This window comes from Stenotrophomonas sp. SMYL86, from assembly GCF_036320025.1.
GTDB classification, from domain to species: Bacteria; Pseudomonadota; Gammaproteobacteria; order Xanthomonadales; family Xanthomonadaceae; genus Stenotrophomonas; species Stenotrophomonas maltophilia_A.
Genome location: NZ_JAWIRU010000010.1, coordinates 119,869 through 161,987, shown reverse-complemented (window position 1 = coordinate 161,987; position 42,119 = coordinate 119,869). Strand labels below are relative to the sequence as shown.

The 42,119-nt window shown below is 68.5% G+C and carries 30 protein-coding genes; 8 read left to right on the top strand and 22 right to left on the bottom strand.

The window, feature by feature from the left end; all coding sequences use genetic code 11:
- Positions 1-177: 177 nt before the first annotated feature.
- The 14 genes from gspD to purL form a co-directional block, all read right to left on the bottom strand.
- Complete coding sequence (gspD, locus tag V3B64_RS12985; protein ID WP_197615374.1) at positions 178-2,379, bottom strand: type II secretion system secretin GspD; 2,202 nt, start codon at positions 2,377-2,379, stop codon at positions 178-180.
- Between the two features lie 9 nt (positions 2,380-2,388).
- Positions 2,389-3,183 carry a hypothetical protein gene (locus V3B64_RS12980; RefSeq protein WP_329914239.1) on the bottom strand — a complete coding sequence of 265 codons (795 nt, stop codon included), beginning with the start codon at positions 3,181-3,183 and terminating at the stop codon, positions 2,389-2,391.
- A complete protein-coding gene (gspM, locus tag V3B64_RS12975) occupies positions 3,173-3,886 on the bottom strand; it encodes a type II secretion system protein GspM (protein ID WP_228355349.1) in 714 nt (237 codons plus the stop codon). The genes V3B64_RS12980 and gspM overlap by 11 nt, the downstream gene beginning before the upstream one ends.
- Entirely contained in the window at positions 3,867-5,012 is a 1,146-nt protein-coding gene (locus V3B64_RS12970; RefSeq protein WP_032130128.1) for a PilN domain-containing protein, read from the bottom strand. Before V3B64_RS12970 ends, gspM begins: the two co-directional genes overlap by 20 nt.
- Positions 5,009-5,872, bottom strand: coding sequence for a general secretion pathway protein GspK (locus V3B64_RS12965; RefSeq protein ID WP_279912728.1), 864 nt, complete (start codon positions 5,870-5,872; stop codon positions 5,009-5,011). Before V3B64_RS12965 ends, V3B64_RS12970 begins: the two co-directional genes overlap by 4 nt.
- Entirely contained in the window at positions 5,869-6,501 is a 633-nt protein-coding gene (locus V3B64_RS12960) for a type II secretion system protein J (RefSeq protein WP_032130130.1), read from the bottom strand. The genes V3B64_RS12965 and V3B64_RS12960 overlap by 4 nt, the downstream gene beginning before the upstream one ends.
- Positions 6,498-6,917: a prepilin-type N-terminal cleavage/methylation domain-containing protein gene (locus tag V3B64_RS12955; protein ID WP_032130131.1), complete on the bottom strand. Its 420-nt coding sequence runs from the start codon at positions 6,915-6,917 to the stop codon at positions 6,498-6,500. The genes V3B64_RS12960 and V3B64_RS12955 overlap by 4 nt, the downstream gene beginning before the upstream one ends.
- Positions 6,914-7,408, bottom strand: a complete 495-nt coding sequence (locus tag V3B64_RS12950; RefSeq protein WP_032130132.1) for a GspH/FimT family pseudopilin — start codon at positions 7,406-7,408, stop codon at positions 6,914-6,916. Before V3B64_RS12950 ends, V3B64_RS12955 begins: the two co-directional genes overlap by 4 nt.
- A gap of 6 nt (positions 7,409-7,414) precedes the next feature.
- Positions 7,415-7,858: a type II secretion system major pseudopilin GspG gene (gene gspG / locus V3B64_RS12945; protein ID WP_004142831.1), complete on the bottom strand. Its 444-nt coding sequence runs from the start codon at positions 7,856-7,858 to the stop codon at positions 7,415-7,417.
- 49 nt (positions 7,859-7,907) lie between these two features.
- Positions 7,908-9,128, bottom strand: a complete 1,221-nt coding sequence (locus V3B64_RS12940; RefSeq protein WP_032130133.1) for a type II secretion system F family protein — start codon at positions 9,126-9,128, stop codon at positions 7,908-7,910.
- 24 nt (positions 9,129-9,152) lie between these two features.
- Positions 9,153-10,877, bottom strand: a complete 1,725-nt coding sequence (gene gspE, locus V3B64_RS12935; RefSeq protein WP_197611143.1) for a type II secretion system ATPase GspE — start codon at positions 10,875-10,877, stop codon at positions 9,153-9,155.
- A gap of 136 nt (positions 10,878-11,013) precedes the next feature.
- Positions 11,014-12,867, bottom strand: coding sequence for a S8 family peptidase (locus tag V3B64_RS12930; protein ID WP_110711003.1), 1,854 nt, complete (start codon positions 12,865-12,867; stop codon positions 11,014-11,016).
- A 157-nt stretch (positions 12,868-13,024) separates the two neighbouring features.
- A complete protein-coding gene (locus tag V3B64_RS12925) occupies positions 13,025-20,203 on the bottom strand; it encodes an ESPR-type extended signal peptide-containing protein (RefSeq protein WP_329914238.1) in 7,179 nt (2,392 codons plus the stop codon).
- 438 nt (positions 20,204-20,641) lie between these two features.
- Positions 20,642-24,526 (bottom strand): phosphoribosylformylglycinamidine synthase, encoded by a 3,885-nt coding sequence (gene purL, locus V3B64_RS12920; RefSeq protein ID WP_329914237.1) that lies wholly within the window; start codon positions 24,524-24,526, stop codon positions 20,642-20,644.
- Between the two features lie 852 nt (positions 24,527-25,378).
- Between purL and V3B64_RS12915 the strand changes: the two genes are divergently transcribed.
- Positions 25,379-27,478 (top strand): glycosyl hydrolase family 18 protein, encoded by a 2,100-nt coding sequence (locus V3B64_RS12915; protein WP_329914236.1) that lies wholly within the window; start codon positions 25,379-25,381, stop codon positions 27,476-27,478.
- 110 nt (positions 27,479-27,588) lie between these two features.
- Here the strand turns inward: V3B64_RS12915 and V3B64_RS12910 are convergent, their stop codons facing one another.
- Together V3B64_RS12910 and xerD are read right to left on the bottom strand one after the other, a co-directional pair.
- Positions 27,589-28,374: a DsbC family protein gene (locus tag V3B64_RS12910; RefSeq protein ID WP_049424945.1), complete on the bottom strand. Its 786-nt coding sequence runs from the start codon at positions 28,372-28,374 to the stop codon at positions 27,589-27,591.
- 100 nt (positions 28,375-28,474) lie between these two features.
- The gene (gene xerD / locus V3B64_RS12905) at positions 28,475-29,452 is read right to left on the bottom strand and encodes a site-specific tyrosine recombinase XerD (protein WP_032128012.1); all 978 of its coding nucleotides are present in this window, start codon (positions 29,450-29,452) and stop codon (positions 28,475-28,477) included.
- 56 nt (positions 29,453-29,508) lie between these two features.
- Between xerD and V3B64_RS12900 the strand changes: the two genes are divergently transcribed.
- On the top strand, positions 29,509-30,000 hold the full coding sequence (locus V3B64_RS12900; RefSeq protein ID WP_121504848.1) for an RDD family protein: 492 nt from the start codon (positions 29,509-29,511) through the stop codon (positions 29,998-30,000).
- A gap of 54 nt (positions 30,001-30,054) precedes the next feature.
- Here V3B64_RS12900 and V3B64_RS12895 read toward each other — a convergent pair whose 3' ends face one another.
- The 3 genes from V3B64_RS12895 to lptF are packed head-to-tail and all read right to left on the bottom strand — an operon-like array spanning position 30,055 to position 33,167.
- A complete protein-coding gene (locus V3B64_RS12895) occupies positions 30,055-30,927 on the bottom strand; it encodes a hypothetical protein (protein WP_121504847.1) in 873 nt (290 codons plus the stop codon).
- Positions 30,928-30,981: 54 nt separating this feature from the next.
- Positions 30,982-32,088 carry an LPS export ABC transporter permease LptG gene (gene lptG / locus V3B64_RS12890; protein ID WP_329914235.1) on the bottom strand — a complete coding sequence of 369 codons (1,107 nt, stop codon included), beginning with the start codon at positions 32,086-32,088 and terminating at the stop codon, positions 30,982-30,984.
- Positions 32,085-33,167 (bottom strand): LPS export ABC transporter permease LptF, encoded by a 1,083-nt coding sequence (gene lptF / locus V3B64_RS12885; RefSeq protein ID WP_032128008.1) that lies wholly within the window; start codon positions 33,165-33,167, stop codon positions 32,085-32,087. Before lptF ends, lptG begins: the two co-directional genes overlap by 4 nt.
- A gap of 104 nt (positions 33,168-33,271) precedes the next feature.
- On the opposite strand from lptF, the gene V3B64_RS12880 reads away from it, so the two are divergent.
- The 5 genes from V3B64_RS12880 to V3B64_RS12860 all read left to right on the top strand — a co-directional run bounded on the left by V3B64_RS12880 (position 33,272) and on the right by V3B64_RS12860 (position 39,273).
- Complete coding sequence (locus V3B64_RS12880; protein WP_049424934.1) at positions 33,272-34,750, top strand: leucyl aminopeptidase; 1,479 nt, start codon at positions 33,272-33,274, stop codon at positions 34,748-34,750.
- Positions 34,751-34,831: 81 nt separating this feature from the next.
- Positions 34,832-35,257 (top strand): DNA polymerase III subunit chi, encoded by a 426-nt coding sequence (locus V3B64_RS12875; protein WP_049400292.1) that lies wholly within the window; start codon positions 34,832-34,834, stop codon positions 35,255-35,257.
- 19 nt (positions 35,258-35,276) lie between these two features.
- Positions 35,277-35,468, top strand: coding sequence for a YqaE/Pmp3 family membrane protein (locus V3B64_RS12870; protein WP_012510005.1), 192 nt, complete (start codon positions 35,277-35,279; stop codon positions 35,466-35,468).
- Between the two features lie 33 nt (positions 35,469-35,501).
- Positions 35,502-38,330 carry a valine--tRNA ligase gene (locus tag V3B64_RS12865; RefSeq protein ID WP_329914234.1) on the top strand — a complete coding sequence of 943 codons (2,829 nt, stop codon included), beginning with the start codon at positions 35,502-35,504 and terminating at the stop codon, positions 38,328-38,330.
- A 121-nt stretch (positions 38,331-38,451) separates the two neighbouring features.
- Entirely contained in the window at positions 38,452-39,273 is an 822-nt protein-coding gene (locus tag V3B64_RS12860; protein WP_121504845.1) for an EamA family transporter, read from the top strand.
- 142 nt (positions 39,274-39,415) lie between these two features.
- On the opposite strand, the gene rimI is transcribed toward V3B64_RS12860, so the two are convergent.
- From rimI to pssA, 3 genes are read right to left on the bottom strand one after another with little or no spacing between them, the layout of a single operon-like run.
- The gene (gene rimI / locus V3B64_RS12855; protein WP_032128003.1) at positions 39,416-39,913 is read right to left on the bottom strand and encodes a ribosomal protein S18-alanine N-acetyltransferase; all 498 of its coding nucleotides are present in this window, start codon (positions 39,911-39,913) and stop codon (positions 39,416-39,418) included.
- Positions 39,910-40,419 carry a hypothetical protein gene (locus V3B64_RS12850; RefSeq protein ID WP_329914233.1) on the bottom strand — a complete coding sequence of 170 codons (510 nt, stop codon included), beginning with the start codon at positions 40,417-40,419 and terminating at the stop codon, positions 39,910-39,912. Before V3B64_RS12850 ends, rimI begins: the two co-directional genes overlap by 4 nt.
- Entirely contained in the window at positions 40,416-41,192 is a 777-nt protein-coding gene (gene pssA / locus V3B64_RS12845) for a CDP-diacylglycerol--serine O-phosphatidyltransferase (protein ID WP_019660986.1), read from the bottom strand. Before pssA ends, V3B64_RS12850 begins: the two co-directional genes overlap by 4 nt.
- An 80-nt stretch (positions 41,193-41,272) precedes the next feature.
- On the opposite strand from pssA, the gene V3B64_RS12840 reads away from it, so the two are divergent.
- Positions 41,273-41,647: a DUF4124 domain-containing protein gene (locus V3B64_RS12840; RefSeq protein WP_100437948.1), complete on the top strand. Its 375-nt coding sequence runs from the start codon at positions 41,273-41,275 to the stop codon at positions 41,645-41,647.
- Positions 41,648-42,119 lie beyond the last annotated feature (472 nt).

The following is a 42,119-nucleotide window of genomic DNA, read 5'->3' as shown; positions in this document are numbered from 1 at the left end:
GGGGCACTGTGGGTTTGCGGGGTGTGAGCCGCATGGATGCGGCGACCAAGCCTCCATGGACGGATTTACGGCGTCCCCGCAAACCCACAGTGCCCCGCCCCCCCTCAGTAAACCCGCTGTTGCCGTTGCTCCAGCTCTGGCCTCTGCGGGTGCCGGGCGCAGCCCGGCCGTAACCCCTTACTTCTTTGCGCGCGGCTGGTTCAGCGGTTCCATCGCGCGGAAGCGCTGGCTGTACTCGTCGGTCAGGGTGCGTGCCTCCTGCCCGTTGCGCACGATGCTCGGCGTCAGCAGCACGATCACCTCTGAACGGCGGCTGGTGCGGCTCTTCTGCCCGAACAGTGCGCCCACCACCGGAATCCGGCTCAGGCCGGGGATGCCGCTGCTGCCATCGGTGCCCGTGTCGGTGATCAGGCCGGCCAGCATGATGGTGTCGCCGCTCTGCACCGCCGCTTCGGTCGACAGCTTCTTGGTGGAAATCCGCGGGTTGCAGTTGCGCTCGGTCGGGTTGCAGTTCTCCGGCACGTTCGAGGCGCTGCTCACTTCCTGCACGATGTCGAGGAATACCGTGCCGTCGCGGGTGACACGCGGGCGTACCTTCAGGATCACGCCGGTGTCGATGTACTGCACCGAGCTGTAGCTGCTGGTGCCGATACCGGTGTTCACCGTGGTGGTATTGATCGGCACCTTGTCACCCACGTTGAGCGTGGCCTCGGCGTTGTTGCGCACGAACACCGAGGGGGTCTGCAGCAGGCGCACATCGGTGACCTTGTCCAGCGCGCTCACCACCGCCGCGCCATTGTGGCCGGTGAACGCCCAGCCCAGGCCTTCGCCACCGGTCGCGGCACCGGCGAAGCTGCTCCAGGAACCGCCGGCGGCGGCCGGCAGGGTCACGCCGGCCAATGCGCCGGTCAGCGCGCGCCCGGCCACCGCGTTGTCGAAGAACCAGTTCACGCCGTACTTCAGGTCCCCCTCCAGTGCGACCTCGGCCACCTGCGCTTCGATATGCACCTGCAGCGGCATCACGTCCAGCTTCTCGATCACTTCGCGGATCGAACGCCAGGCCTGTGGGGTCGAGCGCACCAGCAGGGTGTTGGTTTCCTCCACCGCCGACACGCCCACGCGATCGCCTTCCACTTCCAGGCTGACGCTGACATTGCCGGACTGGCGCTGCGGCAGGTTCATGCTGCCGTTGCCGGTGCCACTGGAGCCACTGCCCGGCGTCGAACCGAAATTGCTGCTGTTGTTGCTGTCCATGCCACGCTCACCGTCGCTGCCCAGCTGCGACGGCATTGCACCCGGTGCCAGCGAGGCCGGGCTGGAGCCGCCGCGATTGCCGCTGCTGGCGAAGGCTTCACTGAGGCGTTCGGCCAGATCGCGCGCCTTGATGTAGCGCAGCTCATAGGAGAACAGGCGGGCGCTGCCACCGGCGGTATCGATGCGGTCCAGCCACTGCTGGATCTGGTCCAGGTAACGCACCTGCGGGGTGATCACCAGCACCGCGTTGGCGTTTTCCAGCGGCAGGAAGCGGAACATGCCGGCGCTGGGCGTCTTGCTCTCCTCGCCGAACACCTTCTCCAGGTCGGCGGCCACCTGCTCGGCCTTGCCGGACTGGATCGGGAACACGCCCACCGACATGCCCGACAGCCAGTCGACATCGAAGATCTCGACGGTGCGCATGTAGTTTTCCAGCTCGGCGCGGGTACCGCCCAGGGTGATCACGTTGCGGCCGCTGTCGACGTTGACGATGGCGTTGGGGCGCGCGTACGGCTCCAGCACCTTCTTCATTTCAGTTGCCGAGATGAACTGCAGCGGGATCACCCGTACCTCGAAGCCACGCGCACTGGCTGCCGGCGCCGTGCTCGGCGCGACAGTGCCGGCCAATGCCTGATCGGCGGCGACGATGTTGTAGCGGCCGCCGCTGTAGACCATGCGGGCATTGTTCCAGCCCAGCACCATCTCCAGCAGGTTCAACGCCTGCGCCGGCGACACCGGCTTGGGCGTGGCCAGGGTGACTGTGCCCTGCACCCCCGGTGCGATCACGTAGTTCTGGCCCAGCATGTCACCGAGGATGGCCTTGACCACCGCATGCACCGATTCGCCTTCGAAATTGAAGGTTGCTTCACCGGTGCTGGCGCCATGCAGTGCCGGAGCCGGTGCGCGTGCTGCTTCGCGGTTGATCATGGTGCCGGTGCCACGGCGGATCACCGCCTGCGGAGCGCCCTGGGCGTCACGGGCAGCATCAGCGGCGACTTCGGCCGCCTGGCCGGCCTCGGCAGTAGGCGACAGATTGCCCTTGCGCTGCACATGCGGTGCGGACACGGTGCTGCAGCCGACCAGCAGCGCGAGGGCAAAGGACCAGGGAAGGAAACGCAGGCTCATGCATTCACTCTATCGGTTGGTGCCATCGCCCGGGGGCGGCGACGGTTGTTGCTGCTGTTGTTGTTGCTGCAGCTGGCGGCGACGGGCCTGGATGCGTTCGCGGATGGCCTGCATCTGCGCTTCGCTGGGGCCGTTGTTGTTGGCAGGCGGTGTGGCGGCCGCCGCAGCCGAGGATGCCGGCGCACTGCCAGCAGGCGACGGCGATGCGGTTGCCGCAGCCGGCGGCGGTGCCGGCGGAGCGCCTGCCGGGGGCGGCACAACGATCGCACCGGCCGGTGGCGCACCGTTGGCGCCGCGCAGCACGGTCGGCGGTTCACCCCCCTGCCCGTTGAATACCGCCAGTTCCAGCACCTGGTTGCCACCGGGGCCGATCACGGTGGCTCGGCGCGGCTGCAGTGCGACCAGCTGCCAGCCGTCGACGGCTTCACCGTTGAGGCGCAGGCGCAGCGAGCGGTTCTGTTCGGTGGTGAAGGTGGCCATGCCGAAGCCGCCGGTCAGCAGCACGCCGGTCAGGCGCAGCGCGGCGCTGGCGGCGGGCTCGCTGCCGCCGAGCAGGTAGGGCTTCGGCCTGCGGTCCTCGGCGAACAGCGGTCGCTCGCCGATCGCGCTGTAGCTGTCGGCGCTGGCCATGCGTTCTGCGGCCAACGGCGGCAGCACCGGCAACGAAGGCACCGCATCGGCATCACCGTCCGCACCTGGCAGCTGGCTGCCCAGACCGAAGCCGGTGGCCAGCCAGACCGCGGCCGCCCAGCCGGCCAGTGCCAGCAGGAAGCCGGTGCGCAGGCTGATCTGCTCAAGCTTCATCGGCCACCTCCTGCCCTTCTTCCGGCGCAGCCGGTGCGGCGGCCGGTGCAGGTGTGGCCGAAGGCGGTTGCGGCGCCGCGCCCGGTTCGGCCGCAGGTGCCGGCGCAGCGCCATCGGCCGCAGCACCGGGCAGCAGGTAACCGGCCAGTTCGAACGACACGTCCAGGCCGAGCCCGGACTCGTTGGGCGACTGCTGGAAGCGCTGCGCGATCAGGTTGAGGTTGTCGACGAACAGGCGCGGGCTGCCGGTTTCCAGGCTGTGCAGCACCGTGGCCAGTTCGGCCACACCGCAACGCAGGCGCACCTGCATGGCCACGCGCACGAATTCGGCGTCACGGCGGTTGTCGGTCAGTGGCGTGCGGTTGCTGATGGTGCAGCTGCGGTTGCCCGGGCTGGCCATCGCCACCGCATCCTGCAGCTTCGCGCCCAGCGCAGCGGCCGCAGCTTCGGCGGTGGCTTCGCGCAGGAAGCCCGGCCGCTGCTGCAGTGCCTCTCGGGTGGCGCGCAGGCGCTGTTCGATCTGCGGCTGCTGCTGCAGCTGCGCCTGCACGCGCTGCTCGCGCTCGCGCAGGGCGGCCACGTCGGCGTCGATTTCGCGCAGTGGCTGGGTGAACCAGGGGTGCACCAGCAGCAGGTAGGCCAGGCCCAGCACTGCCAGCAGCAGCGCCAGTGCCAGCCAGCGGTCACGGCGTGCGCTTGGCATCGGCATCGGCCGCCTCCCGGGTCGGGGCCGCAGCCGGCAACGGCTGCAGTTCGGCGGTCATGGTGAAGCGGTCACGGCCACTGGCGGCGCCATCGGCCTGCAGTACGCCGGTCAGATTGACCTTGCGCCACTGCGGTGCGTCCTGCAGCAGCTGCACCAGCTGCGAGGCCTCGCGGCTCAGGCCGATCAGCTGCAGGTTGTTGTTCTCGATGGCCAGCTTTTCCAGGTAGGTGCCCTCCGGCAGGCGCCGGGTCAGTTCATTCCAGATTTCCACCGTTCCGGCGCGCTGGCTGCGCTGCTTTTCCAGGAACGCTGCACCATCGATCAGCGCCTGCAGCTGCGCGCGTTCGCTGGCGACACCACGCGCACTGCGTGCGCTGCGCTCGACCTGCGCACGCAGTTCGTCGGCGGCGGCGCGGCGGTTGTCGAGCAGCTGCAGGGCCGCCAGCACCAGCATCACCAGCGCGGCCACGGCCAGCAGCACATTCCAGCGCCGCGTCGGGTCTGCCCGCAGCTGGCGCTGCCCCGGTGGCAGCAGATTCACCTGCAGGGGTTCACCCTCGGTGTCGATGGCATCGACACCGGCCAGTGCATCGGCCCATTCGCCTACGCTGGCCCGCCACGCCTCAAGCTGGCGCAGTGGCCAGGCGATCAGTTCGACCTGCAGCTGGCCCTCGGCGGCGCCCCCGAGTTCACGCACGTCATAGCTGACCTGGCTGGATTCGAACGGCGTCTGGCGGTCGATCTCGAAACCGACCACGGCGCGCAGCCGGTCGGCCGCAGCCGCAGGCAGGCGCAGATGACGACGCAGCACCTCGCTGGCCGGCAGCAGCCACACCCGCGGCAGGCTGCGCAGTCGCGGTTCCAGCACGCGGTCCAGTTCGGCCGGCGACAGCGGCCATGGCACGCTGGCAACTGCTTCGCGGCGTTCTCCGGCCTCTCGCCAGACCTGCAGCTGCTCACCCTGGCGCTGCAGCAGCAGGCGCGCCTGTGCCCAGCCCAGTGCCCACTGCCAACGTGCCGGCACCCAGGCCAGCAGCGACTGCCGCCACCAGCGCAGGAAACGGCCGGCGCCAGGGCCGATCCGGCCCTGCACCTGCCGCACACTGTCCTGCCATGCCGTCATCTTGCTGTCATTCCCTGCTCCCAGCGAAGCACTGTGTAGGACCGCCCGGGAACCCCGCCCGAGCCATTGCGTACCACTGCCTGCAACACCGACCGGCGTCCACTGCCGTCGGTTGCACGAGACTCGATACTATAGGTGCCGCTGCTGCTGGCAAGCGTTGTCGCACCGCCAGCGGTATCTGCGTCACGCTCCTGCTGTGCGCGCTGCGCCAGCACGGTATCCGCATCCAGGCCCAGTGCGGTCAGCACCGGCGCGCTGGCGAACTGGGGATCCGGGCGTGCCTGGCGGCTGTACAGGGTCAGGTGCGGCAGCATGGCCTTGTACAGCGGGCCGCGCACTCCCAGTACCCGCTGCAGTTCACCGAGCGTCTCGAAACGCTTGTTGCGTGGGCCATACGGCAACCCCGCCGCCGCATAGTCCGGGGCTTCGGCACCGCCGCCCGGCTGCAGCAGACTGTCTTCATCACGCCAGTCGACAATGGCACCGGCCAGCTGCCGGGCTGCCCCTTCGTCTTCGCCGAGCGCCTTGAGGAACGCGGTCAGCAAGGTCACGTCGGCCAGGTTCAGGTTGATCTTGCCGTTCTCGTCCAGCACCTTGATCTCGATGCTGGCGTCATCGAACTGCCAGCGGTAGGTTCGGCCATCAGCGCGCCAGGGCGCCCGCAGCGGATCGGCGGACAGGCGCAGCAGCGCGTACTCCAGGCCGGCGCGCGCCCGTTCCTGGCCGCGTGCATCGTCATCCAGCACCCGCTGCTGCAGATGCTCGACCCGTGCGCTCAGCGCGAATGCACCGACCAGCGCGGTCATCAATGCGATCAACCACAGCACCAGTACCAGTGCCGCACCGTGTTGCCGGTTCATCGCGCGCCTCCGCTGCCACCGTTACGCGGCGCCACCACCAGCGTCGGCCAGGGCGCGCCCCTGGCCGGGACGATCTTGATCTCCACCAGCATCGGCAGGCGGCGGGTATCGTCCCAGCGCGGCATCCAGTCGCTCACCTGGCCGGTACTGGCATCGATGCCGCGATAGCGAAGTTGTACCGACTTCAGGTTTTCCACCAGCACTTCCGGCGGGCGCGGCGGGTTCTCGGCGATGCGCTCGCCTTCCTGCAGCAGCACCAGGTCCAGCAGCAGGCGCTGCTGGCCATCGCGGCCGTCCACCTGCAGCGCGTGCAGGTAGGGTCCGCCGCGGCCGAGGTAGCCCGGCAGATCGGCGGCGAACAACATGCGCTGCTCTTCGCCCTGGAAGAAGATCGGTTCACGGGTGGGATCGGGTACTTCCAGCGGCGTGCGCAGCGCACCGGCCAGCTGCCGCCGCAACAGCGACTGCACCGCGCGCATGCGCTCACTCTCGGCCGCGATCTGCTCGCCACGCTGACTGACCGCCATTGCCGAGCGGACGCTGGCGAACGCCAGCGCCAGGCCACCGGCCAGCAGCACCGTGGCCAGCATCACTTCAACCAGCGTGAAACCCGCGGCGCGGCGCTTCATCGCGCGCTCTCCAGGTCCGGCGGCAGCAGGCGCAGGCTGCGCCAGCGCAGCTGCTCGCGTTCGCTGTCTCCCCAACGCACCTGCAGCTGCAGTTCGGCCAGCCAGGGGGCACCGGCCGACTGTGACTGCACAGCGTTGCCGGCACGTGGCTCCACCCACGGCTGCACCTGCAGCTCCCAGTGGTAGCGTCCCTGTTCCCAGTCGCCCTGCTGGCTACCCACCTGCAGTGGCGTGGCGACACCGGTTTCGGCCAGCAGCGACTGCGCATGCAGTATCGCGCGCGTGCGCAGCTCGGCCTCGCGCACCTGCCTGGCACCACCGGACAGACTGCCCAGCAGCAGGGTCAGCGCCAGCCCGAGCAGGGCAAAGGCGATGATCACTTCCAGCAGGGTGAAGCCGCGAACGTGCCGCTTCATTGTGCCCGCCAGGGGCCGGAGCGGACCTCACCGGTCAGCCAGCCCACGTCGATGCGCCATTCGGCATCGTCACGCTGCAGCCGGATGCGGCCACCGCTGGAGCCACCATCGGGATGGAACTCGATCACGCCCTGCCCTGGCGCGGTGGCCAGCTGCGCGGCGCCTTCGAACTGCACCTGCAGCTGTGCCGGCACGTCACCATGGCGCTGGTTGGCACCTTCCCAGCGCCGCTTTGCCGGTTCGATGACAAAGCGCTGCGGCTCGCCGCGGGCGATCGCCTGCGCGCGTACCACCCGCAGCTGGTTGGCGATGTCCTTGCCGGCGCTGCGCAGCTGCATGCCGGCGAAGCCGCGCGACAGGCCGGCGGCGGTAATCAGGCCGATCGCTGCGATCAGCGCGATCACCAGCAGCATTTCCAGCAGCGACAGGCCCGCTGCGCGCCTGCCGTGCAGGCGCGGGCGAGGCAGCCGGCGCGGCAGGAAATACGTCATGCAGGATTACGGCTGGTAGCGGATGTCGGCATCGACGCTGCTGCCGCCGGCCTTGCCATCCTTGCCGAGGCTGATCAGCTCGTACGGCTGGCCTTCGCCCGGCGCACGGTACTCCAGCGCGTGCCCCCACGGGTCGTTCAGGTCAGCCGGCTTGGCATACGGCCCCAGCCAGCCACCAACACCCGCCGGTGCGGTCACCAGATCGTTGAGCGAGCCGGGCAGCTTGCCGGTATCGATCTGGTAGTTGTCGACCTTGGACGCAACGGTCTGCACCTGCGCCTTGGCGATGTTGGCCTTGCCGCGATCGGCGCCGCCCAGCACGCGGCTGGCGACCAGGGTCAGCACCGCACCGATCAGCACGATGACGATGATGATTTCCAGCAGGCTCATGCCCGACTGGTTGCGCGCGGCGGTGAAGGAAAGGCGGATCGGTCGACGGGAAGCAATCATGGTCGGTCCTTTCAGTTGCGGAGTGTCGGGGTTGCGTAGGGATCCATCGTCAACCGATGGCATTGGTCAGGTCGTACAGCGGTACCAGCACGGCAACGATCACCGCACCGACCACCGAGGCCAGCACCAGGGTGATCGCCGGCACCATCGCCGCCAGCAGGCGGTCGATGCGCCGGGCGCTGTCCTGTTCGAAGGTATCGGCCGCTTTCAGCAGCATGGTATCGAGTGCACCGGATTCCTCGCCGACCTGGATCATCTGCAGCGCCAGGCGCGGGAAACGCTTGCCGCGCGACAGCGCCAGCGACAGGCCGGTACCATTTTTCACTTCATCCGCGGCGGCTTCCACATCGGCGGCCAGCGCGCGGTTGCCCAGCACGTTGCGGGCGATGCCCAAGGCACCCAGCAGCGGCACGCCATTGCGCAGCAGCGTGCCCAGCGTGCGGGCCAGCCGCGCGGTTTCCAGTTCGCCGAGCAGGCGGCCGATGCCGCGACGCTGCAGCAGCCAGCCATCCAGCGCCAGCCGGAAGGCTGGTTGCCGCGCCTTGCGTTCGAAGAACAGCGCGAGTATCCCTGGCACCACCAGCAGCAACACCCACCAGTCGCGCACGAACAGACCCAGCTGCAGCACCGCGTTGGTGAACCACGGCAGCGCCACATCCAGGCTTTCGTACATCTGCGCGAACTGCGGCACCACGTAGCCGAGCAGGAACAGCAGCGCGCCACCCACCACCACCAGCAGGATGGCCGGGTACACCAGCGCGTTGATCACCTTGCCCTGCAACGCGCGGCTGCGTTCGAGGTAGTCGGCCAGGCGCTGCAGGGTTTCGTGCAGGCTGCCGCCGGCTTCACCGGCCCGCACCATGTTCACGTACAGGCGCGAGAACAACCCATGCTGGCGCTCCAGTGCGGTCGACAGCGGCGCGCCACCGCGCACCACATCGCGGATGTCGGTGATCGCGCGGCGCGAGCGTTCGTCTTCGGGCAACCCGAGCAGGATCGACAGCGCGCGATCCAGCGGCTGGCCTGCACCGAGCAGTGTCGCCAGCTGCTGGGTGAACTGCAGCAATGCAGCGCCCTGCAGCGGCCGTTGGCGGAACAGGTTGCGCCAGGTACTGCCACCGATCGCACCGCCATCTGCCAGCTGGGTCTCCATCGGCAGATGGCCCTGGTCCTGCAGGCGCGCGACCAGCTCGGCCTCGCTTGCCGCTTCCATCTGCCCGTCGAAGATCTCGCCGTGCGGATTCAGTGCCTTGTAACGGTAGGTCGGCATGTCAGCCCCGGCGTCCTGCGCGCATCAGCTTTCCTCGGTGACACGCAGCACTTCCTCGATGGTCGTCTGACCACTGAGGGCCTTGGACAGACCATCTTCGTACATCGTGCGCATACCGGCTTCGCGGGCAATGCGTTCGATCTCGCCCATGCCGTCGCGGCGCATCACCGCGCGCCGCAGCGCGTCGTTCATCACCAGGAATTCCATGATGGTGGTCCGGCCGAGGTAACCGGTCGGCGCCAGCGCGGAGGGCTTCGGGCGGTACAGGTGGATCGGTCCTTCCGGCTGCAGGCGGCGCAGCTCGAAGCGTTCGATCTCTTCCGGCGAGGCTTCATAGCGCTCGGCATGGGTCGGCTCCAGCCGACGCACCAGGCGCTGGGCCAGGATGCCGTTGATGGTGGAGGTGAGCAGGTAGTCTTCCACGCCCATGTCGAGCAGGCGGGTGATGCCGCCGGCTGCGTTGTTGGTATGCAGGGTGGACAGCACCAGGTGGCCGGTCAGCGCCGACTGGATCGCGATGCGCGCGGTTTCCAGGTCGCGCATTTCGCCGATCATGATGATGTCCGGGTCCTGGCGCACGATGCTGCGCAGGGCGTTGGCGAAGTCCAGGCCGATCTGCGGCTTGGCCTGGATCTGGTTGATGCCTTCGATCTGGTATTCCACCGGGTCTTCGACCGTGATGATCTTGACGTCGGCAGTGTTCAGCTGGCTCAGCGCGGTGTACAGCGTGGTGGTCTTGCCTGAACCGGTCGGGCCGGTCACCAGCAGGATGCCGTGCGGCTGTTCCAGCACCTTGCGGAACTGCGGCAGGAAGGCGTCAGTGAAACCGAGACGATGGAAATCGAACACCACCGTTTCGCGGTCCAGCAATCGCATCACCACGCTTTCGCCGTGCGCGGTCGGCACCGTGCTCACGCGCAGGTCCAGCTCCTTGCCCTGCACGCGCAGCATGATGCGGCCGTCCTGCGGCAGGCGGCGCTCGGCGATGTTGAGCCGGGCCATGATCTTGATGCGGCTGATCACCGCAGCAGTGAGGTTGGCCGGCGGGCTTTCGCCTTCCACCAGCACGCCATCGACGCGGTAACGCACCTTCAACCGGCTTTCGAACGGTTCGACATGGATGTCCGAAGCGCGCAGCTCCACTGCACGCTGGATCACCAGGTTGACCAGGCGGATCACCGGCGCTTCCGAGGCGAGGTCACGCAGATGCTCGATGTCATCGACCGCACCGCCCTCGCCATCGGCGGTTTCGACGATCGCGCCCATCGCGCTGCGGCCCTGCCCGAACCAGCGTTCGACCAGGTCATCAATTTCTGCGCGCATGCCCAGCACCGGTGTCACCGGTACACCCAGTGCCAGCTGCACGGCCTGCTGCGGATAAGGATCATGGGCATCGGCCAGCCACAGTCGGACCCCGTGTTCATCCAGCGCGAGCGGGCAGACATGGAACTGCTTGAGGAAGCGCAGCGACAACGGCAAGCCTTCCGCCAGCCCTTGTGGCGGTGCTTCCGGCAGCTGTTTGCCTTCCAGCAGCGGCAGCCCCAGCACTTCGGCGCTGGCCTGGGCCTGGTCACGCTCGGAGACCAGCCCCAGCCGCACCAGCAGGCCCAGCAGGCTGCCGCCGGCCTCTGCGTGCAGCGGCCGCGCACGTGCCAGATCGCCTTCCTTCAGCCGGCCGCGCGCCAGCAGCGCATCCAGGATGCGGCCTTCAGCGTCGTCGGCAGCGGCGGTAGCAGCAAGCGCGTTCACATGACTCTCCTGTCAATCGGCTCGACTTTAACAGTTAAGCCATGATTTCCGCCGCCCCTGCGCCACCTTTCGTAAAAAGACGAAGCCCGTCACATGGGATGACGGGCTTCGGCCATTCAACTACGACAGTTCAAGCTTACTGCGTGGCGAGAATGCTCACCCCGTTGTAGGCCGCTTCACCCACCACCTTGATGTAGTAGGTGGCCGCCACCGGCTTGGTCACCCGCACCGTCTCGGAGGTGCCCGGACGGGTCGACTTGGCGTCGTTGTCGCTGGCACTGGGCTCACGGCCTTCAGCCACGTAGACCGAAACGTTGCCGGTGCCACCGTAGGTGATCACGCTGAACTGCTTGCCGGCAGCCGCTTCGAAGCTGTAGAGCTTGCTGCTGCCGGCCGCACCGGACAGGCCACCGACGGCGGCCTTGTTGGTCAGCGGCGTGGCCACCGGCCCGCAGTTCTCGGTGCACGGTTCTTCCAGTGCCTTGGCCAGCGCGGCCTTGGCATCGAGGATGCCGGTACCGATCGGGGTGGCTGCCGGGATGGCGACCGGGAACGGACGTGCGGTTTCCTTCAGCAGGGTACGCATCGCGGCCGGGGTCAACGGATCCTTGCCCTTGGCGATCAGTGCGCTCTGCACCAGTGCAGCAACGGCGGCCACATGCGGCGAGGCCATCGAGGTACCGCCCATGCCCATGTAGCCCGGCGTGCCCGATTCCGGCGTGGTGGCCGCATTGGAGCCGGTCTGCCAGATGTAGCCACCCGGGTTGCCGTCGACACTGCCGCCGCCACCCGGACCGGACAGGTCCACGCGGGTGCCATAGTTTGAGTAGTAGGTGATGCCACCGGTGATGCGCGTGGCACCCACGGTCACCACGCCTTCGCAGCTGGCCGGACGGTACTTGGACGCGTTGTCGGTCTCATTGCCGGCCGCCACCACCACCGTGGTACCGCGCGAGATGGCGCCGTTGATGGCGTCCTGGTAGGTGCTGCCGCAGGCGCCGCTGCCGCCCAGGCTCATGTTGATGATCTCGGCCGGGTTGGTGTTGGCCGGGATGCCGGTCACCGTGCCACCCGATGCCCAGACCACCGCGTCGGCGATGTCGGACAGGTAGCCGCCGCACTTGCCCAGCACGCGCACCGGCAGCACCTTGGCCTTGTAGGCGACACCGGCCATGCCGACGCCGTTGTTGGTCTGCTCGGCCACGGTGCCGGCGACGTGGGTGCCGTGCCAGGAACTGTCCTCGGCCAGCGAGCCGTCATAGCACTCGTTGTCGTTCTCGACCCAGTCACCGTAGTCCTGCGCACCCGGCACACGATCGTTGGTCGGGCGCCGCGAGGTCTCCGCATCGCTGATGAAGTCGTAACCCTCCAGCAGGTTGCCGACCAGGTCCGGATGCTGCGGCAGAATGCCGGTATCGATAACCGCCACCACGATGCCCTCACCCTGCGAGACATCCCATGCCGCCGGTGCGTTGATGCCGCCGACGGCGTTGTGCAGGTGCCACTGGTTCTGCTGGTAGAAGGGATCGTTCGGCACCAGCGCCGGCTGTACGTTGCCGGCACGCAGTTCGGTGCGGCGCAGCTTCACGTCGGCTTCGGCGTACTGCACCGACGGGTCGGCCTGCAGTTCCTTCAGCACACGCTGCAGTTCGGCCGGGGCCAGGCGGCCCTGCACGCGGATCAGGTCCGCACCGGTAGCGAGCTTGCGTACCACTTGCGGGCCGAGGGTACTGGCACGTGAGGTACCGCCGGAGAGGCTGGCCCGGGTCAGCGCCGACTGCACGGTGGACAGCTTCGCCGAGCGGTCGGTGGCGGCGGCAGCGCCGGCCCGGTACTTGACGATGATGCGCTCGGCGCCCGGCTGGGCGGTGCTGGCCTGGCGCACCGGTTCGCGGGTCGGCAGGCCGGCGGCGTGGACGGCACCGACGGCCGTCATCGACAGCACGGCGGCGGCAAGCACATTGATGCGAAGGTTCTGCTTCTTGATCACGTCGAATTCCTCTTCTGGGTCATGGATCGAACCAACACTGCGGCCATCATTCCTTGACGACTCCCGGCCGGCCCAGCCGGGATTGCCGTGACCTCCCCCCAGGCCCTCACTGCAGGTGCTGCGCCGGCGTGGGTGGCCGCCGGCGCGATGGAGTGGCTTACCAGCCGAAGCCGGCACCGACGCCAACCGAGCTGTCGTCGCTGCTGAAAGCACCGCCGAAGGTCACCGTGGCGCGATCGCTGATCGCACGCTGGTAGCCCAGCGACAACGCCGACTCGCCGCCCTGGAAACCAATGCCGACGCCGACCCGGTTCTGGGTGCGGATACCGGCGGCACTGGTGGCCATGTTGAGCATCGCCGCGCTCATCGCACCCTGGCGGTCGATGCGGCGATCCATGTGGCGCAGGCGTCCGTCGATCTCGCCCTTGAACACATCGAAGCTGTCGGCGACAGCCTGGACGCGGCTGTCGGTGTAGCTGTTGGCCGTGGCCATGCCACGGTCGAGCTGGCCCTTGTTGACCGCATCGGTGGCCGTAGTACCCGCCGCCACATTGGTGACCTGGCGCTCGTTGCCTTCACTGCCCACCGAGACCGTGTTGGCACGATCGGCAACCGAGCCCTGGCCCAGCGCCACCGCGTTCGCCGCGGTGGCATTGGCGCCCTGGCCGATGGCCGTGGACGAAGCGCCACTGGCGACGGCGCCCTCGCCCATGGCGACGGCATTGAAGCCCGTCGCGGGAGTGCCAACCGGAATCCCGGCACCGGCGGCAGCAGCGGTCGGCGTGCCCTGCACACGCGCGGTGCTGGCCGGTGCCGCGTCGGCCGTTGCAGGTGCATCAGCGGTGCTTGCCAGCGGGCTCTCATCCAGCGAGGCACTCATCGCGCGCAGGTTGGCAGTCCCGGCACGCGAGCCACCGGCGGTTCTGCGGTCGATCTCGCTGACCTTGCGGTCCAGCGCGCCGAGCGCATCGCCGACGTTGCTGTAGGTGGCGCCCTGGATCACGTAGTTCGGAGCCACGAACACCCCCTGCATGCCGACGCTGGCACCACCGCCGAGGAAGCTGGCGGCATCGCTGAGCGACTGGAACAGCTGGCCGCCGTTGATCGCCTGGCGACTGCCCGCAGCAATGCTGCCGGCACCGACGTTGTCGATGGTGGTGCCCTGGAAACCGGACAGGGTCAGGCGGTCACGGCTGGCGTCGTCGTAGCTGACCGCGCTGGCCGCGGTGGTTTCCACGGTGGCGATGCGCGAATCGAAATCGCCCACGCGCGTTTCCACCGCGCCCACCCGCTGGTTGGTGACGTTGAGCTGGGAGCCGGTGATGGCATCGCTGCTGCCGGCGGCGATGCGGCCATCGGCCACATTGACGATGCGGCGCGTGGCTGGACCCTCGGTGCCATTGCCACCGCCGACCGACACCACGTTGGCATCGAGCGCACGCGAGCCCGCACCCAGCGCCACCGAGTTGGCACCGGACGCGCCGGCACTGTTGCCCAGTGCAAGTGCACCGTTGCCGATCGCCATCGCGTTGGCGCCCAGCGCATTGCTGCGCGCGCCGCTGGCACTGGCCGCCGAACCGATCGCGGCGGCATCACTGCCGCTGGCGCTGGCAATACCTGCGCCGGTGGCCTTGACGTAACGTGCCGTGCCATCGGCAGTCGCTGCGACCGCATCAAGCTGGCCACGATTGACCGCATCGGTGCGCTCGGTACCGGCAGCGACGCGGGTGATCTGACGATCACTGGTACTGCTGCCCACCGACACGGTGTTGGCACGGTCGGCCACCGAGCCTGCGCCCAGTGCGATGCTGCCGGCCGCCGACGCGTTGGCACTGACACCCACCGCAGTGGCATTGGCGCCGGTGGCCTTGCTGCCGTAACCCACTGCAGTGCCAAGGCGACCACTGGCTTCGGCATAGCTGCCCAGCGCCGAAGCGCCGTCGGCCGAAGCATTGGCGCGGAAACCACTGGCCTGCGACTGGGTGCCGCTGGCCGTGGCCTGCGCGCCGCTGGCAGTGCTGTAAGCGCCCTTGGCCTGGGCGCCGGCGCCGGTAGCACTGGCGCCGAGTTCGCTGGCGCTGGCGCCACTGCCCACGGCTACGCTGTCGACACCAGCAGCCTGCGCCGCGTTGCCGAGCGCCGCCGCATTGTTGCCGGTGGCCAGCGCATCGAAGCCCACGGCCGTGGCATTGGCGGCCATGGCATTGGCACCACTGCCCAGCGCGGTGGCGCCGTTGCCGATGGCGTTGGCCGCGTTGCCGGCGGCCAGTGCGTTGTCACCGTCCACCAGGGCACCGGCCTCGCCATCGGCATTGCCGCTGGCCTGGAACTGCCGGCTGGTCTTGTCGGCGACGCTGGCGACTGCATCCAACTGGCCCTTGTTCACCGCATCGGTGGCTTCGGTACCGGCTGCGACATGGGTGACCTGGCGCTCACCGCCCGCCTTGCCGACGGCCACCGTGTTGTCACGGTCGGCCTTGGAGCCGGCACCGAGCGCGACGCTGTTGCTGCCATTGGCGGCGGCGTTGGCACCCAGCGCGGTGGCACTGCTGCCTGCCGCCCACGAATTCCAGCCAATGGCGGTCGCGTAGTCTTCGGTGGCCCATGCACCGGCGCCGAATGCCGCGGCACCGGTGCCACTGGCACGCGAGGGGATCAGGCCGAAGAAGGTGCTGCCACCGATCGCCACGCTTTCTTCGCCACTGGCTTCGCTGGACTGACCGACCGCTACTGCACCGGTACCGGCGGCGGCGGCACCGAAGCCGACCGCCGTGGTGTTGGCGCCACTGGCCGCCGAGCCGTAGCCCAACGCGGTGCCGAGGCGACCGCTGGCTTCGGCGTAGCCGCCGACAGCGGTAGTGCCATCGGCAGACGCGGCGCTGCGGAAGCCACTGGCCAGTGCCTGGGTGCCGCTGGCATTGGCTTCAGTGCCCGTGGCCGTGCTGTAGGCACCGCTGGCCTGCGCGCGCGCGCCGACCGCGCTTGCGCCCAGTTCACTGGCGCTGGCGCCGGTACCGAGCGCCAGGCTGTCTTCGCCGGTAGCCTGTGCCGTGCTGCCCAGGGCCGCCGCGTTGCTGCCGGTGGCCAGCGCATCGATGCCCACGGCCGTGGCGTTGGCGGCCAGCGCATTGGCACCACTGCCCAACGCGGTGGCACCGTTGCCGATCGCGTTGGCCGCGTCACCGGCCGCCAGCGCGTTATCGCCCTCCACCAGCGCCCCGGTTTCACCATCGGCATTGCCGCTGGCCTGGAACTGCCGGCTGGTCTTTTCCGCTGCCGCGGCTACGGCATCGAGCTGATTCCTGTTGACCGCATCATTGCCCTGCGTGCCATCGGCCACGTTGGTGATCTGGCGGGTGTTGCCACCGCCGCCCACCGACACGGTGTTGTCGCGATCCGCGATCGAATCGGCACCCAGCGCCACGCTGTTGGCGCCGCGCGATTCAGCGGCGTTACCCAGCGCGGTACTGTTGATGCCCCCCGACCAGGCGCCACCACCCACCGCGGTGGAGTAGTTGCCCGACGCTTCGGTAGCCAGCACGCCGAACAACGAGCCACCGACGGCGACGCTGTTGGTGCCGGTGGCCAGGCTGCCCTGGCCGGTGGCGGTGCTGTAGGCACCGGAGGCTTCCGAGTCGCCACCCACGGCCACGCTGTTGGATCCGGAGGCATTGGCAAAGTTGCCGAACGCGGTGGCATTGAAGGCCGAGGCCTGTGCATAGCCACCGATGGCGGTGCTGTAACCGCCGCTGGCTTCGGCACCGATACCGAAGGCCGCCGACGCCGTACCACTGGCTACGCTCTCGCTACCGACAGCGGTGGCCGCGTCACCACTGGCATTGCTGAAGTAGCCCACGGCCACGGCCTCTTCGCCGGACGCTTCGGACAGCACGCCATTGGCAGTGCTACCGGCGCCGCTGGCGATGCTGGCCGCACCGAACGCCGCGCTCTGCTCGCCGCTGGCTTCGCTTTCCGCGCCATGCGCGGTGGCGTACTCGCCCGTGGCCTGTGCGTTGGCACCAACAGCGCTGGCGTTGGCTGCGGTCGCCAACGCATTGAAGCCCAGCGCCTGTGCGTTGCTGGCCAGCGCGTTGGCGCCGCTACCCAGTGCGGTGGCGCCATTGCCGATGGCGTTGGCGGCATCACCGGCCGCCAGTGCGTTGTCACCTTCCACCAATGCACCGGCTACGTCGTCGCCGTTGCCGCTGGCCTGGAAGAAGCGGCTGGTGGTGGTGGCCGTGGTCGCCACCGCATCCAGCTGCGCCTTGTTCACCGCATCGGTGGCCTGGGTGCCGGCGGCGACGTTGGTGACCTGGCGTTCGTTGCCGGCGCTGCCCACCGACACCGTGCGCGCTCGGTTGGCGACCGAACCGGCACCCAGCGCGACCGTATTGCTGGCGCTGGCATTGCTGCCCGCACCCAGCGCGATCGCGCTTTCACCACCGGCTACCGTGTTGGTGCCGATGGCGATGCTGTTGATGCTGTTGCCCAGCGCCTGGAAGCCCAGCGCCACGCTGTTGTCGCCATAGCCGAAGGCACCACGGCCGACCGCTGTGGAGCTGGCGCCGTTGGCCCAGCTGTTGTAACCGATGGATGTTGCGCCGCTGCCACTGGCCCAGGCCGCGTTGCCGAACGCCGAGGCATTGGTGGCAGTGGCCCATGCACCCGAACCGAATGCTGCTGCGCCACTTGCAGTGGCCCAGCTGTATCCGCCTACTGCGGTGCTGTCATCGCTGCTGGCGAATGCGCTGTCGCCGACCGCAACCGCATAGCTGCCGGTGGCGCGCGACTTGCCGCCTGCGGCGAAGCTGTTGTCACCACTGGCCTTGGCCGCGTTGCCGAAAGCGCTGCTGGCAGCCCCGGTGGCCTGCGCACCGCTGCCGACTGCGGTGGCATCGGCAACAGCGGTGGTGCCCACCTGCTGCGCCGTGCCATCGGCACCGACGATCGGCTGGTTGAACTCGTCGTAGGCCTGGCCGAGGCCACCGATGGCGACACCGCCATTACCGGTGGCCGCGCTGTTGCGGCCCACGGCCACGCTGTCATCGCCGATGGCCGACGCGGCAGCACCATGTGCAATGGCACCTGCGCCGATCGCATTGCTCGACGAACCCACAGCGATGGAGCCTTCGCCATCAGCCAGTGCGCCAGCATCACTGCCCGCCTCCGGCTGTGCCTGGAAGAAACGCGCGGTGGTGTCGGCAGTGCCGGCCACGGCGTCGAGCTGGGCTTTGTTCACCGCATCGGTGGCTTCGCTGCCCGCAGCGACGCTGGTGATCTGCCGCTCGTTGCCGGCGCTGCCGACGGCCACGCTGTTGGCGCGCACCGCTTCGGAATTCGCGCCGAGTGCCACACTGTTCGCGCCGCGTGCGGTGGCGTAGTAACCCACGGCAGTGCTCTGCGCTCCGCTCGCCCAGGTCTGCGCGCCCAGGGCACTGGCGTTCTCGCCCGGTGCATAGGCGAAGTAGCCGACCGCGGTCGCTTCGGCGCCGGAGGCTTCGCTGAGGCTGCCGTTGGCCACGGCACGGTCGCCACTGGCGATGGCACCGGCACCGACGGCGGTGGCGGCTTCGCCACTGGCCTGGGTCTGCACGAAGAAGCCCAGGCCGGGGATCAGGTCAGCCGGGCCACCGATGGCAACGCTGCTGGTACCCGTCGCATTGCTCTGCGTACCCAGCGCGGTGGAGTAGTCACCGATGGCATTGGCCACGGCGCCGAAGGCCGACGCCTGCGCACCGGCCGCATAGGCGCCGACGCCGTAGGACGACGCCGCAAAACCACTGGCTTCGGCGCTGGCGCCGACCGCAGTGCCGCCGACGCCTGCGCTGGTTGCGCCGGTTTCCACCGGCACGCCGCCGCTGGTGATCAGCGGGTTGCCGTCGGCATCCACCGCAGCGCCACCCACGGCAACGCTGCCCGGACCGTTGGCCTGCGCGTTGTTGCCGAACGCGGCACTGTTCTGGCCCGAGGCCAGCGCGTTGTTGCCAACGGCGGTGGCGTTCTGCGCGACGGCGGTGGCGCCGGCACCGACTGCAGTGGTGCCGTTGCCGATGGCATTGGCGGCCTCGCCGGCCGCCAGCGCCTCGTCGCCCTCGGCCAGTGCACCGGCATCGCTGTTGCTGCTGCCGTTAGCCTGGAAGCGCTTGGCGGTGGCATCGGCCACGGCGGCAACGTCCTTCAGCTGACCGACATTGACTGCATCGTTGTCTTCGGTGCCTGCGGCCACGCTGGTGATCTGCCGGGTCAGGCCGTATTCGGCGGCACCAACGGACACGGTATCGACGCGGTCGGCCAGCGAGCCCGCGCCGAGCGCCACGCTGCCGGTGGCAACCGCAGCGGAATTCGAGCCCAGCGCGGTGCTGTATTCACCAACGGCGGTGCTGAATGCACCCACCGCAATCGACGCTTCGTTGGCGGCGGTAGCGCCGCGGCCCAATGCGGTGCTGCCCGGGCCCATCGCCACGGCACCGCCGCCAACAGCGGTGGCGCCATCGGCAGTCGCTTCGGACAGCGCACCCAGCGCGGTGGCCGCGCCGTTCTCGCTGGCGGCGGTCGCGCTTGCGCCAACCGCGGTGTCGCCGAGACCGAAGGCCGCAGCGCTCTGCCCGACCACCACGCTGGCATCGCCGATTGCCAAGGCGCCCTGGCCGAACGCGCTTGCGCCCAGGCCCGCGGCAATGGCCTGGGTACCGATGGCAGTGGTGGCATTGGCCAGCGACTGTGCGCCGGCACCGGCCGCGACTGCGCCCTGCCCGTCGATCTTCGCCGCGTCGCTGTCATCGCCTGCGCCATCGGCCTTGAAATAACGATTGCCGTCTGCGGCGACATCGGCCAGCGCGGCCTGCGTGGCGCGCGCCTGCGCGTCCAGCTGCGCCTTGTTCACCGCATCGGTGGCCTGGCTGCCTGCGGCAACATTGGTGATCTGCCGTTCCTTGCCGGTATCACCCACGGACACCGTGTTGGCACGCGTGGCCTTGGAGCCGGCGCCCAGCGCTACGCTGTTGGCCGCACTGGCGCTGCTGTTGCTGCCGATCGCCACCGCGTTGCTGCCCTTGGCCGTGGCCGAGCCTTCGATCAGGCACTTTTCGAGCAGCTTGCCGCTGAATGCCACGCAGGTGGCGCTGCCGCCGATCTGCACCGACTGTGCTGTGGCGATACCGCTCATGCCCAATCCCAATACCAGGCCCAGTGCCATCGCCAACCTTGCGGGCGCAGCCTGCGTTGCATCGCGGCGCTGGTCGACGACCCCGCCGCCGCTGTCGGAGGAGGCCAGTTCCGAGGCCACCACCAACTGACCCAATGCTTTGTTCCAGACCTTGCGATAAATCCGATTCATCGGTACGGCTCCTGATTGGACTGGTTTTGGGCAAAGCAACGCCACCGCTGGGCTTTCCGGCCCAACGTCCCCTGGGGGCGTTTATTCGCGTGATTTACTGCGGGGTATTGCCGAACGGCGCGCAGCGACAGAAAACCGAGCGCGTGCGCCAAGCGGTTACTGCGAAATGAATGATTCTGAAACGGGGTTCAAGTGTTAACGGCAACTTTGCAGATCGTCAAGACTTTGACACAGCAAATCCTATTGCCGTGAAGCACATCACTATTTCACGTGTTTATGAAATGATTTTGTTATGCATGCGTGACGATTCCTCGACGCATGAAAATGCATGTAACTAGCGGTCGCGACTGGAGTTTCAAGCGCGCAAAGAAAAACCCGCCGATCAACGGCGGGTTTTTCCATACGCGATGGCATTGAGGCCTGCGCGATGCAGTGCGATCAGCCGCACCACACCCGCGCGTTGCGGAACATGCGCATCCACGGCGAGTCACCCTGCCACTCGGCCGGAGCCCAGCTCAGGTTGAGCGCGCGCGGGGTGCGCTCCGGGTGCGGCATCATGATGGTGACGCGGCCGTCGCTGCTGGTCAGGCCGGTGATGCCGTCCGGCGAACCGTTCGGATTCAGCGGGTACTGGCTGGCAACGTTGCCGTGGCCATCGATGTAGCGCAGCGAGACACGTGCGGCGGCCTGGTCGACGGCATTGTCGAACACCGCCTGGCCTTCGCCATGCGCCACCGCCACCTGCAGGCGCGAACCGGCCATGCCGCGCAGCAGGATCGACGGCGATTCCACCACCTCCAGCAGCGCGGTACGGGCTTCGAACTGCTCACTGGCGTTGCGGCGGAACTGCGGCCAGTGCTCGGCCCCCGGAATGATGCCCTTCAGCTGGCTCATCATCTGGCAGCCGTTGCACACGCCCAGCGCGAAGCTGTCCTCGCGGGCGAAGAACGCAGCGAAGGCATCACGCAGCGCGCTGCGCTCCAGGATCGAGGTGGCCCAGCCACGGCCGGCACCGAGCACGTCGCCGTAGCTGAAGCCACCACAGGCGACCAGGCCGGTGAAGTCCTGCAGGGCCACGCGGCCTTCGATCAGGTCGCTCATGTGCACGTCGAACGCGCGGAAGCCGGCACGTTCGAAGGCGTTGGCCATTTCAATCTGGCCGTTCACGCCCTGCTCGCGCAGCACGGCCACGCGCGGGCGCGCACCGGTGCTGATGAACGGCGCCGCCACGTCCTCGTTGAGGTCGAAGCTGAGCTTGGGCTTCAGGCCCGGCGCCGTGAAGGCACGCGCAATCTCGCGCTCGGCGTCGGCGTTGGCCGGGTTGTCGCGGCGCTTCTGCATCGCATGGGTGACCGACCACCAGGCGTCGAACAGCGCGTCCCAGCGCCACTCGGCCAGGTTCTCGCCGCCCAGCGACACGCGCACCACCGGTGCGGTGGTCGGCTTGGCGATGCGCTGTGCGCATTCGGTCAGTGCGTGGCGTTCGACCAGATCGGCGAACGCAGCACGGTCTTCGCGCGCGATCTGCACCACCGCACCCAGTTCTTCATTGAACAGGCTGCGGAACGGATCATCGCCCCAGGCATCGAGAGTGATGTCCAGGCCCAGGCGCGAGGTGAAGGCCATTTCGCACAGCGCAGCGAAGGCGCCGCCGTCGCTGCGGTCGTGATAGGCCAGCAGCAGGCCGGACTGGCGCGCATCGCGGATCAGTTCAAAGAAGCCACGCAGGCGCTGCGGGTCGTCCAGGTCCGGCGCGGCACCGGCGAAGGCCGGCAGATCGCCGTGGTCGGCATGCACCTGGGCCAGGATCGAACCGCCCAGGCGCTGCTTGCCGGCACCCAGGCCGATCAGCCACAGCTCGCTTTCCACGTCGCGGTCGAGCAGCGGGGTCAGCTGCTGGCGCACGTCGGCCACCGGCGCGAACGCCGAGATCACCAGTGACACCGGCGACACGCTCTTGTGTGCTTCGCCCTGGTCGTGCCACTGCGCCTGCATCGACAGCGAGTCCTTGCCCACCGGGATGCTGATGTCCAGCTGCGGGCACAGTTCCATGCCCACCGCCTTCACCGCGTCGTACAGCAGCGCGTCTTCACCCGGGTGGCCGGCTGCGGCCATCCAGTTCGCCGACAGCTTGATCTCATCCAGCGCATCGACCGGGGCCGCGCACAGGTTGGTCAACGCTTCGCCCACCGCCATGCGTGCCGAAGCAGCGGCGTCGAGCAGGGCCAGCGGGGTGCGCTCGCCGATCGACATCGCTTCACCGGCCACGCCGTCGAAGTCGGCCAGGGTGATCGCCACGTCGGCCACCGGCAGCTGCCACGGGCCGACCATCTGTTCGCGTGCGGTCAGGCCACCGACGCTGCGGTCACCGATGGTGACCAGGAAGTTCTTTGACGCCACCGTCGGGTGCGCGAGCACGCGAAGGCCGGCTTCCTGCAGGTCCAGGCCGCCGGTCTTCAGCGCCGGCCAGCGCGGGGCCGGCGGATGCGCGGTGTCGCGGTGCATCTTCGGCGGCTTGCCGAACAGCACATCCATCGGCAGGTCGATCGGCGCATCGGCCGGGGTATGGCCCGGCACGGCACCGTAGGCCACCACCAAGTGCTCCTCGGCAGTCGCCACGCCAACCGCGGCGAACGGGCATCGCTCGCGGGCACACAGTGCGGCGAACTCGGCCAGGCGCTCCTGGGCCACGCCCAGCACGTAGCGTTCCTGCGACTCGTTGCACCACAGCTGCATCGGCGACAGCGACGGATCATCGGTGGGCACCTTGCCCAGATCGATGACACCGCCGACCTTGGAGTCGTGCAGCAGTTCGGGGATTGCATTGGACAGGCCACCGGCACCGACGTCGTGGAAGAACTTGATCGGGTTGTTGGCGCCCATCGCCACGCAGCGGTCGATGACCTCCTGGCAGCGGCGTTCCATTTCCGGGTTGTCGCGCTGCACGCTGGCGAAGTCCAGGTCTTCGGCGCTCTCGCCGGAGGCCACCGAACTGGCGGCACCGCCGCCCAGGCCGATCAGCATTGCCGGGCCACCCAGCACGATCACCGCGTCACCGGCCTGCAGCTGGATCTTGTCGACCTGCACGCGATCGATCGCGCCGAGGCCACCGGCCAGCATGATCGGCTTGTCGTACGCGCGCACCAGATCGGCGCCTTCCGGCAGCTCGAAGCTGCGGAAGTAGCCGAGCAGGTTCGGGCGGCCGAACTCGTTGTTGAACGCTGCGCCGCCAAGCGGGCCGTCGGTCATGATTTCCAGCGCCGGTGCCATGCGCGGGTTCAGCGCGCGCGGCGCTTCCCACGGCTGCGGCAGTTCCGGAATGCGCAGGTGCGAAACCGAGAACCCGGACAGGCCCGCCTTCGGCTTGCCGCCTCGGCCGGTCGCGCCTTCGTCGCGGATCTCGCCACCGTTGCCGGTCGATGCGCCCGGGAACGGCGCGATCGCGGTCGGATGGTTATGCGTTTCCACCTTGATCTGGAACGCGCTGGGCACCTGCGGCTCGCGGCGGTATTCGCCGCTGGCCGGATCCGGGCGGTAACGCGACGCCGGATGGCCTTCGATCACTGCGGCATTGTCGCTGTACGCGCTGAGCGTGTGCTGCGGGGTCTGCTGGTGGGTGTTCTTGATCATCCGGAACAGCGAGCGGTCCTGCTCCTGGCCGTCGATGGTCCAGCTGGCGTTGAAGATCTTGTGGCGGCAGTGCTCGGAATTGGCCTGCGCGAACATCATCAGCTCGACGTCGGACGGCGCGCGGCCGAGCGCGGTGAAGCGTTCGCGCAGGTAGTCGATCTCGTCCTGGGCCATGGCCAGGCCGAGGCGCTGGTTGGCAGCCTCCAGCTGGTCCACCGGCACGCGTTCCAGTTCACCGCGGGCCGGCGCCGAGAACAGCGCCTGGCCCTGTTCCACGGTCTCCAGCACCGACTGCGTCATCGGGTCGTGCAGCGCCTTGACCAGCGCCTGCTGGGCGGCGGCATCGGCCGGCCAGCCCTGCACGTCGATGCGCAGGCCACGCTCGACCCGGCTGACCGGCTGCCCGGCACCGCGGACCAGTTCGGTGGCCTTGCTCGACCACGGCGACAGCGTGCCCAGGCGCGGCACCACGATGCGGCTGACCGCGCCGTCGGCCACGGCCTCGGCCTGCGGCGCGGCTTCGAGGATGCGGCACAGGGTGGTCAGGTCGGGGGCGGCGCTGCCTTCGGGCTGCACGAAGTAGACGTGCCAGGCACCGCTGATGCGCAGGGAGGGAGCGATGGACTGCAGGCGGGATTCAAGACGTTCGCGGCGGAACGGCGACAGGGCGGGCGCGCCCTCAAGGACCATCATGTCCGGGGAACCGTAGTTGGGAAACGGGCCCGACATTGTACCGGAAGCGGGGGAAGGGCTTTGGCCGGGCGGCGCCCGGCACCCGCCGAAGCCAAGGCAACGGCAACTGCCAAAGCAAAAGCGGGGTTCCCGTGGGATGGCGGGGTGGGTTCGGTTGCGGGGGACGCCGTGAATCCATCCCTGGAGGCTCGGTCGCCGCATCCATGCGGCTCACGCCCCCGCAACCGGACCCACCCCGCCTTCGACAGATTTCCGCGATCTGCAGTAGATCCACGCCATGCGTGGATGCTCCCCGGTAGTGCCGGCCGCTGGCCGGCAACCAGGAAATTTCAGAAATCAGGCATTGAAGAGCGAAGCGATCGGCTTCTGCTTTTGATTTTCTGTTCTGTCTTCCGTGGCTGGCCGCGCAGGAACCTGTCCGTGGCCGGGCGGGGGGGGGGGGCACGGGGGGGGGCCCCCAGGGTGCGGGGGCCCCCCGGGGGCGGCCCCCCCCCCCCCCGCCCCCGCGCCCCCCCCCCCCGCCCCCCCCCCCCCCCCCCCCCCCCCCCCCCCCCCCCACGGCCAACCCCCAGAAATCCGCTGTTCGCGGAAAGCCCCAGCCACGAGGGGGCTCCGCCGATGGCCGCCGACCGCGCGCCAGCGCCGCTCTCCGCCAAATCCCCGAACCATGCACTCGCTCACGGATTGACCACACGATTGATGACAACGTTGTCCCCACCTGGTGCCGGACTCTCTCCCCGGCCTCCCAGGTACCTCCGTCCGCCCCCTCCGTCGCCTTCCCGGGCGACGCCCGGACCTGCGTCACGCGCGGCGCCATCGGGGCCCGCGCGCCCTTTGATCGGAGACTTACCCATGTACGACCCGATTGTGCGCAGTGCCGAACGTTCGACCCGAAGCTGTCGTCCCCGCCGCCTGGCCTGGCTGCTTGCCCTGGCCGCCGGTACCGCCGCCCTGCCCGGCCTGGCGCAGGCCGCCAGCTGTGCCGGCGTGGCCCAGTGGGACCAGGCCAAGATCTACCGGGCTGGCGATACCCTGCAGAAAGGAGGCGTCCTCTATCGGGCGAACCAGGACATCTGGAACGCGCCGCCGGACCATCCGGCCGGTGCGCCCTACTACACCAACCTCGGTGCCTGCGATGGCAGCGGCGCCAACCAGCCGCCGGTGGTCAGCCTGACCTCGCCGGCCAACGGCGCCGCCTTCAGCGCCGGCAGCACGGTCAACGTGACCGCCAACGCCAGTGATCCGGACGGCAGCGTCGCCAAGGTCGAGTTCTTCCGCGATGGCAGCACGCTGGGCGTGGCCACCAGTGCGCCGTACGCGGCCAGCTGGGCCAATGCCAGCGCCGGCAGCCACACCCTGCGTGCAGTCGCGACAGACAACAACAACGCCACCACCAGCACCGCGACCATCACCATCACCGTCAACGCCGCCGGTGGCGATACCACCGCACCGAGCGTGCCGGGCGGGCTGGCGGTCGGCACCCGCACCGCCAACAGCATCGCGCTCAGCTGGAGCCCGTCCACCGACAACACCGGTGGCAGCGGCGTGGCCGGCTACGACGTGTACCGCAACGGCAGCCTGGTCGGTTCACCGTCCAGCGCCAGCTACATCGATGGCGGGCTGACTGCCTCCACCACCTACCGCTACCGGGTTCGTGCCCGCGACAACGCCGGCAACGCCTCGGCCCAGGGCACCGAGATCAGCGCCACTACGCTGGCCGGCGACGGCGGCACCACCGGCAAGCGGGTGATCGGTTACTTCACCCAGTGGGGCATCTACGGCCGCAACTACCGGGTCAAGAACATCGACAGCAGTGGCTCGGCCGCACGCCTGACCCACATCAACTACGCGTTCGGCAACGTGCGCAACAACCGTTGCGAAGTGGGCATCACCCAGCCGTCGGATCCGAACAGCGGTGCCGGTGGCGATGCCTTCGCCGACTACACCAAGGCCTTCAGTGCCGCCGAGAGCGTCAGCGGCAGCGCCGATACCTGGGACCAGCCGTTGCGCGGTAACTGGAACCAGCTCAAGCAGCTCAAGGCCAAGTACCCGGGCATGAAGGTGCTGATCTCGCTGGGTGGCTGGACCTGGTCGCGTGGTTTCTCCAGCGCGGCGCGTCCGGAAAACCGCCAGGCCTTCGTCGCCTCGTGCATCGACGCCTACATCAAGGGCAACCTGCCGGTGACCGACGGTGCCGGTGGCGCCGGTGCCGCACTGGGCGTGTTCGACGGCATCGACGTCGACTGGGAGTACCCGGTGGCCTGTGGCATCGAATGCGGCAAGCCGGAGGACAACGCCAACTTCACCGCGCTGATGGCCGAGTTCCGCCGCCAGCTCGATGCGGTGCGTCCGGGCCTGTTGCTGACGGTGGCGGTGGGTGCCGGCATCGACAAGATCCGCGTCACTGATCCGGCCGCGTACCACCCGTACCTGGACTACATCAACGTGATGACCTACGACTTCCACGGCGCGTGGGATGCGAAGACCAATCACCAGTCGGCGCTGTTCGATTCGCCGAATGATCCGTCCACCGGCGACCAGAAGCTCTACAACAGCAACGACGCCATCGAGGCCTTCATCAGCCGTGGCGTGCCCGCCGCCAAGCTCAACCTGGGCATCGGCTACTACGGGCGTGGCTGGACCGGTGTGACCAACGCCAACAACGGCCTGTACCAGACCGCGACCGGCGCCGCCCCGGGCACGTATGAAGCCGGCATCGAAGACTGGAAGGTGCTGAAGAACCTGGCGTGGCCGGGCTACACCGACAACACCGCCGGTGCCACCTGGATCTACAACGGCAGCACGCTGTGGAGCTTCGATACCCCGGCCAACATCACCCGCAAGATGGGCTACGTGAAGACCCAGGGCCTGGGCGGCGCGTTCGTCTGGGAGTTCAGCGGTGACGATGCGCAGGGCACGCTGACCAAGGCGGTCAGTGATGGCCTGAAATAAGCAAAAAGCCGGGGGCGCATTGTGCGCCCCCGGCCTCTGATCTGTAGCGCCGAGCCCATGCTCGGCTGATGGTCCCGCAGTCGAGCATGCCTCGACGCTACGATTCCGCGTCAGCGCTTCTCGGACAGCTTGTCCAGCGCCGCACGCAGCTGCGCCGGCGGCAGGTAGCCGCCCAGCTGGGTGCCGTCCGGGGCGAAGATCGCCGGCGTGCCGTTCACGCCCAACTGCTGGCCCAGCGCGTACTGCATCGCCACCGGGTTGGTGCAGTTCTTGGCCGGCACACTGCCACCGCGCTTGGCGTTGGTCAGGGCCTGGCGGCGATCCGCTGCACACCAGACCGAAATCATGTCGGTGTAGTCCTTGCTGCCCAGGCCCATGCGCGGGAATGCCAGGTACTCGACCGAGATGCCGTTGCGGTTGAGCTCTGCGATGTCCTGATGCAGCTTGCGGCAGTAGCCGCACTCGATGTCGGTGAACACGCTGATGGTGTACTTGGCATTGGGCGCAGCGAATACGATGCGGTCGCCGTGGTTGGCCTTGGCCAGCAGATCGCGGCGGTAGCCGAGCAGGCCTTCGCTGTTGGCCGGGCCCTTGGCACGCGTGTCGTAGGGCTGCGACTGGAACAGGTAGCGGCCATCGTCGGACACGTACAGCAACTGGCCGGAGACCACGACCTCGCGGAAGCCGGGGAACGGCGCAGCGCCGATGTAGTCCACCTGGAAGCCGGGATTCAGGGCGGTCAGCGCGGCGCGTACGGCCTGGTCGGCCGAAGCGTTGGCGGCCGGGGCGGCCTTGGCCGCAGCCGCGGCGGGTGCCTTGGCGGCCGGCGGAGCCGGCTGGGCGCAGGCGGTCAGGCTGAGCGCACCGAACACGGCGGCGATGGCAAATCGGAGCATGGAGCGGTCCGCGACAGAAGAAGACCCCGGATTCTGACACAGCCGCCGCTACCGGGCCGCGACACCGCCCACCGTCCGAGGCCGGGGTTCAGGCCGCTGCTCAGCCGCGCGGATGGTGGCGCGCGTGCAGCTTCTGCAGGTGTTCGCGGGCCACCAGGGTGTAGATCTGGGTGGTCGACAGCGAGCTGTGGCCGAGCAGCATCTGCAGCGCGCGCAGGTCGGCGCCGCGGTTGAGCAGATGGGTGGCGAAGCTGTGGCGCAGGCCATGCGGGCTGATCCGCACCGGATCGATACCGGCCACCTGCGCGTGGCGCTTGACCAGATGCCAGAACGCCTGGCGGGTCAGCGCATGCAGCGTCGGCTCGACAAACAATGGGGTCTGCCCATCGGCCAGCGCCTGCACTTTGCCCTTGCCGACCAGCTGCGGGCGCGACGCCTGCAGATAGCGCTCCAGCCAGTGCTGCGATTCCTCGCCCAGCGGCACCAGCCGCTCCTTGCTGCCCTTGCCCGTGACCCTCAGCACGCCCTGGCGCAGGTTGACTGCCGTGGCCGGTAGCAGCACCAGCTCGCTCACGCGCAGGCCGGCCGCATACATCAGCTCCAGCATGGCGCGGTCGCGCAGGCCCAGCGGACTGTCGATGTCCGGCGCCGCCAGCAGTGCGTCGATCTGGCTTTCGGCCAGCGCCTTCGGCAACAGCCGCGGCAGCTTCGGCGGGTCCAGCAGTGCACTGGGGTCCTCGCTGCGTTCACCACGGCGCACGCCATCGGCGAAGAACGCGCGCAGCGCCGACAGCAGGCGCGCATTGCTGCGCGGCGACCAGCCATGCCGGGTGCGCCAGGCCAGGTAATCGAACAACCCCGGGCGCTCGATGCCGGCCAGGCCACCGTCGCGTCCATCCATCCAGCGCGCCAGCCCTTCCAGGTCGCGCCGGTAGCTGTCGAGGGTGGCGCGGGCCAGGCCGTTCTCGGCCCAGATCGCATCGAGGAAGCGCTGGATGCGCGCGCTGTCGTCGGCGCGCAGCTCGGGCAGTTGCTGCACCAGCTGGCGGCGTTCGGCGGGGGTGGAAACAAGGGCCATGGGTGCAGGATACGAGGGCCACTGCGGGCGCGGCCAGCTTTGCGTATGCTCGGCGCATGTCCCGCCCCGCCACCGACACGGCCCCTGCGGCCGCTACCGAAATGCCCCGCCCACGTGCCTTGTTGGCCTGGCGCGTGCTGGCGATGGTCTACGACGCACTGCCGGTGCTGGCGCTGTGGATGCTGGCCGGCACGCTGTTCACCCTCGCCTACACCTTCAGCGGCCACGCGCAGCGCGAGAACATCGCACCGTTCAGTGCCTGGCAGTGGCTGCTGTGGGCGGTGTGCTGGGGAATCACGGGGTGGTACGCCACGGCCAGCTGGCGCCGTGGCGGACAGACGCTGGGCATGCGACCGTGGCGGCTGAAACTGCAATCGAGCGATGGCACGCCGCTGCGGCTCGGCCAACTGTGGCTGCGCTTCGCGGTGGGCTCACTGTCGCTGCTGCTGGGTGGACTGGGGTTCTGGTGGGCATGGGTCGACCGCGACCGCCTGACCTGGCACGACCGCGCCAGCGGCACCCGCCTGATGCGCATGCCGAAGCGGTGATGCACCACGTGTAGAGCCGAGCATGGGCTCGGCTCTACACGATCAACGCAGCGATCAGCCGGCTGGCGCCGGGTCCGGCAGGATCACCGCCGGCTGCGTCCAGAGGTCGAAAAAGGCGGACGCGAACGCATTGGCCTGCACGTCATCGGCCACCGGAACCTGTCCGCTCAACTGCGCACGGGTCTTCACGAACTCCTGCCACAGTTTCAGGCTGGCCTTCTTCAGGCGCTTCTGCTCGCCTGCATCGGTTGCGGCAAGGTACTGCGCGTACAGCTCGCGCATCGGTTTGCCCTGGGCCTCATAGGCCGCCGGAAGCGGCGGCAGCTGGGCGGCAGTGAAAGCCACCGATGCTGCCGGCGGCCGGTAGCCATCCGGCCCGAAAGCCTCCTTCAGCTCGTCCCCGGCATCCAGGTATTCGAAGAAGCCAGGCACGTTGTAGAGCTTGGTCCGGTAGTCGGACGAGGTATCCGGGCTGCTGGAGACCACCGTGTCAGGCAGCTCGCCCTTCAGTCCTGCGTCCCAACGGCGCGGAATGAAGAAGCCGGTCGCCTTCACGTAGGGACCCTCGATCTCCACATCGTTCAGTTCGATCTTCGATGCCAGGTTGCCGGTATTGGTTTTGCTGGTGACGTACTGCTCGGTGACGATCACGTACTCGGCCATGGCCGGGTTGATCAGCCCACCGATCCCGTCGGCGTAGACAACCATGCGTACGCTGCCGATTTTCTCGCTCTGCAGCCGGTACTGGCCCGGCTCCAGGACCAGGGGCATGGAGGTGTGCGGCGGCAGGGTATGCACCTGCTGGTCGACCGACAAGGTCAGCGGTGCATCCGTCGGGTTGTCGATCTCGAAGTCGACGGTGGACCGGCTGCAGCCGGCAGAAAGCAGCACGGCCGCGATGTACGGCAGAAAGCGTTGGAAGCTCATGTTCGTCCTTGAAGTGAAACGGAAACAGCCGGGCCTTGCCCGGCTCCCTGGGAATCAACCCGATTTGCGCCGGAACAGCAATCCAGACACCGCCAGCATCACGATCGGTGGCAGCGCATAGGCAATGCGGTAATCGAACTTCAGCGCGCCGGCCATGCGCCCGAAGAACAGCTGCAGCAGCCAGAAGCCCAGCGCGAACAGGATGCCCAGGAACAGGCGCTTGCCCATGCCGCCGCTGCGCAGCGAGCCGAACGCGAACGGCACCGCCGCCAGGCACAGCGCCAGCACGTTCAACGGGTAGAACCAGCGGCTCCAGTACACGTCCTCGAAGTCACGCGCGTCCAGCCCGTTGCGCTGCCGGTAGGTGATGCTGGTGCTCAGTTCGGCGAGGCTGAGGTTGCGCGGCTTGGCGATGCCGGTGGCCAATGCGGCCGCATCCAGCTTCGAATTCCACGGTTCGCGCGCGATTTCCTGGCGGGTCGCCGAGCGCTCGCCGAAGGTATCGCGACGTACCCCGGTCAGCACCCAGCCATCCCTGTCATGCTCGGCGGTGTCGGCATGGGTCAATGAGGCGATGCCCCCGCTCTCGGCGATGCGGTACAGGCGCACGTCGCGCAGGATCAGGCGCGTGCCTTTGTCGCCGACCAGCTGCTCCTCGCCGCTCTGCGCGTTGAGGAAGGTATCGCCCTCGCGTGCCCACAGGCCCGAGTAGCGGCTGGTGGCGATATCCCGCCCCCACTTGGCGCTGGACTTCAACGCATCGGCGCGGTCCTGGCCCCAGGGGCCCAGGGTCTCCGCGCTGAACACCATCACCGCGGTCAGCAGCGACAGCGCAATCGCCACTGAAACGCTCAGGCGCTTGCGCGACAGGCCCAGCGCACGCAGCGCGGTCAGCTCCGAGGTCGCTGCCAGCTGGCCCAGGCCCATCAGTGCACCGATCACCGCGGCGGTGGGGAACATGGTGTAGGCGCGGCGTGGCACCGTGTACAGCACCCAGGCGGCGGCATGGCCCAGCGTGTAGCCGTTCTTGCCGATGTCCTTGAACTCGCCGGAGAACGCCATCACCACGTCCAGGCCAACCAGCACGGCCCAGGTCAGCAGCACCGTGGTGAACACCGACCGGCCCAGGTACAGGTCGAAACGCATCGGGCGCAGCCTCATGCGCGGGCTCCCTTCGGGCGGCCCAGGCGGCCATCACGTGCATACATCCAGATTGCCAGCGCCAGCAACGGCAGGGTCAACCACCACAGGCCGAGCGCTGGGGGGATCTTGCCGTTGGCGATCCAGCCGCTGCCGATGAACATGAGATTGGTACCGACCATGTAGGCCATCAGCGCCAGCATCATGCGGCCGTAGCGCTGCTGGCGCGGCGAGCTGCGGCCCAGCGGCACGGTCAGCAGGGCGAACGCCAGCGCGATCAGCGGCGGCGCCAGGCGGCGGTGCAGCTGCGCCTGCGCCTGCGGACGCTCATCGCCGATCAGCTGCAGGGTCGGCATCAGTTCCGGGTCATCCTCGGTGCGGGTCTGCGCGCCATCGGGCAAGGCCACGTCATTGCGGGCGAAGGTCGCCAGGCGGTAGTCCAGGCCACCAGCCACCGGCCCTTCCACCTGGTGGCCGTCATCCAGCTCCAGGAAGCGCTGACGGGTGCCCTCGAAGAACATGCGGCCGCCATTGGCCGACACCACCTCCAGGCGGTCATCCTTCTGGCGCTGCAGGAACACCTTGCCCAGTTGGGTGCCATCGGGCGAGATCGAGGACAGGTAGACCACGCCGCCATTGGGCAGCGGGGTGAAGCGGCCCGGCTCCAGACCGGCCATCAGCACGCTGCGGTTGGCCTCGATGATCATCTGCTCGGCCACCCGGCCGGCCCACGGGCCCAGCCACAGCGAGCAGGCGCCCACCAGGGCCACCACCGGCACCACCAGCATCAGCAGTGGCCGCAGCAGGCGTTTGGGGCCGACACCAATGGCGGTGATCACCGCCATTTCCGAGTCACGGTACAGGCGGGCGATGGCCAGCAGCAGGCCCAGCATCAGCGCCAGCGGCAGGATCAGCGGCAGGTAGGCGATGAACTGCAGGCCCAGCTGCGAGAACAGCAGCTTGGCCGGCAGGCGCCCGTCGGCGATGTTGCCGAGGATGTCCACCAGCACGCCGCCCACGCTGACCACCAGCAGGACGATCAGGGTAGCCAGGAAACTCTGGACGAAATCGCCCAGCAGGTATCGGTCGAGCTTCAGCATGGGGCGGTGGTTTAAACTCTGGGGTTCGTTCGCGGTGCCGCCCAGTCTACTGTCTGGGCGTAAACGGCCTGCGATTGTACGGACTCGCCAATGGAATCTGCTCAATGGCCCTCGAATTCACCCTGAACCACGTTGCTCCGGCCGCCGCCACCGTCGATTGCCTGGTGGTTGGCGCGTACGCCGACCATACCCTGACCCCGGCCGCACAGGCCCTGGACGCCGCCAGCGGTGGCCGCCTGGCCGCCCTGGCCCAGCGCGGCGACCTGTCCGGCAAGACCGGCGCCACCACCCTGCTGCATGACCTGCCGGGCGTGACCGCCCCGCGCGTGCTGGTGGTTGGCCTGGGCGAAGCCGCCCGTTTCGGCGTGCCGCAGTACCTGAAGGCCGTCGGCGACGCCGTGCGCGCGCTGAAGGCCGGTGCTGCCCGCAGCGCACTGTTCACCCTGTCCGAAGTGGCGGTGAAGGACCGCGACGCGGCCTGGGCGATCCGCCAGGCGGTGATCGCCGCCGATCACGCCGCGTACCGCTACACCGCCACCCTGGGCAAGAAGAAGGCCGACGACGCCGGCCTGGCCCAGCTGGCCATCGCCGGTGACGACGCGCAGGCCCTGGCCCAGGGCCAGGCCATCGCCGCCGGTGTCGAGTTCGCACGCGAGCTGGGCAACCTGCCGCCGAACTACTGCACCCCGGCCCATCTGGCCGAGGTCGGCGTGAAGTTCGCCGGCGAGCACGACGGTGCCGAAGCCGAGATCCTCGACGAGCACCAGATGGAAGCGCTGGGCATGGGCTCGCTGCTGGCCGTGGCCCGCGGTTCGGCCAACCGCCCGCGCCTGGTCGTGCTGAAGTGGAACAATGGCGGCGACGCCAAGCCGTACGTGCTGGTCGGCAAGGGCATCACCTTCGATACCGGTGGCGTCAACCTGAAGACCCAGGGCGGCATCGAAGAGATGAAGTACGACATGTGCGGTGGCGCCAACGTCATCGGCACCTTCGTCGCTGCGGTCAAGGCCAAGCTGCCGCTGAACCTGGTGGTGGTGGTGCCGGCGGTGGAAAACGCCATCGATGGCAACGCCTACCGCCCGTCCGACGTGATCACCTCGATGTCGGGCAAGACCATCGAAGTGGGCAACACCGACGCCGAAGGCCGCCTGATCCTGTGCGACGCGCTGACCTACGCGCAGCGCTTCGAGCCGGCCGCGCTGGTCGACGTCGCCACCCTGACCGGTGCCTGCATGGTCGCCCTGGGCCACCAGACCGCCGGCCTGATGAGCAAGCACGACGACCTGGCCAACGAGCTGCTGGCCGCCGGCGAGCAGGTGTTCGACCGCGCCTGGCGCCTGCCGCTGTGGGACGAATACCAGCCGATGCTGGATTCGACCTTCGCCGACGTCTACAACATCGGCGGCCGCTGGGCCGGCGCGATCACCGCTGGCTGCTTCCTGTCGCGCTTCGCCGAAGGCCAGCGCTGGGCCCACCTGGACATCGCCGGCGTGGCCAGCGATGAAGGCAAGCGTGGCATGGCCACCGGTCGCCCGGTCGGCCTGCTGAGCCAGTGGCTGCTGGACCAGGCCGCCCGCGCCTGATGCCGTACCCGACCCTGGCCGGCCCCGCCGGCCAGGGCCTCGCCCGGCACTGCCGGGCCCCTGCCTGACCCGGACCCTGCCATGCCCCGCGCCGACTTCTACCTGATCGCCAAGCCCCGCTTCCTGACCGAGCCGTTGCGCCTGGTCTGCGAGCTGGCGCGCAAGGCCAACGACGCCGGGTTGTTCACCCTGGTGCTGGCCCGCGACCAGGCCCAGGCCGAGGAGCTGGACGAACTGCTGTGGGCGTTCGACAACGATGCCTACATCCCGCACCAGATCGCCGGCGAGGACATGGACGAGGAAGAAGCCCTGGTGCTGATCGCCGTGCCGGGCACCGAGGCACCGGCGCGCCCGCTGGTGATCAACCTGCGTGATGAGCCCTGGCTGGGCGAGTGCGAGCGCGTGCTGGAAGTGGTTCCGGCCGACCCGGAAGCGCGCGAACCGCTGCGCGAACGCTGGCGCCAGTACAAGGCCGCCGGTTACGACCTGAACAAGCACGACATGTAAGTCCAGCGAGGACCCCTTGATGCGCCTGTTGATCGCCCTGATTCTTCCCTGGCTGTCCTTCTTCACCATCGGCCGGCCGTTTGCCGGCATTGTCTGCCTGATCCTGCAGATCACCCTGATCGGCTGGCTGCCCGCCGCGATCTGGGCCGCCTACGCGGTCAGCCAGTACCACACCGACCAGAAGATCCGGCGCGCCCTCGGGCCGCGCTGATCTCCCTTCCGCCTTGATTACCGGTTCCCCCGCATGACCCAACTCGCCTCCAGTTACGACCCGAAGTCCTTCGAGACCGACCTCTACGAGGCCTGGGAGAAGGCCGGCCACTTCAAGCCGTCCGGCACGGGCGAGCCGTACACCATCCTGCTGCCGCCGCCGAACGTGACCGGCACCCTGCACATGGGCCACGCCTTCCAGCAGACCCTGATGGACGCGCTGGTGCGCTACCACCGCATGCGCGGCTACGACACGCTGTGGCAGGTCGGCACCGACCACGCCGGCATCGCCACCGAAATGGTGGTCAGCCGCAACCTGGCGCTGGAAGGCAAGGGCGAGACCCGCGATTCGCTGGGCCGCGAAGGTTTCATCGGCAAGGTCTGGGAGTGGAAGCAGCAGTCCGGCGACACCATCGAACGCCAGATGCGCCGCCTCGGCACCTCCGCCGACTGGTCGCGCAGCACCTTCACCATGGACCCGCAGCCGTCGGCGGCGGTCAACGAGGCCTTCGTGCGCTGGTACGAGCAGGGCCTGATCTACCGCGGCCAGCGCCTGGTCAACTGGGACCCGGTGCTGAAGACCGCCATTTCCGACCTGGAAGTGGAAAGCGCCGAGGAAGACGGCTTCCTGTGGTCGATCGCCTACACGCTGGATGAGGGCCTGAGCTACGAACACGTCGAGCGCGATGCCGACGGCGTGGAAACCCTGCGCGAAACCCGCGACTACCTGGTCGTCGCCACCACCCGCCCGGAAACCCTGCTGGGCGATACCGCGGTGATGGTGCACCCGGAAGACGCGCGTTATGCGCACCTGATCGGCAAGAGCGTGGTGCTGCCGCTGACCGGCCGCCGCGTCCCGGTGATCGCCGACGACTACGTGGACCGTGCCTTCGGCACCGGCGTGGTCAAGGTCACCCCGGCGCACGATTTCAACGACTATGAAGTGGGTGTGCGCCACAGCCTGCCGATGATCAACCTGTTCACCCCGGTGGCGGCGCTGAACGAGAACGCGCCGGATCGTTTCCAGGGTCTGGACCGCTACGCCGCGCGCAAGGCCGTGCTGGCTGAGCTGGAAGACCTGGGCATCCTGGTCGAGACCAAGGCGCACAAGCTGCAGGTGCCGCGCGGCGACCGTACCGGCCAGGTGATCGAGCCGTACCTGACCGACCAGTGGTTCGTGAAGATGGACGACCTGGCCAAGCGTGGCCTGGAGCTGGTCGAAGACGGCAGCATTTCCTTCGTGCCGCCGAACTGGATCAACACCTACCGCCACTGGATGAACAACATCCAGGACTGGTGCATCAGCCGCCAGCTGTGGTGGGGCCACCGCATTCCGGCGTGGTTCGACGAAGCCACCGGCAGCTGCTACGTCGGTCGCAGCGAAGAGGAAGTGCGGGCGAAACACAACCTGGGCAGCGACGTGGTGCTGAACCAGGAAAGCGACGTGCTGGAGACCTGGTTCTCCTCGCAGCTGTGGCCGTTCTCCACCCTGGGCTGGCCGAACGAACAGGCCATGGCCGAGCGCGGCTTCGACCGCTACCTGCCGTCGTCGGTGCTGATCACCGGCTTCGACATCATCTTCTTCTGGGTGGCGCGCATGATCATGGCCACCGACAACCTGGTCGGGAAGATCCCGTTCAAGGACGTCTACTTCACCGGCCTGATCCGCGACGGCCAGGGCCAGAAGATGTCCAAGAGCAAGGGCAACGTGCTCGATCCGCTGGACATCATCGACGGCATCACCATCGACGATCTGGTCGCCAAGCGCACCGGCGGCCTGATGCAGCCGAAGATGGTGGAGAAGATCGAGAAGGCCACCCGCAAGGAATTCCCGGACGGCATTGCTGCCCACGGTGCCGATGCGCTGCGCTTCACCATCGCCGCGCTGGCCACCCACGGCCGCGACATCAAGTTCGACATGAACCGCGCCGAGGGCTACAAGAACTTCTGCAACAAGCTGTGGAACGCCAGCCGCTTCACCCTGATGAACACCGAGGGTGCAACGTTCACCGGCGTGCCGACGCCGCGCACCGATGCCGAGCGCTGGATCCTTGCGCGCCTGGCGGCGGTGTCCACCGAGGCGCAGGGCCACTACGCCAACTACCGCTTCGACCTGCTGGCGCAGTGCCTGTACGAGTTCGCCTGGAACGAGTTCTGCGACTGGTTCCTGGAGCTGAGCAAGCCGGCACTGAATGGTGCCGATGCCGCCGACGCCGAAAGCACCCGCCACACCCTGCTGTACGTGCTGGAAGCGCTGCTGCGCCTGCTGCACCCGCTGACCCCGTTCATCACCGAACAGCTGTGGCAGCAGCTGGCCCCGCGACTGGGCCTGGCCGAAACCACGCTGTCGCTGCGCCCGTACCCGACCGCCGCCGAGTTCGAAGGCGATTTCGCCCAGGCTGAAGCCGACGTAGAATGGTTGAAGGCGGTGATCAGTGCCGTGCGTCGCGTGCGCAGCGAACTGAACGTGGCCCCGTCCAAGCTGGTGCCGCTGCGCCTGCAGGCCGGTCTGGAGCAGGACCGCGTGCGCATCGAACGTTTCAGCGCCTCGCTGTCGTTCCTGCTCAAGCTGGACAGCATCCAGTGGCTGGCTGAAGGCGAAAGTGCACCGCCGGCTGCCGCCGCGATCGTCGGTGAACTGAAGCTGCTGGTGCCGCTGGAAGGCCTGGTCGATCTCGACGCCGAGCGTGCCCGCCTGGACAAGGAGATCAAGCGCGTGGAAGGCGAGCAGGAGAAGAGCGAAACCAAGCTCGCCAAGTTCACCGACAAGGTGCCGCCGGCGGTGGTCGAGCAGGAACGCGTGCGCCTGGTCGACTGGAACACCCAGCTGGCCGGCCTGCGCGAGCAGCGCGCGAAGCTGTAAGCGCCGGGAAACGCCGGGTACTGCCCGGCGTTTCCTTTTGTAGAGTCGAGCCGTGCTCGACTCATGACAGCAGTCGAGCATGGCTCGACTCTACATTTCCCGCGCATGGCATCATCGCTGGATGCCGCTTTCCATCTTCCTGCTGGTTCTCGCCGCTGCAGCCCTGCACGCCAGCTGGAACGCGATCGTCAAGCGCGGGCCGGACAAGTTCCTCGGCACCGTACTGGTGACCGGCAGTGCCGCGCTGCTGTCGGCTGCCGGCCTGCCCTTCCTGCCATTTCCCGCCGCGCACAGCTGGCCGTGGCTGGGCGCGTCGGTGCTGCTGCAGGTGACCTACTACGGCCTGGTCGCACGCTGTTACCAGCAGGTCGACATGAGCCTGGCCTATCCACTGATGCGTGGCAGCGCGCCGATCCTGGTCGCGTTGGCGGGCACCCTGCTGGGCGAGCAGCTGCCACCGGCAGCGTGGCTGGGCGTGGTGCTGGTCAGCACCGGCATCCTGTGCATGGCGCTGGGCGCGCGTGGCGGCCAGCTGCGCCTGCCGCTGCTGACCGCGGCGATGATCGCCACCTACACGCTGGTCGATGCGCAGGGCGCGCGTCAGTCCGGCAGCGCACTCAGCTATACGTTGTGGCTGTTCCTGCTGTCGGGCATTCCACTGCCACTGTGGGCGCTGTACACGCGCCGCGGCGCGGTGCTGGACTATGCGCGGCAGCACTGGCCGCTGGGGCTGGCCGGTGGCGTCGGCACCACCGCCTCGTATGCGATGGCGTTGTGGGCAATGACCCAGGCGCCGGTGGCGATGGTCTCGGCGTTGCGCGAATCGTCGATCCTGTTCGCGTTGCTGATCTCGGTGTTCCTGCTGCGCGAACGGATTCCGCGCGCGCGCTGGCTGGCGGCGGCGTTGATCGTCGGGGGTGTGTTGGCACTGCGGCTGGCGTGAGGAAAGCGTGCCAACCAAGGTTGGCACCTACCGGACAAGCCATTGCACGCCTTGGTAGCAGCCGACCTTGGTCGGCGCATTCCTGCCACCCCCGGTTGCCGGCTACCGGTAGTGCCGGCCGCTGGCCGGCAACCCTGCTCCGTTACAGCGGCGGCATCGCCTGCAGGTCGCCGTCGACCAGTTCGATCGCCATCACCACCGCGTCTTCGCGGCCCTGTGCGGCCGGGTAGTAACGCGGGCGGCGACCGATCTCGTTGAAGCCTTCGCTGTGGTACAAGGCCAGCGCGGGTGTGTTGGACGGACGCACTTCCAGGAACACACGCTGCGCACCCCGGTCGCCGGCCAGCTGTACCAGCGCGCGCAGCAGCTGGCGCCCGAGCCCACGCGACTGCGTCAGCGGGTCGATGCAGACGTTCAGCACATGGGCTTCGTCGGCCGCGATGCTGAGTACGCCATAGCCGATCAACTGGCCATCGCGCTCCATGGCCAGGCCCGGATAGCCCGCACGCAGGCAGTCGACGAAGATGCCGCGGGTCCAGGGAAACGGATAGCCGCGTACTTCAATCGCCATCACCGCGTTGAGGTCGCTCTCGCGCAGCGCGCGCAGGCTGACCGGACCGGGCTGGCTGACCGCACTCATGGCGCACCCCGCTTGCGCAGGGCGCGCAGCTGCGGCCACAGCGCGCGCTTGGCGGCCGGGTCCTGACGCAGCTGGTCCAGCGGCCAGCTGTCCATCAGCGCCTGCGTGGCCGGATCATTGGGATTGCAGCCGGACGCGCGCAGCAAGGCGATCTGCAGGCGATCCGGCAGGCGCACCACCGGCTGCCGGGCATTGCCGCCAGGCAGCGGCCGGGCAGCCGCGGGCGCGGTGTCCGGTGCGCTGACCGGGGTCTCGCGACGCGCTGGCGCCGGGCGTTCCTGGCGGGAAACCGGTGCGGCCGCAGCCAGAGGTTCGCACGCGGGTGCGGTTGGCGCCCGCGCCTGCTCCGCCGCTGGTGTGGCAGCCGCCTCGGCTTCGGCCACGCTCAGCTGCAGCGCGGCATCCAGCTCGGCGGCCAGCTGGCCGTCGTGATAGACGGTGTAGCCCATGGCCTGCAGCCAGGCCTGCTGGGCCGGTGACCACAGCACGGGCAGGTCCCCGCTCACGCGGCCTCGGGCTTCTTGCGCAGGCGCTGCACGGCCCACATCACCGGGCCCGACAAGGCGTACAGGATGCCCACCGCGAACAGCACGCGCGGCAGGTCGATGACCGCAATGGCGATCGCCACTGGCACCAGGGCCAGTACCAGGAACGGCACGCGGTCGGAGCGGGTGCCCTTGGCGCCGCCGCCCTTGAAGCTCCAGAAGCGGATGCGGCTGACCATCAGCAGCGCCGCGATGATCGTCACCGCCAGCGCCACGTAGCGCAGCTGGTTGCCGTCCCAGCCCAGGTTGCCATCGGCGAACGCCCAGACGAAGGACATCATCAGGCCGGCTGCGGCCGGGCTGGCAAGGCCGACGAACCAGCGCTTGTCGACCACCGCTACCTGGGTATTGAAGCGGGCCAGGCGCAGCGCCGCGCAGGCGGCATACAGGAAGGCCACGGCCCAGCCGACGCGACCCAGCAGCGGGTCGTCGAACTTCAGCCACGACAGCGACCAGTGGTACATCACCAGCGCCGGGGCCATGCCGAAGCTGACCAGGTCGGCCAGCGAGTCGTACTGCACGCCGAATTCGCTGCTGGTGCCGGTCAGGCGCGCCACGCGCCCATCCAGGCCATCCATCACCGCCGCCACGAACACGGCGATGCTGGCGTTGACGAAGTCCCCGTTGGCCGCGGCGATGATCGCGTAGAAGCCGGCAAACAGGCCGGCGGTGGTGAACAGGTTGGGCAGCAGGTAAATCGTGCGCGAACGCGGCGGCGGTGTGATCGGGTCCATGGAATCCAGTTTAATCGACTTGCCAGTGCTCGGCGCCAATGCTGCAATCGGCGTTCTACGCCCATTCCGTGGAGTTTGCCATGCGTGCCCTGTCCTGCCTTGGATGCCTGCTGCTGTTGGCCAGTGCCAACGCCGTGGCCGGCCCCGTCTACAAATGGAAGGACGCCAATGGCGTGACCCAGTATTCGGAGACCCCCCCGGCAGGCAGGAAGTTCGAGACCCGGGCGCAGGCGCGCAGTCCCCAGGCGGCGGCCAGCGCCGAGACCCCGGCCGCGCCGGTGCCCGAGCAGTGCAGCACCGCCCGCGCCAACCTGGCCCTGCTGGACGGCGGCGGCCAGGTGATGCAGGACACCGATGGTGATGGCAAGGCCGATACCCCGTTGGCTCCGGAGCAGCGCAGCGCGCAGAAGGGATTGGCTGAAGCCGCCATCAAGGCCTACTGCCCGGCGGAGTGAGGGTTATCGGCAGGGCTTGCAGCCCTGCACCTGCTGAAGCAAAGGCAACAGCAACGGCAACGGCAACAGCCGGCTATGGGCTTTCTGTGGGTTTGGCGGGGCGGTGTGGGCTGGCAGGACACGCCGTAAACCCTTCCATGGGGGCTCGATGGCGCCATCCATGGCGCCAACGGTCCTGCCAACCCACACCGCCCCACCTCTGACAGTTTCCTGCTGCTGTTGGTAGGTGTCGACCTTGGTCGACACGCTGGATCCACGCCATGCGTGGATGAATCTCCATGGAAATTGAATATTTCGAGAATTGATCGAACAGCAGCCGAGCATGGCTCGGCCCTACAAAAGGGCGGCAGATCGCGGAAAACTGTCGAAGGCGGGGGGGGGGGGGGGGGGGGGGGGGGGGGGGGGGGGGGGGGGGGGGGGGGGGGGGGGGGGGGGGGGGGGGGGGGGGGGGGGCGCCCCCCGCGGCGCCGCC

Coding starts and splice junctions, on each gene's coding strand:
- V3B64_RS12980 (WP_329914239.1), bottom strand. CDS start 3,183: ATGAAGCTTGAGCAGATCAGCCTGCGCACCGGCTTCCTGCTGGCACTG.
- pssA (WP_019660986.1), bottom strand. CDS start 41,192: ATGGACCCGATCACACCGCCGCCGCGTTCGCGCACGATTTACCTGCTG.
- V3B64_RS12900 (WP_121504848.1), top strand. CDS start 29,509: ATGTCCCGCCCCGCCACCGACACGGCCCCTGCGGCCGCTACCGAAATG.
- V3B64_RS12940 (WP_032130133.1), bottom strand. CDS start 9,128: ATGCCGACCTACCGTTACAAGGCACTGAATCCGCACGGCGAGATCTTC.
- V3B64_RS12875 (WP_049400292.1), top strand. CDS start 34,832: ATGCCCCGCGCCGACTTCTACCTGATCGCCAAGCCCCGCTTCCTGACC.
- V3B64_RS12895 (WP_121504847.1), bottom strand. CDS start 30,927: ATGAGCTTCCAACGCTTTCTGCCGTACATCGCGGCCGTGCTGCTTTCT.
- gspD (WP_197615374.1), bottom strand. CDS start 2,379: ATGAGCCTGCGTTTCCTTCCCTGGTCCTTTGCCCTCGCGCTGCTGGTC.
- V3B64_RS12965 (WP_279912728.1), bottom strand. CDS start 5,872: ATGAACCGGCAACACGGTGCGGCACTGGTACTGGTGCTGTGGTTGATC.
- gspM (WP_228355349.1), bottom strand. CDS start 3,886: ATGCCAAGCGCACGCCGTGACCGCTGGCTGGCACTGGCGCTGCTGCTG.
- purL (WP_329914237.1), bottom strand. CDS start 24,526: ATGATGGTCCTTGAGGGCGCGCCCGCCCTGTCGCCGTTCCGCCGCGAA.
- V3B64_RS12955 (WP_032130131.1), bottom strand. CDS start 6,917: ATGAAGCGGCACGTTCGCGGCTTCACCCTGCTGGAAGTGATCATCGCC.
- lptG (WP_329914235.1), bottom strand. CDS start 32,088: ATGAGGCTGCGCCCGATGCGTTTCGACCTGTACCTGGGCCGGTCGGTG.
- V3B64_RS12915 (WP_329914236.1), top strand. CDS start 25,379: ATGTACGACCCGATTGTGCGCAGTGCCGAACGTTCGACCCGAAGCTGT.
- V3B64_RS12970 (WP_032130128.1), bottom strand. CDS start 5,012: ATGACGGCATGGCAGGACAGTGTGCGGCAGGTGCAGGGCCGGATCGGC.
- V3B64_RS12950 (WP_032130132.1), bottom strand. CDS start 7,408: ATGACGTATTTCCTGCCGCGCCGGCTGCCTCGCCCGCGCCTGCACGGC.
- V3B64_RS12960 (WP_032130130.1), bottom strand. CDS start 6,501: ATGAAGCGCCGCGCCGCGGGTTTCACGCTGGTTGAAGTGATGCTGGCC.
- V3B64_RS12870 (WP_012510005.1), top strand. CDS start 35,277: ATGCGCCTGTTGATCGCCCTGATTCTTCCCTGGCTGTCCTTCTTCACC.
- lptF (WP_032128008.1), bottom strand. CDS start 33,167: ATGCTGAAGCTCGACCGATACCTGCTGGGCGATTTCGTCCAGAGTTTC.
- V3B64_RS12840 (WP_100437948.1), top strand. CDS start 41,273: ATGCGTGCCCTGTCCTGCCTTGGATGCCTGCTGCTGTTGGCCAGTGCC.
- V3B64_RS12865 (WP_329914234.1), top strand. CDS start 35,502: ATGACCCAACTCGCCTCCAGTTACGACCCGAAGTCCTTCGAGACCGAC.
- rimI (WP_032128003.1), bottom strand. CDS start 39,913: ATGAGTGCGGTCAGCCAGCCCGGTCCGGTCAGCCTGCGCGCGCTGCGC.
- V3B64_RS12880 (WP_049424934.1), top strand. CDS start 33,272: ATGGCCCTCGAATTCACCCTGAACCACGTTGCTCCGGCCGCCGCCACC.
- V3B64_RS12910 (WP_049424945.1), bottom strand. CDS start 28,374: ATGCTCCGATTTGCCATCGCCGCCGTGTTCGGTGCGCTCAGCCTGACC.
- xerD (WP_032128012.1), bottom strand. CDS start 29,452: ATGGCCCTTGTTTCCACCCCCGCCGAACGCCGCCAGCTGGTGCAGCAA.
- V3B64_RS12860 (WP_121504845.1), top strand. CDS start 38,452: ATGCCGCTTTCCATCTTCCTGCTGGTTCTCGCCGCTGCAGCCCTGCAC.
- gspG (WP_004142831.1), bottom strand. CDS start 7,858: ATGATTGCTTCCCGTCGACCGATCCGCCTTTCCTTCACCGCCGCGCGC.
- V3B64_RS12925 (WP_329914238.1), bottom strand. CDS start 20,203: ATGAATCGGATTTATCGCAAGGTCTGGAACAAAGCATTGGGTCAGTTG.